Genomic DNA, 55512 nt, shown 5'->3' on the forward strand with positions numbered 1-55512 from the left:
CGGTCATCGACCGCCTCGCCGGCGGCAAACCGCTTCAACCAGACATAGCCCGTCTGGCGGCTGATGCCGAAGCGCTCGCAAAGGGCCGACACGTTCGCCCCCTCAAGCCCCGCCAGCCGACAGAATTCCAAACGCTCGTCCACAACCGACCTCGCCCGCCAAGCCATCGAAACCTCCCGGATCCAAATCCGAAAAGTGTCAGGCATGTCTCCGAACATCTGTCAGGTATGTATCAAGGCTGTACAACTAAGCCCGAGGATGACGGTCGAGCGAGGATTGTGGCGCTCGATCAATGGGTTGGCGATGATGGGTATCACGCTCCTCATCCGTCAGTCCCCGACCGGATCAACCATCCCCCAAACACCAAAACGCCCGGACAAAGCCGGGCGTTTCGATGTCGTATCCTTACTCGGCCGCTTCGGCGTAGGCTTCCAGCGGTGGGCAGGTGCAGATCAGGTTGCGGTCGCCGAAGACGTTGTCGACGCGGTTGACCGGGGACCAGTATTTGTCCACGCGGAAGGCGCCGGGGGGGAAGCAGGCCTGTTCGCGCGAATAGGGGCGGTCCCATTCGCCGACGAGGTCTTCGACCGTGTGCGGGGCGTTCTTCAGCGGGTTGTTGGTCTTGTCCGAGCGGCCTTCCTCGATGTCGCGGGCTTCCTGGCGGATCGCCAGCATGGCCTCGCAGAAGCGGTCGAGTTCGGCCTTGGTCTCCGATTCCGTCGGCTCGATCATCAGCGTGCCGGCAACCGGCCAGCTCATGGTCGGGGCGTGGAAGCCGCAGTCGATCAGGCGCTTTGCGACGTCATCGACGGTGACGCCTGCGCTGTCGACCAGCGGACGGGTGTCGATGATGCACTCATGCGCCACGCGGCCAGCCTCGGACTTGTAGAGCACGTCGTAGGCGCCCTTCAGCCGCGCGGCGATGTAGTTGGCGTTGAGGATCGCCACCTTGGTTGCCTGCGTCAGGCCTTCGCCGCCCATCATCAGGCAGTAGCTCCAGGAGATCGGCAGGATGGATGCCGAGCCGAAGGCTGCCGCCGATACGGCACCCGAACGACCGTCGGTTTCAGGATGGCCGGGGAGATGCTGAGCGAGATGCGACTTGACGCCGATCGGGCCCATGCCGGGTCCGCCGCCGCCATGCGGGATGCAGAAGGTCTTGTGCAGGTTGAGGTGGCTGACGTCGGAGCCGATGTCACCAGGGCGGGATAGGCCGACCATGGCGTTCATGTTGGCGCCGTCGAGATAGACCTGGCCGCCATGCTTGTGCACGAGATCGCAGATCTCCTTCACCGTTTCCTCGAACACGCCATGCGTCGAGGGGTAGGTGATCATGCAGCAGGAGAGGTTCTCCGAATGCTGCTCGGCCTTGGCGCGGAAGTCGTCGAGGTCGATGTCGCCGTTTTCGCGAACCTTGACGACCACGACCTTCATGCCGACCATCTGGGCGGATGCGGGGTTGGTGCCGTGCGCGGATGTCGGGATCAGGCAGACGTCGCGATGACCGTTGCCGTTGGCGATGTGGTAGTTGCGGATCGTCAAGAGGCCTGCATATTCGCCCTGCGCGCCGGAGTTCGGCTGCATGGAGAAGGCATCGTAGCCGGTGACGGCGCAGAGCTTTTCGGTGAGATCGTCGATCATCTCGCGATAGCCGAGCGCCTGGTCAGCCGGCACGAAGGGATGAATATCCGAAAATTCCGGCCATGTGATCGGCAGCATTTCGGCCGTGGCGTTGAGTTTCATCGTGCAGGAACCGAGCGGGATCATCGAGCGGTCGAGCGCCAGATCGCGGTCCGACAGACGACGGATGTAACGCGTCATCTCGCTTTCGGCGCGGTTCATGTGGAAGATCGGATGCGTCAGGTACTCGCTGATACGGGCGAGACCCTTGGGCAGGCGATAGCTCGGCTCGAAATCGGCGACGGCGAAGTTGCCGCCGAAGGCGCGCCAGACGGCTTCCAGCGTCGCCGGGCGGGTGCGCTCGTCGAGGCTCATGCCGATCTTGGTGGCGCCGACCTTGCGCAAGTTGACACCTTCGGCGACCGCCGCGCGCAGGATGACGCCCTGCATGTGGCCGACATCGACGGTGATGGTGTCGAAGAAGGTCTCCGGCTCGATGGTGTAGCCGAGCTTTTCCAGGCCCTTGGCCATCAGCACGGCCTTCTGGTGGACCTGCTGGGCGATCGCCTTGATGCCCTTGGGTCCATGGAAGACGGCGTACATCGAGGCCATGACGGCGAGCAGAACCTGCGCGGTGCAGATGTTCGACGTCGCCTTTTCGCGGCGGATGTGCTGTTCGCGGGTCTGCAGCGACAGGCGATAGGCGCGGTTGCCGCGGGCATCGACCGAGACGCCGACCAGACGGCCGGGCATGGAGCGCTTGTGGGCATCCTTGACCGACATGTAGGCCGCGTGCGGGCCGCCGTAGCCGACGGGAACGCCGAAGCGCTGCGACGAGCCGATGGCGATGTCGGCGCCCATTTCGCCAGGCGACTTCAGAAGCGTCAGCGCCAGGATGTCGGCGGCGACGATGGCGATGGCGCCGGTCTGGTGCAGGCGCGAGATCAGGCCGGTGAAATCATGCACATGGCCGTGCGTACCCGGATACTGGAAGATGGCGCCGAAGACGTCGACCGGGTCGAGATCGGTGAAGGGGTTGCCGATGACGACGCTCCAGCCGAGCGGCTCGGCGCGGGTCTTGATCAGCTCGATGGTCTGCGGATGGCAGGCGGCGTCGACGAAGAAGGCCTTGGCCTTCGACTTGGAGACGCGCTCGGCCATGGCCATGCCTTCGGCAGCGGCCGTCGCTTCGTCGAGCAGCGAGGCGTTGGCGATGTCGAGGCCGGTCAGGTCGCAGATCATCGTCTGGTAGTTCAGGAGCGCCTCGAGGCGGCCCTGGGAGATTTCCGGCTGGTAGGGCGTATAGGCCGTGTACCAGGCCGGGTTTTCCAGGATGTTGCGCTGGATGACCGGCGGCGTGATCGTGCCGTAATAGCCCTGGCCGATCAGCGAGGTCAGGACCTTGTTCTTGTTGGCGGTTTCGCGCAGCTTGTCGAGCGCCTCGCGCTCCGTCATCGGCGCGCCCCAGAGGAGCGGCGCCTTCTGGCGGATGGAGGGCGGCACGGTCGCGTCGATCAGCCCGTCGAGGCTGTTATAGCCGATGACCTTGAGCATATCGGTCATTTCAGCCGGCGAGGGGCCGATGTGACGACGATTGGCGAAGTCGTAGGGCTGGTAGTCGGTAAACTGAAATTCCGTCGGCGTCGTCATTACGCGGTGAGCTCCTTGTAGGCCGCTTCGTCGAGGAGGCCATCGGCATCGGCGGCGTTGGCGAGCTTCAGCTTGAAGAACCAGCCAGACCCTTGAGGGTCTGAATTGACCAGCGACGGATCGGCGACGATGGCGGGGTTCACTTCGGTGATCTCGCCTTCCAGCGGGCAGTAGACATCCGAGGCGGCCTTGACGGATTCGACGGTGGCCGCGTTGTCGTTCTTGCCGAAGGTGGCGCCGACTTCAGGCAGTTCCACGAACACCAGATCGCCGAGCTGCTCGACGGCATAGGTGGTGATGCCGACGGTGGCGACACCTGCTTCGATCTGCAGCCATTCGTGTTCTTCGGTGAATTTCAGCATGGGATGGTCCTCTCTGGGGAATGGGGTGTTTGGTGGAATTTGGTTGTGTCGATATTGGACGTTGTGCCCAGCGTTACCCCCCTCTGTCCTGCCGGACATCTCCCCCACAAGGGGGGAGATCGGCGAGTGGGGAGGCCTACGTCAAACAATGAAGGTCGAGCGAGCGGGTGCGTCCAGCCAATCTCCCCACCTGTGGGGGAGATGCCCGGCAGGGCAGAGGGGGGTAATCCTCGCGCATCGCCAGCGACGGCGGCCTGCGAACAGTGCGCCTGAACAGGCATTGCAACGATATGGATCGCCGCCGCGCTCATGGTCTTATCGCTTGTAAGTCGGCGTGACGAAGGGCAGGGCCGCGACTGTCACCGGCAGGTACTTGCCGCGAACCTCGGCGTAGACGACCGTTCCGACGTCGGCAGAGGCGACCGGCACGTAACCCATGGCAACGGGGCCTTCGGCGCTGGGGCCGAAGCCGCCTGAGGTCACTTCGCCGATGACGGTCTTGCCTTCCTGGTCGGCATAGAGCTTGGCGTGGCCGCGCACCGGGGCCTTGCCGTCGGGCTTCAGGCCGACGCGGCGGCGGGTTGCGCCGTTGTCGAGTTCGGAGAGGATGCGTTCGGCGCCGGGGAAGCCGCCGGCGCGGGCGCCGCCCGATTTGCGGGCTTTCTGGATGGCCCAGACGAGGGCTGCCTCGACGGGGGTCGTGGTGGTGTCGATGTCGTTGCCGTAGAGGCAGAGGCCGGCTTCGAGGCGCAGGCTGTCGCGGGCGCCGAGGCCGATCGGCTCGACGTCGGGATGCTCGAGCAACCGCTTGGTGACATCGACGGCCATGTCCGAAGGGATCGAGATCTCGTAGCCATCCTCGCCGCTGTAGCCTGAGCGCGAGACGAGACAGGAGACGTCGTGCAGGCGGCAGTGGCGCACGTCCATGAATTTCATGGCGGCGACATCGGCCCAGAGTTCGGCCAGCGCTTCGACGGCGCGCGGACCCTGCAGCGCGATCAGCGCGCGGTCTAGCACCGTGATGTCGCAGGTGTCGGAAAGGTGCTTCTTCAGATGCGCGACGTCGGCATCCTTGCAGGCGGCGTTGACGACGACGAAGAGGTGGTCGTCGAGATGGGTGATCATCAGGTCGTCGAGGATGCCGCCGTTTTCATCGGTGAAGAAACCGTAGCGCTGGCGTCCCTCGGCAAGACCGAGAATATCGACGGGAACGAGGCTTTCGAGCGCGAGTGCGACGTCCTCATACTTGCCCGACTTCGCCTTGATGACGACCTGGCCCATGTGGGAGACATCGAAGAGACCGGCGGCTGCGCGGGTCTGCAGATGTTCCTTCATGACGCCGGCCGGATATTGCACCGGCATGTCATAGCCCGCGAAGGGCACCATGCGGGCGCCGAGCGACAGATGCAGGTCATGCAGCGGGGTTTTCTTCAGGGCAGCAGTATCGTCCAAGGACGCCTCCGGTGTTTGCGCGTGGGTTCCATGCGCGAGCTCAAATATTCGGGCGCGGTTGCGCCTTGTTTCGAGCCCCCTCTGTCTGTTTGCCTGAGATTGTTATCCCTTCGGCGCGCGTTTCTAAGAACGCGTCTCTCCAGAGTTCCGTCTGCCCCTTGCTGGTCCTTTTGCCTGAGAGTTTCCGGGGCGGTTGCTCCTTCGGCACCGGCTGCGACGAGCCGGCTTCTCCCAACAAGGTTGAGCGCAATTATCTGGCGATGGCGGTGCTTGGCAAGGGGGAATGTCGCCGGCGCGCAATTTTTTGTCGCGGTCTTCTTCGCCGGTCGAATTTCGGATTGATCGGGACGGGTGGTCTTAGTCTTCTTCGTAAAGCTTGAGCGCCTGCTGCAGGGCCGCCTGCGGCTGGCGCTGGCCCATGGTCATCAGGTCGAGCGCGACTTCGGTGGAGTTGATGACGGCGGCCGATTCATCGGTATCCTGGCCGGCATCGGTTCGGCGCTTGATGTCGGCGACCTTGCGGGCATCCTTGGCGGCGGTGCTGGCGGAGACGCGCGGGGGGATGCGCAGCGCTTCAAACGCCGCGGCCGCCGTACTTGCCGAAATGGAACCAACCAGAACTGTCATGTGACAGATTTAGGACAGCGGACCTTCCCGTGGCGCTAAGAATATCGCTAAAATATTACCTTTTGTGATGGTTCTTGTGCTGGATTTGAGTTTTTAAGCTATAGTGCAAATGTAGTGCGCCTCTATATCTGTCTCATTGCCTCGTTACTTCTTGCATTACTCAACAACAGAATAGTGCCGGTCCTTCAAAGGAGGAGTTCAGATGCGCCGTTTTCACTCGCTTGCCCTGGCTGGGGCGCTTGTCGTCACTGCATTCGTCACCACGGCCTGCACCTCGACGGAGCAAAGCCGCAATCCCCGCATGCCGCTGAACTCGGCCTGCGCCTATGGCTTCGACAATGACCGGCCGTGCAGCTATTGAGGTGGCGGTGAACTGTATCGATAGCGGTCAATTGGCAACGCATCCGGCCTGCGCTACACAAAGCCTATGATCCAGGCTCTTCTCGTCGCCGTCGGCGGCGCCATCGGTTCCGTGCTTCGCTATTATGTCGGCCAGTGGTCGTTGCGGCTGATGGGCCCGAATTTTCCGTGGGGGACGCTTGTTGTCAATGTTGTCGGTTGTTTCGTCATCGGCGTCTTCGCGGAGCTGATCGCACGGCGTTTCAATGCGTCGAACGAATTGCGGCTTTTGCTGATCACCGGGTTTCTCGGCGGCTTCACGACGTTCTCGGCCTTCTCGCTGGATGCCATCTCGCTGATCGAGCGCGGGGCGATGGCGTCGGCGGCGGTCTATATGGTGGCAAGTGTCGGGCTGTCGATGGCGGCTGTTTTTGCCGGGCTTGCGATCATGCGGGCGTTGATCTGAGAGGGGGATCTGACGTCCTCTGAGATTCAGGTTTCCGTTTTTGCGTAAAATGCTCTAAAGCCAGCGGCAAAGGCCGCGCCTGGTGCCGGCAACTCTTTCCGAAAGTACAGACATGGCTGGCATTGAACATATTACCGTCGAAGCCGACGAGGCGGGCATGCGCCTCGATCGTTGGTTCAAGATCCACTATCCCGGCCTCGGATTCGGTCCGCTGCAGAAGCTGATGCGCTCCGGCCAGGTGCGTGTCGATGGTGGTCGCGTGAAGACCGATGCGCGCGTACAGCCGGGGCAGGTGGTGCGCGTGCCGCCGCTGGATGTCGACGCCAAGAAGGCCGGGCCGATCGCCAGCCACGATCTGAAGCATGGCGGCGACTACGAACTGTTGCAGCGCATGGTGCTGCATGAGGACGACAAGGTGATCGTGCTCAACAAGCCGGCCGGCCTTGCCGTGCAGGGCGGGTCCGGTGTGACGCGCAACATCGACAAGATGCTGGAGGCCTGGACGAGCCCGAAGGGCGAGAAGCCACGGCTGGTGCACCGTCTCGACCGCGACACCTCGGGCGTGCTCGTCATCGCCCGCACGCGCGGTGCCGCGCAGAAGCTGACGGCGGCGTTTCGCGAGCGCGACACCAAGAAGACCTACTGGTCGCTGGTGAAGGGCGTGCCGCGCAAGCACGAGGACAAGATCTCGACCTGGCTGGTGAAGGAACAGACGCCGGATGGCGACCGGATGCGGGTCTGCAAGCATGGCGAGGAGGGCGCCGATCACGCGATCTCCTATTACAAAGTGCGCGAGACGGCGGCGCAGAACCTCGCCTGGCTGGAAATGGAGCCCTATACCGGCCGAACGCACCAGCTGCGCGTCCACGCGCTGCATATCGGTCATCCGATTATCGGCGATCCCAAGTATTTTGACGACGACCACAACTGGGATTTTCCTGGCGGTATCCAGAAGCGGCTGCACCTGCATGCCCGCAAGATCGACATTCCGCATCCGAACGGCGGGCGCCTGCGTGTGACCGCGCCGCTGCCGCCGCACATGGTCCAGACCTGGAACCTGCTCGGCCTCGATCTGGCTGAGGCGGATCGGGAAGATTTCGAATGAAACTGGCATTGTTCGATTGCGACGGCACGCTCGTTGATAGCGCCGCGCTGATCCATGAGGTGATGGCGCGGACCTTCGTGCATTTTGGCCATGACCAGCCCGAACTCTCGCAGACGAAGGCGATCATCGGGCTGACGCTCGACATCGCGATCGCGCGCATGCAGGGCAAGCCGCATGTGGATGACGAGGCCGTGGCGATGACGGCGCATTACAAGGCGATCTACGCCGATGTGCGCGCTGAAGCCGGTGTCGACGTGCCGCTGTTCGACGGCATCAGCGAGCTGATCCGTACGCTGGCTGCAAAGGACGAGGTGCTGATCGGCGCCGTCACCGGCAAGTCGCGCCGCGGGCTGGTGCATATTCTGGAGACGCACGGTTTTTCCGGCGATTTCATCGTGTCGCGCACCGCAGACGATTGTCCGTCGAAGCCGCATCCGGCCATGGTGACGGAATGCTGCAGCGAAACGGGGATGAATCCCGCCGATACCATTGTCATCGGCGACGCGATTTACGATATGCAGATGGCAAAGGCAGCGGGCGCCACGGCGATCGGCGTGTCCTGGGGTTATGCCAGCGTCGAAGACCTGGTTGCTGCCGGTGCCGATACGATCGCCTACCATCCGGCCGACATTCTGAAGCATTTTTCCTGAGGTGAGCCATGCGTGATCTGTTGAACGACCTGTCCGAGGGGCTGAGCCATCCCGATCCGATCCGCCGCGCGCAGATCCAGATGAAGAAGCCGCTGCCGAAGCGTTTTTATAAGGACGTCTCGGTGAGCGAGGCCCAAGGCGCCGGCCCGCAAGGCACCGACGTTGGCTTCGTCGTTGAGCTCGACGGCAAGGCTGTGCGCACGCCGGCCCGCAATCTCCTGGCTGCGCCGACGCGCAAGCTTGCCGAGCTGATGGCGGACGAGTGGAAGGCTCAAGGCGACGAGATCGATCCAGGCTCCATGCCGTTGACCAAGCTGATCAACACGGCGATCGATGGTGTTTCGACCGACACGCAGGCCGTCTTCGAAGACATCTTGCGCTTTTCCGGCACCGACATGCTCTGCTACCGCGCCGAGGGGCCGGAAGAGCTGGTGGCGCGGCAGACCAAGCTCTGGGATCCGGTGCTTGATTGGGCGTCGAATACGCTCGGTGCGCGCTTCATTCTCGCCGAGGGCATCGTGCACCAGCAGCAGCCGCAGAGCGCGATTGCCGCATTTTCGGCGGCGCTGCGCAAGCACGACAATGCGATTGCGCTTGCCGTGCTGCACACGATCACGACGCTGACGGGATCCGCACTTCTGGCGCTGGCTTTTGCCGAAGGCGAGCTCGATGAAACCGAGGTGTGGTCGCTGGCGCATCTCGAAGAGGACTGGACGATCGAGCACTGGGGTAGCGACGAAGAGGCGGAAGAGCGCCGTGCGCTGCGTTTCATCGATTTTCTGTCCGCGACGCGCGCTTTTTTGGCACTGAAGGGCTGAAATAGATTGCCATGACCGTCTTTATGGCGAAGATCGCGACTCTTAATGGGGTGGATGCGGTTTTTCGTCATGAATATGTTTCAGTCGGTTATTTCCAAAATTGTACTATCGTTTCTCGCGCTCGTTTCGGCTTTGGCGCTGGTTTCCTGCGGCTCGCTGATGCCGAAGGAACCGCCGGGACCGATCTACGACGTTCGCAGCGCCGTGGTCGTATCCGGCCCGAAGGTGCCGCCGGCGGTGCTTGCGGGCGTTGGTGATCGTGTCAACAAGGCGATCAACGCCACCGTTCGCACCGAGGTCTATCCGCGTGTGGTCCTGACCATCCGCGTCGTGTCCGTCGCTAAGGACCAGGGATACGACAATAGCCAGAGTTCGGCGAAGGTGACGGTCGATGCGGCTTCGGTCGAGGACGGTACCGTCATCGCCGTATCGAACTTCGACGTGCTCAGCCGCTCGAACGTCTCGGACGCATCCGACGAAATTCTTGCTGAAAACATCGCAGCGCGTATCCGGTCGATCTTTACGCTCAACCATGGTTCGGAGTAATCGCGCCGTAACGGGAGGTCACCTTGAAGGAAATTCTCGAAGAGCTTGAACGTCGCCGTGAGATCGCCCGCAAGGGCGGCGGCGAGGGCAGGATCGAGGCGCAGCACAAGCGCGGCAAGCTAACGGCGCGCGAACGTATCGACCTCATTCTCGACGAGGGTTCCTTCGAGGAGTTCGGCATGTTCGTCGAACACCGCTCCAACGATTTCGGCATGGAGAAGAGCCGGATCGCCGGCGACGGCGTGGTGACGGGATGGGGCACGGTCAACGGCCGCGCGGTCTTCGTCTTCGCCAAGGATTTCACGGTCTTCGGCGGGTCGCTTTCGGAAGCGCATGCCGAGAAGATCATCAAAGTCCAGGACATGGCGCTGAAGAACCGGGCGCCGATCATCGGGATCTATGACGCCGGCGGCGCGCGCATCCAGGAGGGTGTGGCAGCGCTCGGCGGCTATGCCGAGGTGTTCCAGCGCAACGTGCTGGCCTCGGGTGTCATTCCGCAGATCTCGGTGATCATGGGGCCGTGCGCCGGCGGCGATGTCTATTCGCCCGCGATGACCGATTTCATCTTCATGGTGCGCGACACCTCGTACATGTTCGTGACCGGTCCTGATGTCGTGAAGACCGTGACCAACGAGACGGTGACGGCCGAGGAACTCGGCGGCGCTTCGGTGCACACCACGAAATCCTCGATCGCCGATGGCGCTTATGACAATGATGTCGAGGCGCTGCTGCAGGTGCGCCGGCTGATCGATCTCTTGCCGCAATCGAACACGTCTGCGGTGCCCGAGATCGAATGTTACCAGTCGGTGACCGAGACGGATGCGTCGCTGGATACGCTTGTGCCTGCCAACGCCAACAAGCCCTACGACATCAAGGAACTGATCCTGAAGACGGCGGACGAGGGGGATTTCTTTGAGATCCAGGCGAGCTTCGCCAAGAACATCGTCTGCGGCTTCGGCCGGATCGAGGGTTCGACCGTCGGCTTCGTCGCCAACCAACCGATGGTGCTGGCCGGCGTTCTCGACAGCGATGCGTCACGCAAGGCGGCGCGCTTCGTGCGCTTCTGCGACTGCTTCAACATCCCGATCGTCACCTTCGTGGACGTGCCGGGCTTCCTTCCGGGCACGGCGCAGGAATATGGCGGGCTGATCAAGCACGGGGCGAAGCTGCTCTTCGCCTATGCCGAGGCGACCGTGCCGAAGCTGACGGTGATCACCCGCAAGGCGTTCGGCGGGGCCTACGATGTGATGGCGTCGAAGCACCTGCGCGGGGATCTCAACTATGCCTGGCCGACGGCGCAGATCGCCGTGATGGGCGCCAAGGGCGCGGTCGAGATCATTTTCCGCAAGGACATATCAGATCCGGAAAAGATCGCCGAGCATACCCGGATGTACGAGGAGCGGTTCCTTTCGCCCTTCGTGGCGGCCGAGCGCGGCTATGTCGACGAGGTGATCATGCCGCACTCGACGCGGCGTCGGCTGGCGCGCGGGTTGAAGATGCTGCGCAACAAGGATCTCACCAATCCCTGGAAGAAACACGACAATATTCCCCTCTAAGGTGAAGAAGTCGTGGAAAATCAATGAAAATCAAGCGGATGTGATGGGAATGGCTGATATCGTGACTTCTCTGTTTTCAACCAGATCGCTAACGCTCCTCTGTCTTATGACCTAAGGAGAGACTTATGCCCAGTTTCGAACGCCTCAACGCGTATCAGCCCTACGCGATTGCCGCGCTCCGTATCATCACCGCTCTGCTCTTCATCGAGCACGGCACGATGAAGCTTTTCGCCTTCCCGATCCCCCAGGGTGCCGGCGGTCCGCTGCCGCCGCTGATGCTCTTCGCCGCTCTGCTCGAGACCATCGGCGGTCTGGCGATCCTCGTCGGCTTCTTCACCCGCCCTGTTGCCTTCATCCTGTCGGGCCAGATGGCGGTCGCCTACTTCATGGCGCACCAGCCGCGTGGCTTCTTCCCGGCCGAGAACGGCGGCGAAGCTGCAATCCTGTATTGCTTCATCTTCCTGGCCCTGGTGTTCACCGGCGCCGGCGCGTTCGCGATCGACAAGAACAAGGCGTGATCTGACGGCCGTGGGCCTATCCCGCGGCGCGGTCTGATCACGCAACATAAGCGATGCGTCGGGGACGAGCGCATCAACCGATCGGCCCCTTTCGGGGCCGATCGTGTTTCTGGGTGTTGTCAGCCGAGACGCTCGGCGTGCCACTTCAGGTGATCGTCCATGAAGGTCGAGATGAAGTAGTAGGAGTGGTCGTAGCGCTCGTGCATGCGCAGCTTCAGCTTGATGTCGGTGCCCTTGATCGCTTCTTCGAACAGCCAGGGGCGCAGCCCGTTCTCAAGGAAGCCGTCGGCCTTTCCCTGGTCGATCAGGAACTCCGGGAAGCGTGCGCCATCCTTGACCAAGGCGCAGGCATCGTACTGGCGCCATGCGGCGCGGTCGGCGCCGAGATATTTTTCGAAGGCGGGAGCGGACCAATCGGCCGTCGAGGGCTCGACGATCGGCGCGAAGGCAGAGCAGCTCTTGAAGCGGCCGGGGTTCTTCAGCGCGATGGTCATGGCCCCGTGGCCTCCCATGGAATGGCCGAAGATGCCCTGGCGATCCATGTCCATGCGGAAGTGCTGGCTGACGAAAGCGGGCAATTCCTCGGTGATATAGGTATACATCTGATAGTTTTCGGCCCAGGGCTCTTCGGTGGCGTTCAGATAGAAGCCCGCGCCCTTGCCCATCTGCCAGTTGGTCAGTTCATCCGGTACGTCGTTGCCGCGCGGGCTGACATCCGGGCAGACGATGATCAGGCCGAGTTCGGCCGCCATGCGGCGATACTCGCCCTTTTCCATGACGTTGGCGTGGGTGCAGGTGAGGCCCGAGAGATACCAGAGGACAGGGCAGGGCTTTTCGATAGCCTGCGGCGGCACGAAGACCGCAAAGGTCATGTCGCACTTCAGAGCCTCGGACGTATGCGTGAAAACGCCCTGCATGCCGCCAAAGGCGGTCGCCTGGGATAGGATGTTCATTCTACTCTCCTGGTGGTGGCGTGACGGCCTTGGCGCGGCGGCACAGCCGATCGAATGTTTCGAGAAAACGGGAACGGTCCTTCGGACCGAAGGCGGCGTTGTAGCCCTTGCTTTCGCCTGTTTCGCGCAGATGCGCGCCGAGATCGCGCATAGCGCTCGCCATGCCGATATTGGTGTCGTCGAAGACGCGGCCGGTGGGGCCGGTGACGAATGCGCCCGCCGCGACGCAACGCACCGCGAGCGGCACGTCGGCGGTGACGACCACGTCGCCCGATCCGCAATGTTCGGCGATCCAGTTGTCGGCGGCGTCGAAGCCGTTGGAGACGATGACGTTGTGCACCATCGGATCGCGCGAGGGGCGCAGGCCGGAGTTGGCGACGAAGGTCACCTCGATGCCGAGCCGTTCGGCGACCTTGAGGACCTCGGGCTTGACCGGGCAGGCGTCTGCGTCAACGTAGATATGGTGCATGGGTTTTTGTCGGTGTCCGTGGTGTCAGTCTTCAAAGAAGCGGTGATAGTCTCGTGCCGCATGTATGAGGCGGACGAGGTCTATACCCGATCCGTCGGAAATGGGTTCATAGATCACGATATATTGCCTGAAAGTAAAAAGCCGGAGGTTGGGGAACTTCGGAAAACGGGTTACGCCAAGAAGCGGATTGTCGGCAAATATCTGTGCCCGGTCTTCGAGTTTCAGCGCGAAGTCATCCGCGCGAGATTCGCTATCCTTGGCAATGAAGTTCCAGGCATCAAGGGCATCCAAAAGGAACAGCCGTCGACGACGTATCGCGCCGCGGCTCATATCTTTCCGGTGCGGAACTTGACGAGGAGGTCCTTCATCGGCTCCATCGGCTCCGAAGGGCCACTGGCTAGCCCTTTTTCGATCTCGGCCTCGAGCCCGGCAATAAATGCCGCCGCTTCCCGTTCACGTTCTTCGACCAAGCGAAGGCCCGTCGACACAACGTCGTTCGCGCCGTCGAAACGGCCGGTCTCGACCAAACGATCAATGAGATCCTGCTGCTGTTTTGTTAGAGACAAGGCGGATGTTGCGGACATGCGTGATCCCTTGGTTTGTCGTTGGCTGCAGCTTATCAAATCGACACAGTCGGCGCTTCCTAAAAATATATGGATGCGCGTACGAAGGCGCTACCGGGGAACCTTGGCCCTCGTCGCTGCGCGCGGCCGACGCGCAGCGGGTTTGACCGTGAGGTCGATCCTCACGCCTCCTTCAGCGTGCCGGCCTTCTTGGCGGCGAAGGTCGCGAGCACATCCATCAGCGTAGGGTTCAGGCAGTCGTAGGGCGGAAGGCCGAGTTCGCCGAGGCGGCTGCGAACGCCTGACATTGCCGAGGGTGGGGTGCCGCTCTCGATGATCGAGGAGACGAAGGCGGCGAAGGTCGGTTCGGGCCAGCCGGGTTCCTGGAAGCGTTCGGGGTGAACGAAGGACAGGCCCTTGAAGGCATGGTCGCGCTCGACGGGGCCGTACATGTGGACGCCGCACTCCTTGCAGGCGTGGCGCTGGATCAGCGCGTCCTTGTCGACGACCGCGAGCTTGTCGCCATTTTCGAGAACGGTGACGTTGTCGGTCGAAGCGACCGCGACAACCGAGAACGCGGCTCCCTTGGGCTTCCAGCACTTGGTGCAGCCGCAGGCATGGTTATGGGCGACCGTGCCCTTGACCGCTACCTTGACCGGGCGGCTGGCGCATGCGCAGACGAGCGTGCCGCCACCGAAATTCGCCTGGCCTTTCTTGACCCCGCCATCGAGCGCGGGGTGGATCGATACCTGATATGCCATGCTCAGCTTCTCCTCCTCAGCTGCCGATGGCTCCCAAATCAGGACCGATTTGTGAAAAAGCCGCCGGCCATTTCAAAGTCGTGCCGCATTGCGTGGTGGGTGTGTCTTGGCGCTCCCTGAGTCCTGTCGGGCAGGGTCGGACGTCGGATGCAAATCTAACAAACCGGCCTTGTGAAAACCAGCGAATCCGCAGGGTGGGGTTCGCTGGTTTGGGTCGTCAGGTCAGCGTACCGCCCTGACCATATCGACGTGCGGGATGCCGTCCTCGAGATATTCCTCGGAGGTGGTCTCGAAGCCGAAGCTGCCGTAGAAGCGGGAGAGGTGGCTTTGGGCGGAGAGGTAGATCGGGGCTTGCGGATAGCGCTCTTCGCAGACGGATATGGCCTCGCGCATGACGGCCTCGCCGAGGCGTTTGCCGCGATGATCAGGAGAGACGACGACGCGGCCGATCTTGGCGGGCGCGCCCTTGTCCGCCGGGGCGAAGATGCGGGCGGCGGCAAGGAGCTCGCCGTCCTGCAGCAGGCGCAGATGCAGGGCGTCCGCATCCTTGCCGTCGAGTTCCGGATAGGGGCAGTTCTGCTCGACGACGAAGACGTCGACGCGCATCTTAAGAAGCGCGTACAGCTCGACGGCGGAGAGCTCATCGAGCCTCCGCGCGTCGACCGTGTAGTTCGGCTGGGTGATCAATAGACCACCACGCCGCGGATCGATTCACCCTTGTGCATCAGGTCGAAGCCCTTGTTGATGTCTTCGAGCGGCATGGTGTGGGTGATCATCGGGTCGATCTGGATCTTGCCTTCCATGTACCAGTCGACGATCTTCGGAACGTCGGTGCGGCCACGCGCGCCGCCAAACGCGGTGCCCATCCAGTTGCGGCCGGTGACCAACTGGAACGGACGCGTGGAGATTTCCTGGCCGGCGCCGGCGACGCCGATGATGACGGATTTGCCCCAGCCGCGATGCGAGGATTCGAGCGCCTGGCGCATGACCTTGGTGTTGCCGGTGCAGTCAAAGGTGTAGTCGGCGCCGCCGATGAGGTCGCCATGGCGCTTGGTCATGTTGACGAGATAAGGCACGATGTCATCGCCGACTTCCTTCGGGTTAACGAAGTGGGTCATGCCGAACTTCTCGCCCCAGGCCTTGCGGTCGTTGTTGATGTCGACGCCGATGATCATGTCGGCGCCGGCAAGGCGCAGGCCCTGCAGCACGTTCAGGCCAATGCCGCCGAGGCCGAACACGATCGCGGTGGAGCCGATCTCGACCTTGGCGGTGTTGATGACAGCGCCGATGCCCGTGGTGACGCCGCAGCCGATGTAGCAGACCTTGTCGAAGGGGGCGTCGGGGTTGATCTTGGCGAGCGCGATCTCAGGCAGAACGGTGAAGTTCGCGAAGGTCGAGCAGCCCATATAATGGTGGATCTTGTCCTTGCCGATCGAGAAGCGCGAGGTGCCGTCAGGCATGACGCCCTGGCCCTGGGTCGAGCGGATCGAGGTGCAGAGGTTGGTCTTGCGCGAGGTGCAGGAATAGCATTCGCGGCATTCCGGCGTGTAGAGCGGAATGACGTGGTCACCCTTCTTCAGCGAGGTAACGCCTGGGCCGACGTCGACAACGATGCCGGCGCCTTCATGGCCGAGGATCGCCGGGAACAGACCTTCCGGGTCGGCGCCCGAGAGCGTGAAGTCGTCGGTGTGGCAGATGCCCGTCGCCTTCACCTCGATCAGCACTTCGCCGGCCTTGGGGCCTTCGAGCTGCACGGTCATCACTTCGAGTGGTTTACCTGCCTGTACGGCAACAGCGGCGCGAACGTCCATTTTAGTCTCCAATATGCTGATTTGATCGGGCGGACTTTTGCACGCGTAAGGAGCGCGGCTCAAGGAAAAAGAGCAGCGCCCGCCTTTATAACGTCTGCGTCAAAACAGCCTGTCGATGGCGGTGATGACGGCGTAGCCGTGCATGGCGATCGCGGCGTAGAGACCGAAGGAGACAAGCATGCGCTCGCCGCCGTTCATCTCATCAAGCTTCTCGCGCGGCTTGAAGGAGCCGCCGCCGATGATGCTGACGAGGGTGAAGACCAGCAGGCCGATGCCGAGATAGCGAGCCGAAAGCCCGATTTCGGCGCCGACAGCGAGGATGCAGAGCGTCACCAGAAAGCTCGCCAGGATCTGTGAGCGCTTGGTCCTGAATATCTGCCGCAGCACCTGGCCGCCATCGAAACGATGCATGGGTAGAAGATTAAGCAGGTTGAAGGCGCCGAGGATCAACAGGAAGACAAGGATGGGCGGATCGGCGGCGGCGGGAAGGATGCCGTGATCGGCGAGGCTATGGCCAAGGACGAGAATCGGCACCAGAAATGCCGACATGCCGGATCCCATCAGCGCGCAGGTCGCGACCTCGAAGAGCGAGCGGTACGGGCGGCTGCCGATGGCGATGCCGCCGAGGAAGGGAATGAAGACCATGCGGACAGAGGTGTGGCCGAACATGCGGTAGGCGGCCATGTGGCCCAGTTCGTGCAGCGCGATGACGACCGTCAGGAAGGTCGATATCATCAGGCCGCGCTGCGTGAGGCCGAGGAAGGGCCAGAGAAGCAGGGTCGAGAGGATCGCGAGCGCCACCTGCACGAGCGGATGTTCGAAATAGCCCTGCGGCTGCGAGATGCCGGTCTTCAGCCAGCCATCAAGCGCCTTCATTTCGCGGTGGAGCGCGACGTAGCGGAAGATCAGGAAGGCGAGGCCGCGATAGCGATCCGTCTGGTCGACTTCCAAGACGGCACGGCCATCGGCGGTGGGCCGGATGATGCGGCGCTCGCGATAGTCCTTCCAGAAGGAGGCATCGAGGGTGCTGTCATCGACGATGGATGACTGAAAGCCCTGCGCATTAGAGGCAAGGGCCGCCAGAGGCTCAATCGCGAGCAGGCGGCGTGTGGGGGCATCGTTTCTGTCCTGATAGCGGTAGGTCTGCTCCACGACATTGCCGCCCACCTCCATCTGCCGGCTCGATATCACCTGATGGTGCCAACTGGCATTCGAACCCATCGGGTTCATGGCGGTCCACAGCGTTTCCGGCGTGCAATCGAACGAGCGGCTGACATGCAGCGTTCTCAGCCCCAGGGGCATTCGCATCAGGAGCCACAGCATGCCGAGATTGATAGACAGCAGTAGCAGCGCGGATTGCATGACACTCATCACTTACTCCACCCGGCAGGGATCCGGATGGGTTAAAGACTAGCGGCGACGCGTTAATAAATGCGGAGCGGAACGTGACGGTCTGGTGTGCCGGAACGGGTCAGGCGAACTCCATGATGACGGCGTCCACCGCCAGGCTCTCGCCCGGCTTGGCGTTGACGACGCCGACCACGAGGTCGCGCTCAGCGCGCAGCACGTTCTCCATCTTCATGGCCTCGACGACCGCGAGCGTTTCGCCGGCTTTCACTTCCTGCCCCTCGGTGACTGCGATCGAGACGACCAGTCCCGGCATCGGGCAGAGCAGGAGCTTGGAGGTATCCGGCGGCAGCTTGACCGGCATCAGGCGGTCGAGTTCAGCGTGACGCGGCGTCAACACCTTGGATTTCACCGACAGGCCCTGCCAATCGAGCCTGACGCCGTTGAGGATCGGGCGCAGCTGCGCGGTGACCGGCTGCCTGCCGACCTTGCCGCGCCAGACCGGCTCGCCTGGTCTCCAGTCAGTGACGACGCTCAAGGTTTGCCCGGCGACCTCCATGTCCATCTCGAAGGGCACGGTTACGAGACCGTCGAGCAGGCGCACGTCGATATAGTCGTCGCCGAGCCGGACGCACCAGTGATCGCGCAGCGGATCGGTAGCGCTGCGCAGTCGGTCGGCGAAGGTTTCGCGGCGGTTGGCTTCGATCAGCGAGGCGGAAAGAGCGATGGCGGCAAGGGTGCCGCGTTGGCTCTCATCGGGCATCACGGGCGCGAAGCCATCGGGATATTCCTCGGCGATGAAGCCGGTGGACAGGCGGCCCTCGCGCCAGCGCGGGTGCTTCATCAGGGCGGAAAGGAAAGGAACGTTGTGTTCGATGCCATCGACCACGAAGCCATCTAGCGCCTCGCCCATGGCCTCGACGGCCTCAGCGCGGGTCGGCGCCCAGGTGCAGAGTTTGGCGATCATCGGATCGTAGTACATCGAAATCTCGGCGCCTTCGAAGACGCCGGTGTCGTTGCGGACGACCGCGTTGCCGGTCTTGCCTTCCTGCGGTGGACGGTAGCGCGTCAGGCGGCCGATCGAGGGCAGGAAGTTGCGGTAGGGATCCTCGGCGTAGATGCGGCTTTCGACGGCCCAGCCGTTGAGCTCGATGTCTTTCTGGGCGAAGGGGAGTTTCTCGCCTGCAGCGACGCGGATCATCTGCTCGACGAGATCGATGCCGGTGACGAGTTCAGTGACGGGGTGTTCGACCTGCAGGCGGGTGTTCATTTCGAGGAAGTAGAAATTGCGGTCGCGATCGACGATGAATTCGACGGTGCCGGCACTCTGGTAATCCACGGCCCTGGCGAGCGCCACCGACTGCTCGCCCATGGCGGCGCGGGTGGCCTCATCGAGGAAGGGCGAGGGCGCCTCTTCGGCAACCTTCTGATTGCGGCGCTGGATGGAGCATTCGCGTTCGCCGAGATAGATGACATTGCCGTGGGCGTCGGCCAGCACCTGGATCTCGATATGACGGGGATCGACGACGTATTTCTCGATGAAGACGCGGTCGTCGCCGAAGGAGCTTTTGGCCTCGGAGCGGGCGCGGTCAAAGCCGTCGCGCACTTCCGCCTCGGTCCAGGCGATGCGCATGCCCTTGCCGCCGCCGCCGGCGGACGCCTTGATCATCACGGGATAGCCGATCTCGGCGGCGATCTTTTCGGCATGCTCGGCATTTTCGATGACGCCGAGATAGCCGGGGACGGTGGAGACATTGGCGGCGCTGGCGAATTTCTTCGATTCGATCTTGTCGCCCATGGCATTGATCGCCTTGGGCTTCGGGCCGATGAAGACGATGCCTTCCTTCTCCAGCGCTTCGCAGAAGGAGGCGCGCTCGGAGAGGAAGCCGTAGCCGGGGTGGACGGCCTGAGCGCCGGTCTTTTTGCAGGCGTCGATGATCTTCTCGGCGACGAGATAGCTTTCGGCGGCGGCCGCCGGGCCGATGTGGACGGCCTCATCGGCCATCTCGACATGGAGCGCATCGCGGTCGGCGTCGGAATAGACGGCGACGGTCGATATCCCCATGCGGCGCGCCGTCTTGATGACGCGGCAAGCGATCTCGCCGCGATTGGCGATCAGAATTTTCGTGAACATGAAGACTCCACCCGTGACCTGCGTTCCGAGTCTTAAGCATAAAGACTGGAACGCACAATCACGGATAGGACACGCACGGATAGGGCACGGAGAGAAGCGTCGCGATCAGGCGACGGCCGCCTCTGTCCCGAGCCTGTCGTCGACGATCCGGAGCCAGCGGGTGCGACGCGGTGCCTCGGCGTAATCGGTGAGCGCAAGCGCCGAGACGATCTGCGACCAGCGCGGATGGTTCGACGCCGGAAGCGTCTCTTCGCCGATCTGCATCATAACCGCCCAGGTGAGCGCCTGTACCGTTATGGTACCGCCGTCGCTGAGCGCGCGCAGGATGCGCATAATGTAATCCACATCCTGCCTGGTGATTCCCCGGCGATCGATGGCGCGGCTCTTGTGATAGGCGCCGCGATTGTCCGATAGCGCCAGGCGCAGCTGATCGAGCGCAAACGCGCGCAGCTCGTCGGGCACATAGGCGGAAATCTCGATGACGTGGAGCACAAGCTCCAGCTCAACCGCCGAATGAATGACACCGTCGGTCGCGACCATGCGCATCAGCCAAGCGACGTTGATTTCGTCGAGAGAGCCTTGCGGATAGTTATATTGGACGATGAAGGCCGCGAGCTGCTCCACGAAATAGCTATTCCATTCGGGGCATTTCTCGGGGCAGGAATTGTTCAGTGCCAGCATGACGACGACGTCGTCGGCAGTTCTGATTCCCTCGGGAAAACTGTGTCTGCGCAGAAGATCGATATCCTCCACGCCAAGTCGATGCTTTCCGGCGATGACACATGCCGGAAAAGCGAGTCGAATTTCGCTCATCTTTTCTCTCCAGGCCTCATCATGAAGCCGAAGATTCTTCTAGCGCCAGCGAATTGATGTTCTCTCAATAGGCGGAGTTAACAAGGTGTTTACGGCTCAGGCCTGTTTGGCGGCCCGCGCCTGCACCCGTTCGCGCCAGATGATGAAGAGGCCGGAGGCGACGATGATCATGATTCCGATCCATTTGGAGAAGTTCGGGAAATCGCCGAACAGGGCGTAGCCCAAGATGGTGGCGGAGATGATCTCGAAATACTGGAACGGCGCCAGAAGCGAGAGCGGCGCCATGCGGAAGGCCCGGACGACGATCATGTGCACATAGCCGGAGAGCGAGCCGAGAATCAGCAGAAGCACGAGGCCGAGAATCGATGTCGGGAGCGAGACGTCGAAATCGCTGACGCCCATGCCGTTTCCGACGATGAGCGCACCGGACATGAAAAGCGTGCCGCCGATGCCGGCCATGGTCTGCATCGTCAAAGGCGAATCGGCATTGCCGATGGCGCGGTTGAGGAAAAGATAGAGAGAGAAGAGGAAGGCGCAGCAGACGGGTAGCAGCGCTTTCAGGCCGAAGACTTCATAGCTCGGCTGGATGACGATCATCGCGCCGCCGAATCCAACCACGATCGCCGTCCAACGCCGCCAGCCGACCTTGTCGCCGAGGAAAAGCGCCGAAAGGCCGGCAAGCATGAAGGGTTCGACGAAATAGATGGCAAAGACATCGGCGAGCGGCATGTATTTGACAGCGACGAAAAACAGGAGGCTCGCTGCCCCATGCAGCGCGCCGCGCAGCAGATTCATCCAGGGGCGCTTTGCCGACAGCGCGCCCCAGCCGAATATCATGAAGAGAATCGGCAGCGTGCAGACAAGCTGGAAAAAGAATCGGTAGAAAGTGACCTGGCCGGGCGACATGCCCTCGAACGTCGCCATGTACTTGGCGATCGCATCCATGGCGGGGAGGACGATCATCGCGCCGGCCATCAGCGCCATGCCTTGCAGGGGATTGTGCAGGTCGGTTTTATCGGACATCTTCGAGAAATTTCATTGGGCTGAGATCCAGCCGTTATAAACAATAAAATCTCTCGTTAAGAGATGCCGCAGACGACATATCGCGTCGTCGGGAGCCAGTTGCCCTGGCTTGTCTCACTCCTCAGGAGAGAGATGGTGCGGTCGAGAAGACTCGAACTTCCACGGGTTGCCCCACAGCGACCTCAACGCTGCGCGTCTACCAATTCCGCCACGACCGCATCGTGGTAGGTGCCGGTTTGTGCCGGCGACGCAGCATGTAGCAAAAGGTTTTTCGGGACACAAGGGCCATGTGACAGATTTTTTCAAAGAAGGTGACAGCGTTTGTAAAGGCAGCAATTCGGAGCCATATAGATGCTCGAAAAAGCCCGCGATCAAAGGCGCTGCGGGCCGCAAGGAATGGCTATGTTACGAACGGACCTCGATTTTTCCATGTTTCCACAGGCCGGCTCGCGCCCGGTGCGCTGGCGGATCTCCAATGGGCTGGTGCCCTATCAGGAGGCTGTGGATATCATGGAACAGGAAGTGGCAGCGATTGCCGAGGGGGGCGACGAGCTGGTGTGGCTGCTTGAGCATCCGCCGCTCTATACTGCCGGAACCAGCGCAGATGCACGCGATCTCGTGCAGCCCGACCGCTTTCCTGTTCACGCCACCGGGCGGGGCGGGGAGTACACCTATCATGGGCCCGGCCAGCGGGTCGCCTATGTGATGCTCGACCTGAAACGCCGCCGCCAGGATGTTCGCGCCTTCGTGGCGGCGCTGGAGGAGGTGATCATTCGCACGCTGGGTGAGATGAACGTGCGCGGCGAGCGGCGCGAGGATCGCGTCGGCGTATGGGTCTGTCGCCCCGACAGGCCGCCGCTGCCCGATGGAACGGTGGCGGAAGACAAGATCGCCGCACTCGGCATCCGCTTGCGCAAATGGGTGACGTTTCACGGGCTGTCGCTCAATGTCGAACCCGATCTCGATCATTTCGGAGGAATCGTTCCCTGCGGGATCTCGGCCTATGGGGTCACGAGCCTCGTCGATCTCGGCCTGCCGGTGACGATGGATGATGTGGATGTGCTGCTGCGAGAATCGTTCGAATCGGTCTTCGGCGAGACGGTGAACGGCTGAGCGCGGAATCAGACGGTACTGATATTGAGAAAGGGCCGGCGTTTCGTCGGCCCTTTCGCTTTTTCACGTCTACTTGGTGCCGACGTCGCGGCAGGCATCGGTGTGCGAGGCGCCGCTGTCACCACCTGCCGTATGCAGGCCGTGACCTTTTGGCGAGTCAGCGCATGGGGGGAGTGGCTTGATGCTTGCCGTCGACATCTTGTCGACCGGCGGTGCGACGCGAACGGGAGCGAAACCATCGCTGTCGTTGGTGTAGTCGTCGGAATATTCCGGCGCCTTGTGCTGCGTGTAGTGGACGGGCTTCGGTGGAGCAACTTTGACGGGAGCGAAGCCGTCGCTATCGTTGGTGTAGTCGTTGGAATACATCGGCTGGGCGAAGGCGGCGCCGGAAAGGCAGAGGGTAAGCACGGCTGCGGCGGCTGCAAATTGAATGCGCATATCAGATCTCCTCAATCCATTGTTGCACACAATGTGACGTCCATTACCCTCGGCAAGAGCAAGTTCGCGCCTCAATTGAGGCCGGATTGTGAAGGGGATCTGACAGTCGCGCGCACGTTTTTTCACATGAAATCACGGCGCCGCGACTGCGTTTGATCGCTATTTGATTGGCCTTGCGATTCGCTAAACCAGCGAGTGACGCGGCGCCATCTCGGCAATCATGAGATGATGTTTTCGGCCAAAACAACCCCGTTTTGACCGAAAATGTTAGACAACGTTGCGCAGGTCCGCCGTGTCGATCAGCTCGTCCACCAGTTCCGGCGTGAGCTCGCTGAAGCTCTTGATGATGTGCGTCGGCTGCAGGCTTTCGATCGGAACGTCGGAATAGCCGAAGGGCACGGCGATCGAGGGGATCGCGGCATTGCGCGCGACGAGGATATCGTTGGCGCTGTCGCCGATCATGATCGTGCGCTTGGGGTCGCCGCCAGCCTTTTCGATCGTGCCGAGCAGATGGCCGGCATCGGGCTTGCGCACCGCGAATGTGTCGCCGCCGGTGATGGCGTCGAAATAATGGGTGAGCTGCAGGCGCTCCAGCAGGGTGCGGGCAAGACCTTCCAGCTTGTTGGTGCAGACGGCGAGTTTGTATCCCTTGGCCTTCAACTGATCCATCGCGTCGATCAGTCCGGGATAGGGGACCGTCGCGCCCGGCATGTTATCCGTGTAGTGCGTGATGAAGCGTTCGAGCAGTGCAGGAAATTGCTCGGGCTCCAGCGGATGCCCCTGCAGCTTGCAGGCTCTTTCGATCATCACCTTGGCGCCGTGGCCGACCAGATGCGTCAGGTCGTCGTAGGTGACCGGCGCAAGATCAAGTGCTGCGATCGTGTAATTGAGGCTGTCGACAAGGTCGACATGGGTGTCGAGGAGGGTTCCGTCGAGATCGAAGACGACAAGGGCAGGGGTCAATGGAGTTTTCGCCTGTTCAGTTGGGATGCATCCGAGTTAAGCGATGAAGGCCGCAAAAGCAACGCTTTGGCCCGGCCTGGCAGGCCTCCCGCATGTGCTTTGGATTTCGAAAGTCTGACGTTATTTTGGCTTTCGTTTGACTGGCTGGCCGTGTAAACAACGCAACCAACGTAACAATGCGTAACGTAACACTGGGAGTAAGCGGCGCATGGACGCCCGCGAAATGAAGATCAAGGCCGCGGCTGCGGCACTCGCCCATGTCGAGCATGGGATGCGTCTCGGGATCGGAACCGGAAGCACGGCCGAGGAATTCGTACGGTTGCTTGCCGAGAAGGTCGCCGACGGTTTCAAGGTCGAGGGCGTTCCGACATCGGAGCGCACGGCACGGCTTTGTGTCGAGCTCGGCGTTCCCCTGAAATCGCTCGACGAACTGCCGGAACTCGATCTGACGATCGACGGCGCCGACGAGGTCGATGCCGCGCTCGGGCTGATCAAGGGCGGCGGTGGAGCCTTGCTGCGCGAGAAGATCGTTGCCGCCACATCCGGCCGCATGATCGTCATCGCCGACGAGAGCAAGCTGGTGGAGACACTTGGCGCGTTCCCGCTGCCGATCGAAGTCAACATGTTCGGCCTCGTTTCGACGCGCATCGCGATCGAAAAGACGGCTTCGAGGCTTGGCCTTTCGGGTGCGTTGTCGCTGCGCCAATCCGGCGACGGCAATTTCACCACGGATGGTGGACACTACATTATCGATGCATCTTTTGGCCGTATTCCTGATGCAGAGGCGCTTTCAACTCAGTTGAATGCGATCCCCGGCGTCGTGGAGCACGGGCTCTTTCTCAATATGGCCGCGCTGGCGATCATCGCCGGTCCGGCGGGCGCGCGCGAGCTGCGGGCAACAAGGTAACAGGAGTTGGAACTCATGAATAAATTTGCAGGTTTTGGCCGTTTTGCTGCTGCGACCGTCATTCTCTCGGGTGTTGTCCTGGGCTCTGTAGCCCACGCGCAGGAAGCATCGCCGGAACAGCTGAAGGCAGCCCGCGCGGCTATCGACGCAATCGGCGCCACCACACAGTTCGACAATATCCTGCCGGGCCTCGCAGAGCGCCTGAAGGCCGACCTGATCCAGGATTCGCCGAACTACCAGGACCAGATCACAGCCGAAGTCGACAAACAGGCGCTGGCGCTTGCACCGCGTCGCGCCGATCTCGAAAAGGAAGCGGCGGTCACCTACGCCAAGGCGTTCACGGTCGAGGAACTCAACGCCATCGCCGCCTTCTACGGCTCGCCGGTTGGCCAGAAGCTCCTGAAGGACGGCCCGATCGCTTCGCGCGAAACCGTCAAGGCCGCTGACATCTGGGCGCAGGGCATCTCCCGCGACCTCCAGAAGTCGACCAGCACCGAGCTTGCCAAGGTGATCAAGCCGGCCCCGGCCGCCGGCACCGATCCGGCAGCTCCGGCTGCAAAGCCTGCTGCCAAGCCGTAAGGCTCGCATCATCGCTCAATACGAAGCCCCGGTTCGCCGGGGCTTTTGTTTTTGGCGATATCGGTACTATATCAAGCCTTCCTTCCATCTGACGATTCCTTCCTTCTGATGTTTTGTGCCGGAGATCCCCATGACAGCCTATGATTACGACCTCTTTGTCATCGGTGGCGGCTCGGGTGGGGTGCGCAGCGCGCGCGTGGCGGCCGCACTCGGCAAGAAGGTGGCGATCGCCGAGGAATATCGCTACGGCGGCACCTGCGTCATTCGCGGCTGCGTGCCGAAGAAGCTGTTTGTCTACGCCTCGCAATATCATGAGCATTTCGAGGATGCGGCCGGCTTCGGCTGGACCGTCGGCGAAAGCACGTTCGACTGGAAGAAGCTGATCGCGGCAAAGGATGCCGAGATCACCCGGCTCGAGGGGCTCTACAAGAAGGGTCTGTCGGGCGCCAATGCCGAAATCCTAGACACGCGCGCCGAACTCGTCGATCGGCACACGGTGCGGCTGGTCAACACCGGCAAGACGGTAACGGCGAAGACGATCGTGATCGCGACCGGCGGGACCCCGAACCTGCACGGCGCGCTGCCCGGCCACGATCTCTGCATCACCTCCAACGAGGCGTTTCATCTCGAAGAGCTGCCACGCTCGATCGTGATTGTCGGCGGCGGGTATATCGCGGTGGAATTCGCCAATATCTTCCATGGGCTCGGAGTCGAGACGACGCTCGTCTATCGCGGGGCGGAAATCCTGTCGCGCTTCGACCACGATCTGCGCCGCGGCCTGCACGAGGCGATGGTGGCCAAGGGCATCAAGATCCAGTGCCACGACATGCTGAAGAGCGTGGCGAAGGGCGAGGACGGACTGGTCGTCGAGACGCTGAACAACGGAACGATGAATGCCGACGTGGTGATGCTGGCCATCGGTCGTGTGCCGAACACGCATGGGCTCGGGCTCGAGGCGGCCGGCGTCGAGACGAATGCGCAGGGCGCCATCGTGGTCGATGACTACTCTCGCACCAGCGTCGAGAACATCTATGCGCTGGGCGATGTCACCGACCGGGTACAGCTGACGCCGGTGGCGATCCACGAGGCGATGTGCTTCATCGAGACCGAATACAAGAACAACCCGACGAAGCCTGATCACGACACGATCGCGACCGCTGTTTTCTCGCAGCCCGAGATCGGCACCGTGGGGCTGACCGAGGAAGAGGCCGGCAAGCGCTACAGCGACGTCGAGGTCTATCGCGCGCAGTTCCGGCCGATGAAGGCGACGCTTTCGGGGCGTACCGAGAAGATGATCATGAAGCTGATCGTCGATGCGGCGAGCCGCAAGGTCATCGGCGCCCATATTCTCGGCCATGACGCCGGCGAGATGGCGCAGCTGCTCGGCATCACGCTGAAGGCCGGCTGCACCAAGGACGATTTCGACCGGACGATGGCCGTGCACCCGACCGCCGCCGAGGAGCTCGTCACCATGTATGCGCCGAGCTACAGGTTGAAGGATGGCGTGCGGGTCTGACGCGCGTCAGGTGATATTACCTCTTAGCTGGTAATACGGGGCGAGCTGATGGTCTTCAGGAAGAGGGCCTTCATCGCTGCGGAGATGCCTTCGGTCGGCGAAACCTCGAAGTAGAGGCCCGGCGATGCGCAATCCGACATGCGCGTCGGGATTTCGCTCTGGAAGGGCTTGATCCAGCTATTATACCAGCTGTTGCTCGGCAGTGGCAGGTAGGTCGTGTAGAGGATGGCAATCTTTACGCCTCGATCCTTCAGCGGCTTGCAGAAGGACGTGTCGATCGGTTCCTGGCAGCGACCACCTGTCGTCTTCTTGGTGCAGCTCGACGGCTTGTAGGCGTCGGCGACGCCATCGGAAACGAAGAACAATATTTTCTGGCGATCGGTATTCGAGTTGCCGCTGCCGGCCGGCTCGATGATCGTATTCATCTGCGTGAGAGCGCTGTCGAAGCTGGTGAGCTGGTCGGAATTGTAGTTCTGATAGGGGATGGTCATCAGATCGACTGCGTCGGTATAGGCCTTCACTTGGGTCAGGTTGGAATTCAGGCTGGAAATCGTCGTCAGCTTGGCGTCTTCGGCTTTGGTGCCGAAGGTGTAGACGCCCATGCGAAACTGGTCCGACGTGACACGCTCGTTCTTTGCCGTATCGGTCAATGCTTGTGTCGCCTGACGCACGACGTCGATACGCATGTTGACGCCAAGGCTTTTGGCAGCCGTATAGTTGTTGCTGGCCTGGTCCATCTGATGGCAGGCAAAGGCGCAGCCGGTCTTGGCCTGCAGCTTCGAGACATCGTCAGCCGTCGCGCCCACGCCCATGGACGGTGTGTTGTCGAGGAGCATGTAGAAATCCATGAACGACGCGGTCTGATACTGAGCCGTCGCGGTGCCCGAAATCTTCATCGATGTCTGGCCCAGGATCTGCATGAAGCTCGTCGATACGGCTGCGCTGAAGGAGACTGTCGAGTTCAGCGTATTGGACGTCTTGGTCACGTCGATCGTGAGGTCGACCGGCAGGTTGCCGGTTTCACCCGACATCTGGGAAAAGAAGATGTTGTGTGCATCCGTCTTGGCGATCGGGATCGGGCCGTTGCCTGTCATCGTCATGGCGGTGGCGACGGCGTCCGAACTTTGGGCGATGGCGCCCACGGCGGCAGCGTCGGCTGCCGCCTGAAGCTGGGCGCGGACGCTGAGCGCATGTGAGAAATCAACCGAAAGGCCCGCGGCACCGACCAGCGGAACAGTGAGCAGGGCGGTTATCATGCCGACATTGCCTGAACGATCCGCGACGAAACGACCGAATATGCGCATGGGAGAAGCCTGGGGAGTATCCTGGGAATTGAAAATTCATGCGTCAAAAAACCGAAGCATCATGCCTCGCCGTGTCAAAACAGGACGATCCTTAGCGTCCAAGCATGAATTAGATACAAAGCGTCTTGGTATATCGAACGTTAAGCGCGCTGCCGGCGTTTGAAAACGCGGCCGCGAATACCTTTATAGGGCGTCATTGCATGGCGCGATGAGGCGGACAAAAGCGCGCCGAACCCCGCTATGCAAGATGAAGCTAAACGGCTATAAGCCGCCAGTATTTTAAAGACGGGATATCCGGCCGGTACCGGATACTGAGACAGGTGAACGAGATGGCACAGAATTGGACTCCGAACAGTTGGCGGCAAAAACCGATCCAGCAGGTTCCGGATTATCCGGATCAGGCAGCAGTTGCGGCGACGGAAGCCCAGCTGGCGTCGTATCCTCCGCTCGTTTTCGCAGGCGAGGCGCGTCGTCTGAAAAAGCATCTTGCCAATGTGGCCGAAGGTAACGGCTTCCTCTTGCAGGGTGGCGATTGCGCCGAGAGCTTCGCGGAACATGGCGCGGACAATATCCGCGACTTCTTCCGTGCTTTCCTGCAGATGGCTGTCGTGTTGACCTATGGTGCGCAGCTGCCCGTCGTCAAGGTTGGCCGTATCGCCGGTCAGTTCGCCAAGCCGCGCTCCTCGGGCATCGAAACGCTCGATGGCGTGTCGCTGCCGAGCTACCGCGGCGATATCATCAACGGCATCGAGTTCACCGAGGAAGCGCGTATTCCGAACCCGGAACGCCAGGCCATGGCTTACCGCCAGTCGGCCGCGACGCTGAACCTTCTGCGCGCGTTCGCGATGGGTGGCTACGCCAACCTCGAGAACGTGCACCAGTGGATGCTCGGCTTCATCAAGGACAGCCCGCAGGGGGAGCGCTATCGCAAGCTGGCGGATCGCATCAGCGAGACGATGGATTTCATGAAGGCGATCGGCATCACCGCCGAAAACCAGCCGAGCCTGCGCGAGACCGATTTCTTCACCAGCCACGAAGCGCTGCTTCTCGGCTATGAAGAAGCGCTTACGCGCGTCGATTCAACCTCGGGCGACTGGTACGCCACGTCTGGCCACATGATCTGGATCGGCGACCGTACGCGCCAGCTCGATCACGCGCATGTGGAATACTGCCGTGGGATCAAGAACCCGATCGGTCTGAAGTGCGGCCCGACGCTGCAGGCGGACGATCTGCTGAACCTGATCGACGTTCTGAACCCTCAGAACGAAGCCGGTCGTCTGACGCTGATCTGCCGTTTCGGCCACGACAAGGTCGCAGAGCATCTGCCGCGCCTCATTCGCGCCGTCGAGAAGGAAGGCCGCAAGGTCGTCTGGTCTTGCGATCCGATGCACGGCAACACGATCACGCTCAACCACTACAAGACCCGCCCGTTCGAGCGGATCCTGTCGGAAGTCGAAAGCTTCTTCCAGATCCATCGCGCGGAAGGCTCGCATCCCGGCGGCATCCACATCGAGATGACCGGCAAGGACGTGACCGAATGCACGGGTGGCGCGCGCGCCGTGACGGCAGAAGACTTGCACGACCGCTACCACACGCATTGCGACCCGCGTCTCAATGCCGACCAGGCGCTCGAGCTCGCCTTCCTGCTCTCCGAGCGGATGAAGAGCGGCCGCGACGAGAAGCGGATGGCCGTCAACGGCTGAAGGCTGACCGCCCGATGATACTGAATTGAAGGAGCCCGGCCATCGCGCCGGGCTTTTTCATTGCACCAGCACGGATTGCTGGCAGCGCGCATCGGTGAAACGCACATCGGCCTCGCCGATCTTGATCCCGAGCATCAGCAGCGTGTTGTAGAGCACGTCGTCGAGTGGTGCGGTGACGCTCGACAGCGTATCGGCGATCGCCTGCATCACCGCCTTGTTGGTCCCGAGCGTCAGGATCAGCAACTGGATCTGGATATCGGTGCCGGCGATCAGCGACTGCACGGCGGAGGTCAAAGTGTCCCTTGTCGAGACATTCTTGATCGCCTTGTTGGTGATGTCGTTCGGCTGGAATGTCAGGCGCGTCTTGCTGGTGTTGGTGAGGTTGATGTCGGCCAGCGCGTTCACCTTGAGGAGCAGGGCGTCGATGATGCTGGCTGATGTGACGCGGGGCTTGGTGCCGAAATTGGCCATGGCGGTCGGATCGACATCGCCAAGCGCGATCTCGGCGACCCCAGGCACGACATCGACGCCGATGCTGGCGCTTTTCGGGCCGCCGCCGAGGCAGGCGAAGCTTGCGAGCTTGGCTTCGGCATAGGCGGCCTCGACATAGAGCGGTACGCGAACCTTGATGCCGGCGATGGTGCTGAGCCCTGTTACGCCGGCTTCTATGGCAATGCGGATCTGCGCGGTGCGCACCGCCGATCCCGTGGTGCCGATCGCGTTGGAGGCGATGCCCTTGGGGCGCTCGCCGATCGCGATCTTCAGCGTGACGCTGGTCAGCCCGGGAACCGTGCCGGCGAGATTGACGCCGACCTGCTTGCCCTGGTTGGCGGCGAAGGCGCTTGCCGAGATGATGTCGAGAGCGCTTGCCTCAAGCAACAGGTGCGAGCCGGAGCCGATCATGCGCTCGCCGACAGAGCCGAGGCTGAGCAGGTTCTGCAGCTTGACCTTGATCTGCGTGGTGCCGAGCCCCTTCGACAGCGAGGTGATGGCCTTGCTGACGGTTGGCGTCAGGCCTTGCGTGGCGGCCAGCGTGTCGAGCAGGCGCGGATAGGAAATGTCGGTTGCCAGCAGGTCGTCATAGGTACCGGCGGTGAGGTTCAGCTTGGTCGCGAGAAGGTCGAGATAGGACAGGAGGTCGATATTGGCGGCGGCGAGTGCGTCGTAATCTGCCACCTTCAGCGAGACTGTCGTGCCGAGCAAGCCGCCGAGAACGGCATTGAGGATGCCGCCGTTGAGACTCGCCAGACGCGAGCCGACGGAGAAGGCGGCGAGCTTGGAGGCGGATGCGGTTCCCGTTGCGCCGAGTGTCGGAGGTGGGATGATGGAGGCTGCGAAGGTCAACTGCGCCTTCTGCTGAATCGCAACCTTGACGGCATCATAAGGCTGGGTGCCGGCCACGAAGCGCTGTGCCAGCGGCACGGCGGGGTCGGCCAGATAAATCCCTGGCGTGTATTGGACGACGGCATCGTAAGTGTCGAGCTGGGCGGCGTTCAGCAGCTTGGTTCCAGACGATGTTGCGTAAGCCACGCCTGACTTTACGGCGACGTTCAAGCCGTTCTGCTGGTAGTTCGTGACCAGGTTGCTGGCGGCGTTGTTGATGTCGGAGGCGGCGACGATGGCGCCGATATCGCTCAATTGCTGCAGGCGGCGCTGCTGCAGCGTCATCGCCCCATAGTCCACGCCGAGCGCAAGCGTGGAAATGATCAATGGCGCCGAGAGCGCCGCCATGATCGCGATGTTGCCATCCCGGCGGGTGCTGAAACCCGCCAGATATCGCCTCATGCCTGCTTTCATATACCACCCATGCGGATCGTGGCGAAGCGGCGGATCTTGGTGTCCGGAAGCGGGAATGTGTAAAGATTCCAGATCGGTAGCGCGCTGGCGTCATACTCTGTCGTGACCGTGAACTGATTGGCGTTCGTGGGGTCGGTGGCGACGGTGACCTGGAGTTTCTTGCGGTCGATCAGCGGGTCGTTGAGGGTCGAGAGCGCGATGTAGTTGTTGACGAGCTGGGCGCGTTCCTGCTCGGAAAGGCCGGCCACCGCTGTGCGTGCCGCATCCGCCGTCAATTGCTGCAGCGCATGCGCGGCGCTCAGGTAGATGCCATAGGCGATCAGGGTGAGAAGAACGAGCAGGAAGACTGGTGCAACGATTGCGAACTCTATCGCGGCCGCACCCTGCCGGTTGGCGAGAAGACGTCGGGCATTCCTCATGCACTGCACTCCTTGCAATGGCCAACGCCGCAGCGAAGACAACCGAAGGATACATTTAACCGTCTTAATTTTTGCTTACCTAATAAACCCCATGCGTGTACCTGCAAGATATCAGGGTGTACGGAAATGGCGCGCTATTCCTGTGGCCGGCTAATCTGTGCGCCGGCCTGGGATCAGTTGCCGAGCTTCTGGGTCAGTCTGGCGATATCCTCGCGCAGCGCGGCGATTTCGGTCATCACCTGCATGTCGATCTTCTGGTGCAGAGACAGCACTTCCAGCTCGGCCTTCAGGTTGACTTCGTAGTCCTTGGCAGCCTCGAAGCGGTCGCGCTCGGCCTGCCGGTTTTGGGACATCATGATGATCGGCGCCTGGATGGCGGCGATCATGGAGAGGACGAGATTGAGGAAGATGAAGGGGTAGGGGTCGAAGGCGCGGGTCGACAGGATGATCGTGTTGATCACGCACCAGACCGCCAGGAAGACCAGGAAGGTGGTGATGAAGGCCCAGGAGCCGCCGACGCGGGCAATGCTATCCGCCATCCGCTCGCCGAAGGACGATTCGGCTTTCAGCGCGGCATTGATATCCGTCGAGATGATCTTGCGCGCATGCGCCTTTTCCAGCACGCGCTTTTCGATGTCGCCGAGTTCATTGGCGGACTTGTCGAAATGCAGGTGGACGAAACTGGAGAGATTGTTCATGGCGCGACTCCCGATCAACTTATGTTGGCGGGGAGTATTCCGTTCTGCGCCAGGAATGCAATGCGGCAACGTGCATGCCTGCCGTGCTCAGGAGCCCTCGGCTCGCAGCCAGGAGTGCTGCGGGAAAAAGCGCTCGACGGTCTGCGCCTTGCCGAACATCACATCGTGCTGGAGATAGCGATAGTCGCGGACCAGCGGATCGATGGTCTTGGCGTCGCGAACCCAGTCCGGCGAGGCCGTGTTGTCGCGGGTGATCAGCTGGTAGCGGTCGACGATCGGGTACTTCTTCTGCACGCGGCCGAGGAAGCCGGTATAGAAGGGGTGCTCATAGCCGGCGAATTTCAGCACGTGATAGGGCAGCTGCGACGGGCTGATGGTGCCGACGTTCTGCTTGACGCCCTTGCGGTTCGACCAGATGACCAGCGGCGTTTCGTGCTCCTGCTTCATCACGCTGACGGAGGCGCGGCGGGTGGCGACCTGGTCGGGCATGTAGCCGGTATTCGTGTAGACGCTGCCGAGCGGCGGCAGGTGGTCGCCCCAGAGAACGATGATCGTCTCGCGGTCACGCTTGGAGGCCCATTCGGTCAGCATCTTGAAGCTCTCGTCGGCCTCCTTGACGCCCTGCGTGTAGGTTGCGAGCGTGGCGCGGTCGGCGTCGGTCAGATTGCCGGTGAAGTCGACCGTGTTGTTGGCGTAGCGGTTGGCCTCGTAGGGGCCATGTCCCTGCAGGGTGACAGCGAAGAAGAAGAAGGGCCGGTCGAGCCCGTCGGCTTCCTGCATGATCTCCTTCATCAGGCTGTCGTCGGAGGCGAAGATGCCGCGCTTTTCCATGGTCGGCATGGTTTCTTCGGTGCGGAATTCCTCGAAGCCGAAATCCTTGTAGACCTCGTTGCGGTTCCAGAACCAGCCGCTGAACGGATGCAGTGCACGGGCCGCATAGCCTTCGCCGCGGAAGAAGGTGGCGAGCGAGGGGATGTCGTTGCGGATATACTGCTGGTAGGGGATGCTGCCATAGGGCAGGAAGGCATTCGAGAAACCGGTCAACGCCTCGAATTCGACATTGGCGGTCATGCCGCCGAACTCCGGCGAGAAGACGTGGCCGGATTGGGCCGCGCGGATCGTCGGCATCGGGTCTTCGGAGAATTTCAGCGTCTTCAGGCGCGTCGGATCCCAGAAGGATTCGCTCATCAGCATGATGACGTCAGGCTTGTCGCTCGGGCCGCTGAGATAGCCGTAATTGCGTGACGGAATGGCGTCGAGCGCCTGCGCATTGAGGCCGGCGGGCGAGGCGACGTCGGCCATCGGGATATTGAAGATGAAGGCGAGGATGAAGCCGTTGCTGCGGTAGTTCTCTTTCTGGTCCCACATCATCGGCACCACCTGCAGGCGGTCGCGGATATAGGAATATTGCGAGTAATCCATGAGCGAGCCGAAGGCGGCGATGACGGGAACCGTCAGGCAGAGATTACGGATACGGTTGCGGCGCGCCATCTTCGGCAGGCGGCGCCAGGCGTAGCGCCATGCCAGAACGAGGCCGGTGACGGAGAGCAGGATGCCGACGGCAACCGCGATAGCCGTCATCGGGCGGTCGCGGACCATGACGGGCAACAGCTCGAAAATCTGGCGGCCGAACAGCATATCCGAGGGATAGAGCGGATCGGAGAGGTAGTGCTGTTTCTGATTGGAGACGAGCGCCGGCACGAGGACGAGCGGCAGCACGACGAGTGCAGACAGGAAACGGCGGCCGAGGATCGCATCGACGCATAGCATCACGATGGTGAGCATGACGACCGTGGTCATGCCGGGGCGGGCCGTGGAAGACAGAAAGGCGCCCACGTCGGTTGCGCCGCCGCGCGCGATCACTTCGACTGAGAAGGTTGCCAAAAGCGCCATCACCGCCGTCAAGGCGACTGCAATTGCGCCGCGCAAGATGGAAGGGCGGGTATCCGCGCCAACGCCACCATAGAGCGCCGCTTCGCGCATTGCCGCTCCGGACTTAAAAACTTGCGCGATCAATGGCGGAACTCCAGCGTCATCATAACGTCATCGAACTGTCACATCTTCGTCATGAACGCTAGATGAACCGTAGTGGTTTCCTCGTCTTAACGCTTTTTTGATCACAAACTTTTCAGTAGCCGGTTGCCTCATTTCGCGTGGGCCCGGGACGGAGCCTGCCATTGCGGTGCGGAGGCGATCCTTGCGTGCCTTATTTAGCTGTCGTAGGTCATGGATATGTTCGCGTCAGAGGAGAGTTTGCATGCGCAGTTCCGTCGAGATCTACAACGTCAAGACGGGCGAGGCCCGCATCATCTGGCAAACCGAGAGGCTGGTCGAAGCCCCCAATTACGCCCCTGACGGCAGTTATCTCCTGCTCAACGACGAAGGACTGCTCTATCGGCTGGCGCTCGACGGGTCGGCGAAGGTCGAGCATGTCGATACCGGCTTTGCGACCGCTTGCAACAACGACCACGGGATTTCGCCGGATGGCACCCGCATCGTCATCTCCGACAAGGTCGAGTTCGGCAAGTCGGCAATCTACACGCTGCCGATCGAGGGTGGGGCGCCGCAGCTGGTGACCACCAATCATCCGTCCTACTGGCATGGCTGGTCGCCTGACGGGAAGGAGCTCGCCTATTGCGGCATTCGCGGCGACCTGTTCGACATCTACACGATCGACGTGACCGGCGGCGAAGAGCGGCGGCTGACCAACGGCGAGGGCCGCAATGACGGGCCGGATTATTCGGCCGATGGCCGCTGGATCTATTTCAACTCTAGCCGCACCGGCCTGATGCAGATCTGGCGTATCCATCCCGACGGGACCGGCGTGGAGCAGGTGACGCACGACAACTACGGCAACTGGTTCGCGCATCCATCGCCCACGAACGACAAGGTCGTGCTGATCTCCTACGACCCCGATGTCTTCGATCATCCGCGCGACAAGCATGTGCGGATGCGGATCATGGATATGGACGGCGGCAATCTGACGACGCTGTTCGAGCTGTTCGGCGGACAGGGATCGATCAATGTTCCGAACTGGTCACCAGATGGAGACGAGTTTGCCTATGTCCGATATTTCCCGGTCGAAGCTTGAGCGATTGCATAAGGCGCGGTTTGTCGGCATAGGTGGCACGTCGGGTGCCCGCAGGCTTGCGGGAGAATCGGGAATTCGGTGCAAGACCGGAACGTGCCCAACGCTGTAAGGCCGACGTCTGCCGCTTTATGCCACTGGCGCTCTTAGCCGGGAAGGTGCGGCACACGGATGACGCCAAGTCAGAAGACCGGCCCGACAATCATAGACTGACCGCCTGGACAGCGGCCGGTTGTGTTGTTGGGGATTGACGATGCGACCAGACCAATCTGGCTCTCTTGCGAGAGCCGGTGCCTTTTCGGCGAGCGAGCGCGACGCCGTTTACAGAGCCATCGAGACCAGACGCGACGTGCGATCGGAGTTCCTGCCGGATCCGGTGCCTGATGATGTGATTGGACGGCTATTGGCTGCCGCCCATCACGCGCCGTCTGTCGGCTTCATGCAGCCGTGGAATTTCATTGTGGTGCGCGATCAGGTCGTACGAACCACTGTGTGGGAAGCCTTTGCCAAGGCCAATGCCGAGGCGGCGGAGATGTTTTCCGGCGAGCGGCAGCAGGCCTACCGCGCCCTGAAACTCGAGGGCATTCGCACAGCACCAGTCGGCATCTGCGTGACCTGCGATCCGGATCGCTGCGGCGACGTGGTGCTGGGGCGCACGCATAATAGGCGGATGGATTCGTACTCCACCGTCTGCGCCGTGCAGAACTTGTGGCTCGCGGCGCGCGCCGAGGGCGTCGGCGTCGGCTGGGTCAGCATTTTCCACGAAACCGATCTGAAGCGGGCGCTCGGCGTGCCTGATCGGATCGAGATCGTCGCCTGGCTCTGTGTCGGTTATGTCGATCAGCTCTACGAGGAGCCGGAGCTCGCGGTGAAGGGCTGGCGGCAGCGATTGCCGCTGGAGGAGCTGGTGTTTACGGATCGCTGGGGCGAGGGCGCTTAACCCGCGACGCCTGCTATTGCTTCTGCGCCGGCGGTTGCTGTGGCTGAGCGCCGGGCATGGCTGGGTGCTTGAGGTCGATCGATCCCTGATCGCCGGCGAGGAACTGCGGCCCCACCTGGCGCACCTTGCCGGCGCTTGGATCATAGGGGCGATCGGGGACCTGCGCCTGGGGTGCGGGCTGCTGAGGCGTGGGTTGGGTTTCGGGCTTGGCGGCGGCGTTGTTCGGGGTTTCGATCGTGGTGATCGAGCTCTGCGGCGGCGGGGCGCTTACAGATTGGTTGCGGCGCATCTGTTCATAATAGGCAGGCAGGTTGCAGCTGCAGGAGGATTTTTCGCCGGGCTTGCGGTTCTTGTAGGCGAACGCGTTCGGCATGGCGCTGTAGGGCGCGCCTGTGGAGGCAGAGATCATGTTCTCCGTCTCGCCGCTGGAGACGTCGTGATAGTAGAGCTCGGTTTCGATGCCGGGGCACATCTGCTGGCAGGTGTTGGCGTCGCGGGCGAAATCGAAGGAAGTGGCGTTCGAGCGGATGGGGAAGAAGCCGCCGTCGCAGCTGCGCACGCAGATCGTGTTCAGATGCGTCAGCGGCTGGCCGCCGGGCGAGAACTCGTAGGAGCGCTGTCGCTCGCCGCCGAGCGGAATGAAGGTATCGCTGCGCATCGCCTGATCGTCGATGCTGGGCGGGTTCGCATATTGCGGCTCTTCATATTGCTGCACGGGCGCGTTGCAGTTGTTCTCGTCGAGTGCGGCGAAGAGTTCGTTGCGCAGGCGGGCGTCAGGGCTTTGCGCGCGCAACTCGTCACGGCGCATCTGCAGGTCGGCGATGTTGTCGAGCATCTTCGCTTCGGCCTGCTCAAGTTCACCGCAATAGCCTGCATTGTCGCCGCCGATGACCACCATGCTGCCGCTGCTGCAGCCGTTGCGGCGCTGGTCGCTTCGCAGCTTGCGCAGTTCCAGATTCTGTTCGGTGATGGCGCTGGCGAAGCGGCGTATTTCGGGCGACATGCCACCGCCGATCGTCTCGGGGACGGTGGCCAGACGGGCGCGCAGCTGACCGCAGATCGGCGCCATCTGCGCGTAGGCAGGGGCGGAAAGGGCAATCAGGAGTGCTGCGGCCAGCGTGAGGCGTTTCAAGGCATCGTCCCGTCAGTGAGCAAATACCAAATGGCGAAGGGCGGACCATGGCCCGCCCTTCGATATACATTGCTTGTCTTAACAAGCTGCCGCCCAGAGCCTAACGCATTTTCAGCGTCCAAGGCAAATCAAGCGGGTTGTGATGCTTCCACGACCGCGAGGGCCGCCATGTTGACGACGCCGCGCGAGGTGACCGACGGCGCCAGGATGTGGGCTGGCATGGCCGCGCCGAGCAGGATCGGGCCAACATGCAGGCCATCCGTCATCGACTTGACGACGCCGAGCGTGATGTTGGCCGCATCGAGGTTCGGGAAGACCAGCAGGTTGGCTTCGTCGTGCAGCGTCGTGTTCGGCATGACGCGCTTGCGCAGCGTTTCGGAGATCGCGCTCTCGCCATGCATTTCGCCATCGACTTCGAGATCGGGCGCGGTGTCGCGCACGAGCTGCAGGGCGTTGCGCATCTTGGTGGCGCTTTCCGATTCACGCGAGCCGAAGTTCGAGTGCGACACGAGGGCTGCGCGCGGCGTGATGCCGAAGCGCTTGATTTCCTCGGCCGCGAGAACCGCGGATTCCGCCACTTCCTCGGCTGTCGGGTTGAACGTGACATATGTGTCGGTGAAGAAGGTGGCGCCGCGCTGCGAGATCAGCAGGCTGAGTGCGGAGAAATCGCGGACATTCGGGCGCTTGCCGACGATCTGGCGGACATCGCGCAGGTGCTTCTCATAGCGGCCTTCGAGACCGCAGATCAGCGCATCGGCCTCGCCACGCTTCAGCGCCAGCGCACCGATAACCGTGGTGTTGGTACGAACGATGGTGCGGGCCGCTTCCGGGATGACACCGCGGCGACCGACCAGCGACAGATAGAGCTCGACATATTCGCGGAAGCGCGGATCGTCCTCAGGATTGATGACGTCGAAATCGGACAGCGGACGGATGCGCAGGCCGTAGCGCTTCAGGCGCGTTTCGATGACCTGCGGACGACCGATCAGGATCGGCTTGGCAATGCCTTCCTCGAGCAGGACCTGGGCGGCGCGCAGCACGCGCTCGTCTTCGCCTTCGGAGAAGATGACGCGCTTCTTGTCGGCATTCTTGGCGGCCGCGAAGATCGGCTTCATGACAAAGCCGGAGCGGAAGACGAAGCGGTTCAGCTGGTCGAGATAGGCGTCGAAATCGGCGATCGGGCGAAGCGCCACGCCGCTATCGGCCGCGGCCTTCGCGACAGCCGGCGCGATGCGCAGGATGAGGCGCGGATCAAACGGCGAGGGGATGAGATAGTTGGGGCCGAAGATCGGCGTTTCATCCGAATAGGCGCGGGCGGCGACATCGGACGGCTCCTCGCGGGCGAGAGCCGCGATGGCGCGCACGGCCGCCATCTTCATTTCCTCGTTGATCGTGACGGCACCGCAATCGAGCGCGCCGCGGAAGATATACGGGAAGCAGAGGACGTTGTTGACCTGGTTCGGGAAATCCGAGCGGCCGGTGCAGATCATTGCGTCCGGGCGAGCGGCGCGGGCGAGATCCGGCATGATTTCCGGGTTCGGGTTGGCGAGCGCCATGATGAGCGGCTTTTCGGCCATCTGCGCCAGGAGTTCAGGCTTCAGGACGCCGGCGGCCGACAGGCCGAGGAAGACATCGGCGCCGCCGATGTTTTCAGCCAGCGTGCGCGTGTCGCTCTTCTGGGCGTAGATGCTCTTCCATTCGTCCATCAGCTCGACGCGGCCCTCATAGACGAGGCCTTCGAGGTCGTGGACCCAGATGTTTTCGCGCTTGGCGCCGAGCGTGACGAGAAGGTTGAGGCAGGCAAGGGCTGCGGCACCGGCGCCGGAGGCGACGATCTTGACCTCTTCGATCTTCTTGCCGGCCAGTTCCAGGCCGTTCAGGATCGCGGCGGCGACGATGATGGCGGTGCCATGCTGGTCGTCATGGAAAACCGGGATCTTCATCTTCTCGCGCAGCTGACGCTCGATCTCGAAACACTCCGGCGCCTTGATGTCTTCAAGGTTGATACCGCCGAAGGTCGGCTCGAGCGCGGCGACGGTCGAGACCATGTGATCGACGGTCGTTGCGTCGACCTCGATATCGAAGACGTCGATGTTGGCGAACTTCTTGAAAAGAACTGCCTTGCCTTCCATGACCGGCTTGGAGGCCAGCGGGCCGATATTGCCGAGGCCGAGAACGGCGGTGCCGTTGGAAATCACGGCAACCAGGTTGGCGCGCGAGGTGTAGTCGGCGGCGGTTTCCGGATTGTCGCGGATGGCGAGACAGGGGGCGGCGACGCCGGGCGAATAGGCGAGCGCGAGGTCGCGCTGGTTGCCGAGCGGCTTGATGGCCTGGATCTCGATCTTGCCGGGACGGGGATAGCGGTGGAAGAACAAGGCCTGTTCATCGAGGCTGCCGCCTGCCGCTTTGTTGTCCGTCTTCGGTTTGTCGCTGTGATCCATCGTAATGCTCCAGGCTGTCGCACATGCTTTCATTGGAGCGCTTTCAATACATCAATCGAAAGACGGTAACAGCGGGAATTTCGGTTCCGGTTCCCAAAAACAACGCAAATGTGCAACAGCGCCCGCGAGATACCGGGTATTTGCGACGGAAGGGCCTGTGATCAGGGCCTGACATCCGCGCCGTGTCATCTTCCTGAAACACGAGTCTGGTTTTCAGAGGCACAGATGAAGCATGGGGCACGGGCAGTATGCTTGTGAAGGACAATATGGATACGCGCCACTTCCGTACGCTCTTTATTTCCGACGTCCATCTCGGCTCGAAAGCCGCGAAAGCCGACTTCCTGATCGACTTTCTGAAGTACCATGAAGCCGACACGATCTTCCTGGTGGGAGACATCGTCGACGGCTGGCGCCTGAAGCGCAGCTGGTACTGGCCGCAGGAATGCAACGACGTGATCCAGAAGCTGCTGCGCAAGGCGCGCAAGGGAACGCGTATCGTCTATATCCCCGGCAATCACGACGAATTCCTGCGCGACTTCCCCGGCATGCACTTCGGTGGCATCGAAGTGGCCGAGCGGATGATGCATGAGGCGGCCGACGGCAAGAAGTATCTGGTGCTGCATGGCGACGAGTTCGACGTCGTGGTGCGCAACGCCCGCCTGCTCGCCTATCTCGGCGACTGGGCCTACGATATGGCGATCATGATCAACATCGGGCTCGCCGCCATTCGCCGCAAGCTCGGCATGCCTTACTGGTCGTTCTCGGCCTGGGCGAAGCTTCAGGTCAAGCATGCGGTCAACTTCATCGGCGAGTTCCAGAAGGTCGTTGCCGACGAAGCCCGCAAGAGCGGCGCCGACGGCGTGATCTGCGGCCACATCCACCATGCCGTCATGGAAGACATGGATGGCGTGCGCTACATCAACACCGGCGACTGGGTCGAAAGCTGCACGGCGATCGCCGAGCATGAAGACGGCACGTTCGAGCTGATCGAATGGCGTACCATGGGCGGCGCTGCCGCTCCCGCTCCGCTGGCGCTCGAAGATCACCGCAAGCGCGAGCCGGCACAGCAGGCAGCTTAATACCGCCAGTTGTTTCGCTGTTGCGAAATGGCATTGTGCAGCTGCTGCCGTTGCCGTTTCGCGACAGTTTTGGCTTATTTTTGAAATCGGTTTGGGGCGACCTTATCTCGCCTTGGTTGCCATTAAGGTGACGTGTTAGGCAACTTGCAGGTTCCTTTCAGGTCACACCGATGATTCCCGCCACGAATGCCTCTTTCACAGAGGTCGCGCCCGCCCATTTCCGGCTGCTGAGCGCTCTGTCCTATTGCGCGCCACTGCTTGTAAACGGTGTCGCGCTGCCGTTCTTTCCCGTCTGGCTGGCGATGCACAAGTTCAGCGACCACGAGATCGGCATCATTCTCGCCGTACCGATGGTGGTGCGCGTGCTCGTGGCACCGATCGTGGCGATGTACGCGGACCGGATGAAGGAACGCGCTGATGTGCTGGTGTTTTCCGGCGGTCTGTCGCTGTTGACGGCGATCGCGCTCTACTGGACCGACACGTTCTGGCCGGTGCTGATTGTTTACACGCTCCAGGGCGCCACGTTTTCTCCCTATGTGCCTGTGGTCGAATCGATTGTCATCTCCGGTGTGCGGCGCTGGGGATTCGATTACGGCTCTATGCGGGTGTGGGGCTCTGTCGCCTTTATCGCCTCAACGCTCGTCGGCGGGCGACTGATCGGGAACTGGGGCGGGCAGATGGTTCTGCCTGTCATGATCTTCGGTTTCGTCATGACGATGGTGATGGCGCTCTATTGTCCGCGCATCGGACCGACGCGCCGGCGCGGCACGCCTGTCGATCTGCAGCAGGCGACCGGCAGTTCGTTGAGGCAGCCGCATCTGTTGATGCTGCTTATCGGCGTCGCCATCCAGCAATCGAGCCACGCGCTGCTGCAGGCCTTTGCGACGATCTATTGGCGGGATCTCGGCTTTTCCGGCACGGAAATCGCGTTGTTGTGGAGTGCTGGCGTCGCAGCCGAGGTGACGGTGTTCTTCCAGTCGAGGCGGATCAGCCGTCATTTCGATTCTTGGACTCTGATCCGTGTCGGCGCCGCCGTTTGCGTCTGCCGGTGGCTGTTGTTTCCCATGCAGTGGGGCTTCGTCGGCTTCTTCCTGCTGCAGTGCCTGCATGCCTTCAGCTACGCCTTCGTCCACACAGGCGTGCAAAGGCGGATCCTTGCCTCGGTGCAGGCGACGCAGGAATCGTCGGCGCAGGGCGCCTATTTCTTCTACAACGGGATGTTCATGGGGCTGATGACCATCGCGTCGGGCTACATCTACGCAGCACTCGGCATGGCGAGCTATTACATCATGGCGCTGACGGCGGTTCTGGGGCTAGGCCTCATCATCGTCGCCTACTACCTTCAGCCCCAGAGTGCCGGTTCCGGCGGGAAGACGAGCGAGCCAGCGTAACGCAAGCCCGGTTCGCGGTCGCGGGCGAGAAGCAGCGGTCCGTCGAGATCGACGAAGGCCACGTCCTGGGCCAGAAGTACGGCAGGCGCCATGGCGAGCGATGTGCCGACCATGCAGCCAAGCATGATCTGAAACTCCAGCCGCTCAGCTTCGCGCTTCATCGCCAGGGCTTCGGTCAGGCCGCCCGTCTTGTCGAGCTTGATGTTGATGGCGTCGTAGCGGTCGCGAAGACTGGCGAGATCGCCGGTGTGATGGACGCTTTCATCCGCGCAGACGAGGATTGGGCGATCGATCTCCGCAAGCAGCTCGTCCTTGCCTGCCGGCAGCGGCTGTTCGACCAGCGCCACGCCGCATTCGGCGGCAACCCGCAGATGGTGGGCGAGGCGGTCTTCCGGCCAGCCTTCGTTGGCGTCGAGAATGATTGCGGCGTTGGGGGCTGCAGCACGCACCGCGCGGATGCGGCTCTCGTCGTCACCTGTGCCGACTTTGACCTTGAGGAGCGCTCGGGCCGCGTTGGCGCGGGCGTGCTCGGCCATGACCTCGGGTTCTCCGAGCGAAATCGTGTAGGCTGTCGTCAGCGAATGCGGGGCGGTGAGGCCGAGCATGGCGGCGACCGACGTTCCGCTCTGCTTGGCCTCGAGGTCCCAGAGGGCGCAATCGACGGCGTTGCGGGCAGCCCCCGGCGGCATCGCCTGTTGCAGGTCGGCGCGGGAGAGGCCGGCCTCGATCAGCGGGCGGGCGGCTTCGATCTGCGCGCCGACGCTTTCCATCGTCTCGCCGTAGCGGCGATAGGGGACACATTCGCCGCGGCCGGAGACGCCATTCTCGCTCACCGTGCAGAGGATCACCTCCGCGCTTGTCTTGGTGCCGCGCGAGATGGTGAAGGTGCCCGCAATCGGAAAAGAGTCCGTCTGAATTTCAAGTGACCGTGGCATAAATGCAATCCTGCAAGCATGGAAATCTGGTGCGGCATCGTTATATTGCCTCAACGCCGCGACGCTATGTTCGCGAGTCGGCAATGTCGCCGTAAGCCTTGAGAGACACAAGCATTTTGAAGTCCGAGAACCGTAACGCCGCCTCACTGCACGTGGACGACCAAGCTCATGGTTCGGATACGCTCGTGCATCTCGAAGGCAATTGGCGAAGCGCCAACATACATCTCGTTCTAAAGGATTTCGACAAGCTTTCTGCCCACAAGGGCGGGAACCTGACGCTCGATCTCTCCGGGATCACCGATATCGACACGGCCGGCGTCTGGCTGCTCTGCCGGCTGAAGAAGCAGGTCGAGGATGCCGGCGGCACTGTCCACATCGAGGGCAGCAACCAGCATATCGACGAGCTGCTCGAATCGTTTTCCGAGGAACGTCCGAAGCCCGAGGCCGAAGAGGTTCCTCCACGTTCGCTGCAGGAGCGGATTTTCGCTCCCATCGGCCGGATGATGTACGATCTGTGGAACAATGTTTCCGCGGCGATGTATATCCTCGGATCGGCGGTGCGCGGCGCGCAGATGAAATTCGGCCGCGGCAGCGGCGTTTCGCCGGCGTCGATCATCAACCAGATCGATCACATGGGCGTTCGCGCCACGCCGATCATCCTCTTGATGTCGTTCCTGATCGGCGCCATCATCGCGCAGCAGGGCGCCTTCCAGCTGCGTTATTTCGGCGCCGAAGTGTTCGTCGTCGACCTCGTCGGCATTCTGCAATTGCGCGAAATCGGCGTGCTCTTGACCGCCATCATGATCGCCGGTCGTTCCGGCAGCGCGATCACGGCCGAGATCGGCTCGATGAAGATGCGCGAAGAGGTCGATGCGCTGAAGGTCATGGGCCTGAACCCGATCGGCGTGCTGATCTTTCCGCGCCTGGTGGCGCTGACCGTAGCGTTGCCGCTTCTGACCGTGCTTGCCAACTTCGCCTCGCTGTTCGGCGCAGCCGTCGTTGCCTGGGGCTACTCGGGAATCACGTTTGCCAACTTCATCGCCCGTCTGCACGAGGCGATCACGCTGTCGACCGTGCTGTCGGGGATGATCAAGGCGCCGTTCATGGCGCTGGTTATCGGTATCGTCGCCGCCGTCGAGGGCTTAAAGGTAGGTGGCAGCGCCGAATCGCTCGGCCAGCACGTGACCTCGTCGGTGGTGAAGGCGATCTTCGTGGTCATTCTCATGGACGGGCTATTCGCCATGTTCTATGCAGCTATTAATTTTTAGGGATTTTGCGTGGACGAGCAGCAGACAACGACCAAGGACGAGGCAGGGCGGGATATCGTGCTTTCAGCGCGCGACGTCACTGTTGGTTTCGGGTCGAAGATCGTTCTCGATAATCTCAACCTCAATATCTACAAGGGTGAGATCCTAGGCTTCGTCGGCGCGTCCGGTACCGGCAAGTCGGTGCTCATGCGCACGGTGCTGCGCCTGCTGCCGCGCCGCTCCGGCCAGATCAAGATCCTCGGCCAGGACTTCGACGAACTAAACGAGCCGCAGCGCAACGCGCTCGACATGCGCCTTGGCGTTCTCTTCCAGCAGGGCGCGCTGTTCTCGTCGCTGACGGTGAAGGAGAACATCCAGGTTCCGATGCGCGAGTATCTCGACTTACCGCCGGCGCTGATGGACGAGCTGGCGCATCTGAAGATCCGGCTGGTGGGTCTGGCGGCCGATGCGGCGGACAAATATCCTTCGGAACTCTCGGGCGGGATGATCAAGCGTGCCGCACTGGCGCGTGCGCTGGCGCTCGATCCGGAACTGGTTTTTCTCGACGAGCCGACCTCGGGCCTCGATCCGATCGGTGCGGCGGAATTCGACGAGTTGATCGCCAAGCTTCGCGATACGCTCGGTCTCACCGTCTACATGGTGACCCACGACCTCGACAGCCTGTTTTCCGTCTGCGACCGCATCGCGGTGCTGGGCAAGAAAAAGGTTATGGTCGAGGGGACGATCGAAGACATGCTGGCCTATGACGACCCCTGGGTTCAGGCTTATTTCAAGGGCAAGCGCGCGCGTTCGATCGTGCCGCAGGATGGCCACGCTTCAGCCGACATCAGGCTGGCGCAAGATAGCCGCGGGAAGTGAGCGGATAAGATGGAAACCAAAGCGAACTACACAATCGTCGGCTTCTTTACGGTTCTGGTCATCGCGGCTGCCTTCGGCTTCGTTTACTGGATGGCCGAATATGGCCGTGGCGGACCGATGGCGGAGCTCATCGTGCGCATTCCGGGCTCGGCCAACGGATTGAGCGTCGGCTCGCCGGTGCGTTTCAACGGTATTCAGGTGGGTTCGGTGCAATCGCTGTCGATCGACGCCGACGATCCGCAATTCTCGCTGGCCTTCACCGAAGTGCGCGTCGATGCGCCGATCTATCCGACCACCAAGGCGATCCTCGAGATCCAGGGTCTGACGGGCGCTGCCTATGTCGAGCTTTCCGGCGGTCGCGTCGGCGAAAAGAACATCCTGCAGACGGCGGCGGAGACGGGTAAGCGCGCGGTCATCGTCGCCGACCAGTCGAGCGTCACCAACCTGCTTGCCACCGCCGACAAGATCCTAGACCGCGCCAACGACGCCGTCGGCCAGGTTCAGGGCTTCGTCAAGGATGCCCGTGGACCGCTGACGAAGACGCTGCAGAACGCCGAGACATTCTCGGATGCGCTGGCCAAGAATTCCGGCAATATCGACAGCTTCCTGCAGAGCGTGGGCCAGCTTTCCGACACCGTGCGCAACGTGTCCGGCCGTGTCGACTCGACGCTGGCTGCGATCGAATCGCTGGTGAAGACGGTCGACGCCAAGAAGATCGACACGATCCTCTCCAATGCCGAAACCGTGAGCCGCAATGTCGCCGACGCCTCTGGCGGCCTGAAGGACGCCATCCAGAAGTTCCAGGAGACGGCCACCACCTATAACGACTTCGGCAAGAAGGCGCAGGCGACGCTCGACAAGGTCGACACGCTCGTCGCGCAGATCGACCCGGCCAAGGTGAAGGGTTCCGTCGACGACATCGCGCAGACGACCAAGGATGCGCGCGCGGCGGTGGCCTCCATCAAGGATGTCGCCAACACGGTGAATTCGCACCAGAAGGACATCGATTCGACGATCCAGAACGTCACGCAGATGGCCAACAAGCTGAATGCCGCATCGACCCGCGTCGACGGCATCCTGGCGAAACTCGATACGCTGCTTGGAGACGACAGCACGCAGTCGATGTTGACGCAGGCGCGCGAGACGCTGGATTCGTTCAAGAAGGTCGCGGACAATCTAAACAGCCGCATCGGACCGATCGCCGACAACCTGCAGAAGTTCTCGAGCGGCGGCCTGCAGAACGTTCAGGCGCTGATCAACGATGCGCGTCTGACGGTGCAGAATTTGAACGATGCGATCAGCAATTTCGACAAGGACCCGCAGCGACTGATCTTCGGCGGGGACACGGTGAAACAATATGATGGCCGGACCAGGCGTTAACAGGGGAAGTCAACATATGGCTGTGTCGGATATGCGTCGTTCGCGTCTTATGAAGACCATGCTCGCTCTGCCGCTTCTTGCCCTGGCATTGTCGGGATGCGGGACGGCGGCCAAGAACGATACCTATGATCTCTCCGCGCCTGTGAGCGGCAGCGGACCTTCGGCGAAGGGGCGCCAGATTCTGGTGCAGCAGCCGACGGCTTTGCAGGCGCTGAACAGCGAGCAGATCGTCATCAAGGTCTCATCTTCGGAGATCCAGTATCTTGCCAAGGCGCAGTGGAGCGACAAGCTTCCGCGCATGGTTCAGGCGAAGCTCGTCGAGGCCTATGAGAATTCCGGCAAGCTCGGCGGCGTCGGCGTTCCCGGGCAGGGGCTGGCGATCGACTATCAGGTGGTCACCGACATCCGCGCCTTCGAGATCCGCACCGGTGGCGGCAGCCAGGCGGTGGTCGAGATTTCGGCCAAGATCCTCAACGATCGCAACGGATCGGTGCGGGCGCAGAAGGTGTTCTCGCAAACGGTACCTGCGGGCGGTGGCTCCAATGAGGCCTTCGTCAAGGCGCTCGACCGCGCATTCGCCGGCGTCACCAGCGAGATCGTCGATTGGACGCTGAAGTCGATCTGATCGATCGGGACGCTGGCTTGGAGGCCACGATGATCAGGATTTTGGGCGCTGACGATGTGGAAGCGTTCAAGCGCATCCGGCTCGAGGCGCTGCGCCTGGAGCCATCCGCCTTTGCCAGCAGCTTCGATGAATGGGCAAAGCTTCCCGACGATGAATGGCGTCGACGATTGCTTGCCGACCCCGTCTTTCTTGCTTTCGACGGCGACGAGCCCGTGGCGATCATGGGGCTGCTCCGGCAGCGGGCCGGAAAGATGGCGCATCGTGCGACTGTTATCATGGTCTATGTGCGCGGTGAGAAACGCGGGACTGGTCTCGCGCGCGACTTGCTCGACCATGTCGTGGACTATGCCCGGCAACACGGCATTCGTCAGCTCGAACTGACGGCCAGCGCTGAAAATCCCGGAGCGATCGGCTTTTATCGGAATGCGGGATTTATCCAGGCCGGGCTGATACCGGGTGGTGTGCTGGAAGGCGCCCGTGAGGTCGATGACGTCATCATGGTCAGGCGGATCGTCGACTGACGTTCCGTTCATATTGCTCAACACGCGAAAAGGCCGAGCGCTGGGAGCCGCTCGGCCTTTTCGTATTTCAGCTGTCGGGCTGCTCAGAGCCGATCAAAAGACGCTATGCTTGCCATGTAGTCTCTTATCTTCTTCGGTTTCGCGCCGCAGGGCGGTCACGGTCGATGCCACAGATACGATAAACATGATGCTGATAAGGGCAGTAAGCACAGTCAAGATCGTGAACATAAGCAATCCTCCAGGATTTTGCTTTCACGTCCGTTAGTATTGGCTCACAACGGTCGTACGAGCCGACGCATAAGGGCCGTATACTTTGGACGCATCTACCTTCTGATCATAAAGCGCAACAGTTGCTGCAAGCATACCCGTCATCATTACCATCCATACTGCGTTAATCATGGTAATCTTGTTTGGCATATTCATCTTCCTTGTAGCGCCTATTTGCGCAACGCTTCGATTGAAAGAACGCGTCCGTTTGGAATTGGTTCCGCAGGACATTGACAAGTCGTTTACCAACGCCGATCTGAAGCCTCTTTGAATGCCTCGTTCATCTGGCGTTCATCTTCCTAAATCGGTTTATGCGTCTTCTCTAATCGGTTTAAAGGAGACGCGACCCATAACGCGCACGATCTCGTGATGTTCCCTCACGTCGCTGCGCACCCATGCGGCGTCACGCACTTCCAGGACGTAGGCGTAGACAAATTCGAAGGCGAGGGAGAGGGCGACCGAGGTGATGACAAGCAGGATGAGCATCGTGGGTTTCCAGGAGTGAACCGATCCCTGTCGGCATCGGCGGCGTTGATGCATCCTGTTATAGAGATCGCGGCTGAAGCAGCCTTGAATGGGCCGTTCATCCGGCATTCAGTCGCCCGGCGAGCACCGGTTGCGCCCCTATCGCCACTGGGCGGCGCTTGGGGCAAATGACTTGCGGCAAGGCTTTATCCGTGACAAAAGGCGTCGAAACAAATGGCCGGGGCCAATGACGACAGCTTTCTATCCGGGGTCTTTCGACCCGATCACGAACGGACATGTTGACGTGCTCGTCCAGGCGCTGAACGTTGCGTCGAAAGTGATCGTCGCGATCGGCATTCATCCCGGCAAGACGCCGCTCTTCTCGTTCGAGGAGAAGGGCGAGCTGATCCGCCAGTCGCTGGCGGAGGTTTTGCCGGAGCGGGCGTCGGATATTTCGGTCGTATCCTTCGACAATCTGGTGGTCGATGCGGCCCGTGCGCATGGCGCGACGCTTCTGATCCGGGGCCTGAGAGATGGTACCGATCTCGACTACGAAATGCAGATGGCGGGCATGAACCGGCAGATGGCGCCGGATATCCAGACCGTTTTTCTGCCGGCCGGCACGGCCTCGCGGCCCATAACCGCCACATTGGTCCGTCAAATCGCAGGCATGGGAGGCGATGTCAGTGCATTCGTACCTGCCGCCGTCTTGAAAGCCCTTCAATCAAAGCGCAAATCCTAGGCGAATTCGCCGCAACGGAGCTATCATGAAACTTTTCTATATTGCATTTGCCGGCGTGCTTTATCTCGCTTCGTTCGTTGGCGACGTTTTCGCCGCCGACACGATGACGATCCAGCTGAAGAGCGGCCCCGTCGTGATCGAGCTTGCGCCTGATGTCGCGCCGAAGCATGTCGCCCAGATCGAGGCGCTCGCCAAGAAGGGCGCCTACGACAACGTTGCCTTCCACCGCGTGATCGACGGCTTCATGGCGCAGACCGGCGACGTGCAGTACGGCAACATGGAAAAGGGCTTCGACAAGAACCAGGTCGGCACTGGCGGTTCGGACATGCCGAACATTCCGGCCGAGTTCTCCAAGACCCCGTTCGTGCGCGGCACGGTCGGCATGGCGCGCTCGCAGGACCCGAATTCGGCCAACTCGCAGTTCTTCATCATGTTCGCTGACGGCTCCTTCCTGAACGGCCAATACACGGTCGTCGGCAAGGTGATCTCCGGCATGGAGAACGTCGACAAGATCCAGAAGGGCGAAGGCCAGAACGGCGAAGTCAGCAATCCTGACCGCATGGTCAAGGTCACAATCGCCAAGAAGTAAGTTTCAAGACCAGTAGGAGAATAACAATGGCTGAGATCAAGGATCCGGAAAACACCATCATCCTGGAAACCACCAAGGGTAATGTCGTCATCCAGCTTCTGCCTGAAGTGGCGCCTGAACACGTGGCCCGCATCAAGGAACTCGCACGCGAGAAGGCCTATGACGGCGTCGTGTTCCACCGCGTCATCAACGACTTCATGGCGCAGACCGGCGACGTGAAGTTCGGCAAGAAGGGTGGCGAGAGCTTCAACCCTGGTCGTGCCGGCATGGGCGGTTCCGAGAAGCCTGATCTGAAGGCTGAATTCTCGGCCGTCAGCCATATCCGCGGCACCTGCTCGATGGCTCGTTCGCAGAACCCGAACTCCGCCAACTCGCAGTTCTTCATCTGCTTCACGGATGCTCCCTGGCTGAATAAGCAGTATTCCGTCTGGGGCCAGGTCATCGAAGGCATGGACAACGTCGACAAGATCAAGAAGGGCGAACCGGTCGTCGATCCGGATTCGATCGTCTCGATGCGGGTTGCCGCCGACGTCTGATTGTGATGTTTGCTGGAACCCGCCCTTGCGCGAAAGCGCGGGGCGGGTTTCGCTTTGCCTGGACCAGCCTTCCCGGAACTGCCCTATGCGCGTAGACCTTTTCGATTTCGAGCTTCCCGATGAGCGGATCGCTCTGCGGCCCGCCGAGCCGCGCGACAGCGCGCGCCTGCTTGTCGTCGATCCCAATGGCGAAACGAAGCTCTCCGATCACCGTGTTTCGGACCTGCCGTCCTTCCTGAAGGCGGGGGATGCGCTGGTGTTCAACGACACCAAGGTCATTCCGGCGCAGCTCGAAGGCATCCGCCACCGCGAGGGTGCGGGCGGCCAGCAGGTTTCGGCGACGCTGCACATGCGGGTGGGCGCCAATCGCTGGAAGGCGTTTGCCAAGCCCGGCAAACGTATCAAGGTCGGCGACCGGATCGCCTTTGGCCACGGTGGCGAAAGCTGCCTTCTCGGCTCGCTCGACTGCACCGTAGAAGAAAAGGGCGAGGGCGGCGAGGTGACGCTGGCCTTCGATCTGTCGGGTCCTGCGCTCGACGAAGTGATCCATTCCGTCGGCCATATTCCGCTGCCGCCCTATATCGCCGCCAAGCGCGCCGAAGACGAACGCGACCGCGCTGACTACCAGACCATCTACGCCCGCGAGGACGGCGCTGTCGCAGCACCCACCGCCGGACTGCATTTTACGCCCGAACTTTTCGCAGCACTCGACAAGGCCGGCATCGAGCGGCATTTCGTGACGCTTCATGTCGGTGCCGGCACATTCCTACCGATGAAGGTCGACGATACCGACGACCACAAGATGCATCTCGAAAGCGGCTATGTCAGCGGCGAGACGGCCGCCAAGCTCAATGCCGTGAAGGCGAGGGGCGGGCGGGTCGTCTGCGTCGGCACCACCTCGCTGCGGCTAATCGAAAGCGCTGCGCAGGATAGCGGCGAGATCCGCGGCTGGGCGGGCGCCACGGGCATTTTCATTACGCCGGGTTACCGCTTCAAGGCGGTGGATGTGCTGATGACCAACTTCCACCTGCCACGCTCGACGCTGTTCATGCTGGTCTCGGCCTTTGCCGGCCTGGAGACCATGCACGCTGCCTATGAACATGCCATTTCCACAGGCTACCGCTTCTATTCCTATGGCGATTCCAGCCTTCTTTTCCGGAAAGACTAGATGACCGAGAACTTCCAGTTCACCCTCAAGAAGACCGATGGCGGCGCCCGTCTCGGCGAAGTTTCCATGCCGCGCGGCACGATCCGCACGCCGGCGTTTATGCCCGTCGGCACCGTCGGCACCGTCAAGGCGATGTATCTCGACCAGGTGCGCGAAGGCGGCGCCGATATCATTCTCGGCAATACCTATCATCTGATGCTGCGGCCGACGGCAGAGCGCGTGGCGCGACTTGGCGGCCTGCACAAGCTGATCCGCTGGGATGGGCCTATCCTGACCGATAGCGGCGGCTTCCAGGTCATGTCGCTGTCCGGTCTGCGCAAGCTCGACGAGCAGGGCGTTACCTTCAAGAGCCATGTCGATGGCAGCCTGCACCACATGTCGCCGGAGCGCTCGATCGAGATCCAGGGGCTGCTCGACAGCGATATCCAGATGCAGCTCGACGAGTGCGTGGCACTTCCGGCCGAGCCGCGCGAGATCGAACGCGCCATGGAGATGTCGCTGCGCTGGGCCGAACGCTGCAAGGTCGCCTTCGGCAACCAGCCGGGCAAGGCTATGTTCGGCATCGTGCAGGGCGGCGATATTCCGGCGCTGCGCGTACGCTCCGCAGCAGCGCTTGCCGATCTCGACCTCAAGGGCTACGCGGTCGGCGGCCTTGCCGTCGGCGAGCCGCAGGCGGTGATGCTGAAGATGCTCGAGGAGACGCTGCCGGTCCTGCCAACCGAGAAGCCGCGCTATCTGATGGGCGTCGGCACGCCCGAGGACATGCTGCGCTCGGTGGCGCGCGGGATCGACATGTTCGACTGCGTGATGCCGACCCGTTCCGGCCGTCACGGCCTGGCCTTCACCCGCCGCGGCAAGGTCAACATCCGCAATGCCCGCCATGCCGAGGACATGCGCCCGCTCGACGAGCAGTCGAGCTGCCCGGCGACGCGCGACTATTCACGCGCCTATCTGCACCACCTCGTGCGCTCGAACGAGGCGCTGGGCGGTATGCTGCTCTCGTGGAACAACCTCTCCTACTATCAGGAACTGATGCAGGGTATCCGCAAGGCGATCGCCGAAGGTCGCTTTGCTGACTTCATGGCGGAGACCGAAGCCGAATGGGCTAAGGGCGATATCGACCCGGTCTAAGGCTCAGATGCCTTTGCTCGCCGTGTCAGGCAGGATCTGGACGCCGCCGATCTTGTAGCTGCCATCCGGCTGACGGATGACCTGGTAGATCGCCGTCCAGTCCTTGCCGTCGCGGCCGGAAATCAGCACCTCGTGGTAGATCATCGCTCCGTTGTCGATCGAGCGGCTGCGGCCGAAGGCGTAATTTCCGGGGTGATAGACCGGCTCATAGCTCTTCTTGACCATGGCGAAGAAGACGTTCTTGTCGGGATAGACCGCCTTAATGCCGGGGGCGGCGTAGGAATAGGCCGCCTCGGGATCGTCCTGCAGGAAGGCCTTGATTTGCGCCTCGATCATCGACCGCGTTGTATCCAGCGGGTCTTCCGCGCGCGCCGGCGACAGCGTGAAAATCGCTGTGAGACTGAGGATGAGGACTGCGAAGAAGGCGCGCATCGGCATATCTCCCACTATCCCGTGGCAATAGCCGCCACCCCTTGAATTGTAGGGCTTTCAGCGCGCAAGGAAAGAGGCAATCAGAGCCGGCCGCGTGCGAATATTCGCGACAGGATCAGACCCGCGACGAGCACACCGGCGGCGATGAAGATGGTGTCGATGGGAGTGCCGATATAGAGCGGCCCGACATTGGCGAAGAGCAGGAAGGCGACGACGAAGTTCGCCCAGCCCCAGACGACATTAAGCTCCGCCGAACTCTCGCCGGCACCTGACATCCGCACGAACGGCGTGCGGAACGGCCGGCCACAGACGCCGTTGACGAAGTGCGGAATGCCGTTGGTCATGATGGCGGCGGCAAAGAAGTGAACGATAAAGGCGATCCAGGGCATCGGCGTCTCCAAGATGGTCATCCTGGCGGCGCGACGTCACGCCACGCTACGGGATGAACCAGAATTCCGGCAGGAACGCGTTGACCTAAGCTCTTGTTCCGTATGAGGGATCAGATCGTATGGTAGCGACGATCGAAATAGATCAGCGCTTGGCCGCCTTCATTCTCCTTGATCGCCACCACCTCGCAGATCAGGATGTCGTGGGTGCCACCATCGGAGACCGACTTCACCTTGCAGTCGAGCGAGATCAGCGCGTCGTCAAGGGCGGGCGCACCTGTTTCGAGCACCGACCAGCTGGCGCCTTCGAACCGTTCCTGCACCGGGGTCTTGCCACCGAAACGGCGGCTCAGATCCTCGTGGGCGTGCGACAGGGTGTTGACGCAGAGCACGCGGTTTGCGTTCACGGCCGGATAGGCGGAGGAGCCGCGATTAATGCAGACCAGAAGCGTGGGCGGATCGTCGGTGACGCTGCAGACGGCGGTTGCGGCGAAGCCCGCGAGGCCCGCCGGGCCATCCGATGTGACGACGTTGACGGCGGCGCCGAGGCGGGCCATCGCGTTGCGGTAATCCTGCTTGCGCTGGTCCGTCGTATCGGCGCCTGTGGCCGTTGCGGTTACGTCCGGGATCAATTTGGCTGATGCTTGCATATCGGGGTCCTAGCGGATTTCGGATCTCGCGTCACGAAGGAAGCGCAGCATGGTGTCGTTGAAGCTCTTCGCCTCTGTCACGTTGACGGCGTGGGCGCCGAAGTCCGTGAGAGCCAGTTCGGCATGCGGCAGTCCCTCGGCGAGGCGCACCGATCGGGTGTAGGGGACGAGGAGGTCGTCGCGAGTTGCCATGACCAGCGTGTGGGCAGCAATCTCTGACAGGCGGTCGTCAAGATCGAAGGCCCGGAGAGCCGCGATACGACGCAGGATATTGGTCTTGCCCTGAAAATGGGCGATGGCGTGCCGCTGCTCTGTATCGAGACGCTCGGCATTGTCGGACATCCAGACCGAGGGGTAGAGGAAGAGCGGCTGCGCCTTGACGAACATCTCGACGCCCGACCGCTCCAGCAGCTCGATCCTGACATCGAAGCAACGGCCGGAATGCGGATCCGCCTTGCTCCAGGCGTT

The 55512-nt window shown here is 61.8% G+C and carries 58 protein-coding genes, 1 tRNA gene and 3 riboswitches (1 of these 62 only partly in view); of the genes, 27 read left to right on the forward strand and 32 right to left on the reverse strand.

What is annotated here, in order from left to right:
• The 5 genes from D460_RS34160 to D460_RS0130075 all read right to left on the reverse strand — a co-directional run.
• Positions 1 to 167: helix-turn-helix domain-containing protein (locus tag D460_RS34160; protein ID WP_155947893.1), on the reverse strand; the 167-nt coding region annotated here is incomplete at its 3' end.
• Between the two features lie 238 nt (positions 168 to 405).
• The gene (gene gcvP, locus D460_RS0130060; RefSeq protein WP_018902326.1) at positions 406 to 3270 is read right to left on the reverse strand and encodes an aminomethyl-transferring glycine dehydrogenase; all 2865 of its coding nucleotides are present in this window, start codon (positions 3268 to 3270) and stop codon (positions 406 to 408) included.
• Entirely contained in the window at positions 3270 to 3632 is a 363-nt protein-coding gene (gene gcvH / locus D460_RS0130065; protein WP_018902327.1) for a glycine cleavage system protein GcvH, read from the reverse strand. The genes gcvP and gcvH overlap by 1 nt, the downstream gene beginning before the upstream one ends.
• Positions 3633 to 3947: 315 nt before the next feature.
• On the reverse strand, positions 3948 to 5084 hold the full coding sequence (gene gcvT / locus D460_RS0130070) for a glycine cleavage system aminomethyltransferase GcvT (protein WP_018902328.1): 1137 nt from the start codon (positions 5082 to 5084) through the stop codon (positions 3948 to 3950).
• A gap of 71 nt (positions 5085 to 5155) precedes the next feature.
• Positions 5156 to 5237: riboswitch (glycine riboswitch) on the reverse strand.
• A gap of 3 nt (positions 5238 to 5240) precedes the next feature.
• Positions 5241 to 5328, reverse strand: a riboswitch (glycine riboswitch).
• Positions 5329 to 5441: 113 nt separating this feature from the next.
• On the reverse strand, positions 5442 to 5711 hold the full coding sequence (locus D460_RS0130075; protein WP_018902329.1) for a hypothetical protein: 270 nt from the start codon (positions 5709 to 5711) through the stop codon (positions 5442 to 5444).
• 202 nt (positions 5712 to 5913) lie between these two features.
• Here D460_RS0130075 and D460_RS36240 point away from each other — a divergent pair, with 202 nt between their 5' ends.
• From D460_RS36240 to D460_RS0130115, 8 genes are all read left to right on the forward strand, one after another.
• On the forward strand, positions 5914 to 6072 hold the full coding sequence (locus D460_RS36240; protein ID WP_018902330.1) for a hypothetical protein: 159 nt from the start codon (positions 5914 to 5916) through the stop codon (positions 6070 to 6072).
• Between the two features lie 66 nt (positions 6073 to 6138).
• On the forward strand, positions 6139 to 6516 hold the full coding sequence (gene crcB, locus D460_RS0130085; protein WP_018902331.1) for a fluoride efflux transporter CrcB: 378 nt from the start codon (positions 6139 to 6141) through the stop codon (positions 6514 to 6516).
• Positions 6517 to 6628: 112 nt separating this feature from the next.
• Positions 6629 to 7621, forward strand: coding sequence for an RluA family pseudouridine synthase (locus D460_RS0130090; protein ID WP_018902332.1), 993 nt, complete (start codon positions 6629 to 6631; stop codon positions 7619 to 7621).
• Positions 7618 to 8271, forward strand: a complete 654-nt coding sequence (locus D460_RS0130095) for an HAD-IA family hydrolase (protein WP_018902333.1) — start codon at positions 7618 to 7620, stop codon at positions 8269 to 8271. The genes D460_RS0130090 and D460_RS0130095 overlap by 4 nt, the downstream gene beginning before the upstream one ends.
• Positions 8272 to 8279: 8 nt before the next feature.
• Positions 8280 to 9089, forward strand: coding sequence for an ATP12 family chaperone protein (locus D460_RS0130100; RefSeq protein WP_018902334.1), 810 nt, complete (start codon positions 8280 to 8282; stop codon positions 9087 to 9089).
• Positions 9090 to 9164: 75 nt separating this feature from the next.
• Positions 9165 to 9635 (forward strand): hypothetical protein, encoded by a 471-nt coding sequence (locus D460_RS0130105; RefSeq protein ID WP_155947895.1) that lies wholly within the window; start codon positions 9165 to 9167, stop codon positions 9633 to 9635.
• A 23-nt stretch (positions 9636 to 9658) separates the two neighbouring features.
• Complete coding sequence (locus tag D460_RS0130110) at positions 9659 to 11191, forward strand: acyl-CoA carboxylase subunit beta (RefSeq protein WP_018902336.1); 1533 nt, start codon at positions 9659 to 9661, stop codon at positions 11189 to 11191.
• 125 nt (positions 11192 to 11316) lie between these two features.
• On the forward strand, positions 11317 to 11709 hold the full coding sequence (locus D460_RS0130115; protein WP_018902337.1) for a DoxX family protein: 393 nt from the start codon (positions 11317 to 11319) through the stop codon (positions 11707 to 11709).
• A 119-nt stretch (positions 11710 to 11828) separates the two neighbouring features.
• On the opposite strand, the gene fghA is transcribed toward D460_RS0130115, so the two are convergent.
• From fghA to D460_RS0130175, 12 genes are all read right to left on the reverse strand, one after another.
• Positions 11829 to 12662 carry an S-formylglutathione hydrolase gene (gene fghA / locus D460_RS0130120; RefSeq protein WP_018902338.1) on the reverse strand — a complete coding sequence of 278 codons (834 nt, stop codon included), beginning with the start codon at positions 12660 to 12662 and terminating at the stop codon, positions 11829 to 11831.
• 1 nt (position 12663) lies between these two features.
• A complete protein-coding gene (locus D460_RS0130125) occupies positions 12664 to 13131 on the reverse strand; it encodes a YaiI/YqxD family protein (RefSeq protein ID WP_018902339.1) in 468 nt (155 codons plus the stop codon).
• 24 nt (positions 13132 to 13155) lie between these two features.
• A complete protein-coding gene (locus tag D460_RS0130130; protein ID WP_018902340.1) occupies positions 13156 to 13461 on the reverse strand; it encodes a type II toxin-antitoxin system RelE/ParE family toxin in 306 nt (101 codons plus the stop codon).
• On the reverse strand, positions 13458 to 13715 hold the full coding sequence (locus tag D460_RS0130135) for a type II toxin-antitoxin system ParD family antitoxin (RefSeq protein WP_018902341.1): 258 nt from the start codon (positions 13713 to 13715) through the stop codon (positions 13458 to 13460). The genes D460_RS0130130 and D460_RS0130135 overlap by 4 nt, the downstream gene beginning before the upstream one ends.
• A gap of 161 nt (positions 13716 to 13876) precedes the next feature.
• Complete coding sequence (gfa, locus tag D460_RS0130140; protein WP_018902342.1) at positions 13877 to 14455, reverse strand: S-(hydroxymethyl)glutathione synthase; 579 nt, start codon at positions 14453 to 14455, stop codon at positions 13877 to 13879.
• A 222-nt stretch (positions 14456 to 14677) separates the two neighbouring features.
• A complete protein-coding gene (locus D460_RS0130145) occupies positions 14678 to 15139 on the reverse strand; it encodes a GNAT family N-acetyltransferase (RefSeq protein WP_037112424.1) in 462 nt (153 codons plus the stop codon).
• Positions 15139 to 16266 (reverse strand): S-(hydroxymethyl)glutathione dehydrogenase/class III alcohol dehydrogenase, encoded by a 1128-nt coding sequence (locus tag D460_RS0130150; RefSeq protein WP_018902344.1) that lies wholly within the window; start codon positions 16264 to 16266, stop codon positions 15139 to 15141. Before D460_RS0130150 ends, D460_RS0130145 begins: the two co-directional genes overlap by 1 nt.
• 99 nt (positions 16267 to 16365) lie before the next feature.
• Positions 16366 to 17637 (reverse strand): hypothetical protein, encoded by a 1272-nt coding sequence (locus tag D460_RS0130155; protein ID WP_018902345.1) that lies wholly within the window; start codon positions 17635 to 17637, stop codon positions 16366 to 16368.
• Positions 17638 to 17737: 100 nt separating this feature from the next.
• On the reverse strand, positions 17738 to 19747 hold the full coding sequence (locus D460_RS0130160) for an acetyl/propionyl/methylcrotonyl-CoA carboxylase subunit alpha (RefSeq protein WP_018902346.1): 2010 nt from the start codon (positions 19745 to 19747) through the stop codon (positions 17738 to 17740).
• 105 nt (positions 19748 to 19852) lie between these two features.
• Complete coding sequence (locus D460_RS0130165; protein WP_018902347.1) at positions 19853 to 20560, reverse strand: hypothetical protein; 708 nt, start codon at positions 20558 to 20560, stop codon at positions 19853 to 19855.
• Between the two features lie 96 nt (positions 20561 to 20656).
• The gene (locus D460_RS0130170; protein ID WP_018902348.1) at positions 20657 to 21583 is read right to left on the reverse strand and encodes a DMT family transporter; all 927 of its coding nucleotides are present in this window, start codon (positions 21581 to 21583) and stop codon (positions 20657 to 20659) included.
• Between the two features lie 133 nt (positions 21584 to 21716).
• Positions 21717 to 21801 (reverse strand) — tRNA-Leu (locus tag D460_RS0130175).
• A 178-nt stretch (positions 21802 to 21979) separates the two neighbouring features.
• On the opposite strand from D460_RS0130175, the gene lipB reads away from it, so the two are divergent.
• The gene (lipB, locus tag D460_RS0130180; RefSeq protein WP_081620013.1) at positions 21980 to 22696 is read left to right on the forward strand and encodes a lipoyl(octanoyl) transferase LipB; all 717 of its coding nucleotides are present in this window, start codon (positions 21980 to 21982) and stop codon (positions 22694 to 22696) included.
• A 69-nt stretch (positions 22697 to 22765) separates the two neighbouring features.
• Here the strand turns inward: lipB and D460_RS0130185 are convergent, their stop codons facing one another.
• A complete protein-coding gene (locus D460_RS0130185) occupies positions 22766 to 23134 on the reverse strand; it encodes a hypothetical protein (protein WP_018902350.1) in 369 nt (122 codons plus the stop codon).
• Between the two features lie 267 nt (positions 23135 to 23401).
• A complete protein-coding gene (locus D460_RS0130190; RefSeq protein ID WP_018902351.1) occupies positions 23402 to 24097 on the reverse strand; it encodes an HAD family hydrolase in 696 nt (231 codons plus the stop codon).
• 208 nt (positions 24098 to 24305) lie between these two features.
• Here D460_RS0130190 and rpiA point away from each other — a divergent pair, with 208 nt between their 5' ends.
• From rpiA to gor, 3 genes are all read left to right on the forward strand, one after another.
• Entirely contained in the window at positions 24306 to 25004 is a 699-nt protein-coding gene (gene rpiA / locus D460_RS0130195) for a ribose-5-phosphate isomerase RpiA (protein ID WP_018902352.1), read from the forward strand.
• Between the two features lie 15 nt (positions 25005 to 25019).
• Positions 25020 to 25583, forward strand: a complete 564-nt coding sequence (locus tag D460_RS0130200) for a DUF2059 domain-containing protein (protein ID WP_018902353.1) — start codon at positions 25020 to 25022, stop codon at positions 25581 to 25583.
• A gap of 130 nt (positions 25584 to 25713) precedes the next feature.
• Positions 25714 to 27099 carry a glutathione-disulfide reductase gene (gene gor / locus D460_RS0130205; RefSeq protein ID WP_018902354.1) on the forward strand — a complete coding sequence of 462 codons (1386 nt, stop codon included), beginning with the start codon at positions 25714 to 25716 and terminating at the stop codon, positions 27097 to 27099.
• A gap of 23 nt (positions 27100 to 27122) precedes the next feature.
• Here the strand turns inward: gor and D460_RS0130210 are convergent, their stop codons facing one another.
• Positions 27123 to 28403: a VWA domain-containing protein gene (locus D460_RS0130210; protein WP_018902355.1), complete on the reverse strand. Its 1281-nt coding sequence runs from the start codon at positions 28401 to 28403 to the stop codon at positions 27123 to 27125.
• A gap of 329 nt (positions 28404 to 28732) precedes the next feature.
• Between D460_RS0130210 and D460_RS0130215 the strand changes: the two genes are divergently transcribed.
• On the forward strand, positions 28733 to 30106 hold the full coding sequence (locus D460_RS0130215) for a 3-deoxy-7-phosphoheptulonate synthase class II (RefSeq protein WP_018902356.1): 1374 nt from the start codon (positions 28733 to 28735) through the stop codon (positions 30104 to 30106).
• A 57-nt stretch (positions 30107 to 30163) separates the two neighbouring features.
• Here D460_RS0130215 and D460_RS0130220 read toward each other — a convergent pair whose 3' ends face one another.
• From D460_RS0130220 to D460_RS0130235, 4 genes are all read right to left on the reverse strand, one after another.
• The gene (locus D460_RS0130220; RefSeq protein WP_018902357.1) at positions 30164 to 31891 is read right to left on the reverse strand and encodes a pilus assembly protein TadG-related protein; all 1728 of its coding nucleotides are present in this window, start codon (positions 31889 to 31891) and stop codon (positions 30164 to 30166) included.
• Between the two features lie 8 nt (positions 31892 to 31899).
• On the reverse strand, positions 31900 to 32322 hold the full coding sequence (locus D460_RS0130225; protein WP_018902358.1) for a TadE/TadG family type IV pilus assembly protein: 423 nt from the start codon (positions 32320 to 32322) through the stop codon (positions 31900 to 31902).
• Between the two features lie 173 nt (positions 32323 to 32495).
• Positions 32496 to 33020 (reverse strand): DUF1003 domain-containing protein, encoded by a 525-nt coding sequence (locus D460_RS0130230; protein ID WP_018902359.1) that lies wholly within the window; start codon positions 33018 to 33020, stop codon positions 32496 to 32498.
• A gap of 87 nt (positions 33021 to 33107) precedes the next feature.
• Positions 33108 to 35003 (reverse strand): LTA synthase family protein, encoded by a 1896-nt coding sequence (locus D460_RS0130235; RefSeq protein WP_018902360.1) that lies wholly within the window; start codon positions 35001 to 35003, stop codon positions 33108 to 33110.
• A 274-nt stretch (positions 35004 to 35277) separates the two neighbouring features.
• Here D460_RS0130235 and D460_RS0130240 point away from each other — a divergent pair, with 274 nt between their 5' ends.
• Entirely contained in the window at positions 35278 to 36111 is an 834-nt protein-coding gene (locus D460_RS0130240) for a TolB family protein (RefSeq protein ID WP_018902361.1), read from the forward strand.
• 25 nt (positions 36112 to 36136) lie between these two features.
• Positions 36137 to 36322, forward strand: a riboswitch (cobalamin riboswitch).
• Positions 36323 to 36361: 39 nt separating this feature from the next.
• Positions 36362 to 37048 carry a 5,6-dimethylbenzimidazole synthase gene (gene bluB / locus D460_RS0130245; protein WP_026283710.1) on the forward strand — a complete coding sequence of 229 codons (687 nt, stop codon included), beginning with the start codon at positions 36362 to 36364 and terminating at the stop codon, positions 37046 to 37048.
• Between the two features lie 13 nt (positions 37049 to 37061).
• On the opposite strand, the gene D460_RS0130250 is transcribed toward bluB, so the two are convergent.
• On the reverse strand, positions 37062 to 38180 hold the full coding sequence (locus D460_RS0130250) for a DUF2865 domain-containing protein (RefSeq protein ID WP_018902363.1): 1119 nt from the start codon (positions 38178 to 38180) through the stop codon (positions 37062 to 37064).
• Between the two features lie 128 nt (positions 38181 to 38308).
• Positions 38309 to 40621 (reverse strand): NADP-dependent malic enzyme, encoded by a 2313-nt coding sequence (locus D460_RS0130255; protein ID WP_018902364.1) that lies wholly within the window; start codon positions 40619 to 40621, stop codon positions 38309 to 38311.
• Positions 40622 to 40887: 266 nt separating this feature from the next.
• On the opposite strand from D460_RS0130255, the gene D460_RS0130260 reads away from it, so the two are divergent.
• Positions 40888 to 41700, forward strand: a complete 813-nt coding sequence (locus tag D460_RS0130260) for a UDP-2,3-diacylglucosamine diphosphatase (RefSeq protein WP_026283711.1) — start codon at positions 40888 to 40890, stop codon at positions 41698 to 41700.
• Positions 41701 to 41870: 170 nt separating this feature from the next.
• A complete protein-coding gene (locus D460_RS0130265) occupies positions 41871 to 43091 on the forward strand; it encodes an MFS transporter (protein WP_018902366.1) in 1221 nt (406 codons plus the stop codon).
• Here D460_RS0130265 and dgcA read toward each other — a convergent pair.
• Positions 43043 to 44026, reverse strand: a complete 984-nt coding sequence (dgcA, locus tag D460_RS0130270) for an N-acetyl-D-Glu racemase DgcA (protein WP_018902367.1) — start codon at positions 44024 to 44026, stop codon at positions 43043 to 43045. The two genes, D460_RS0130265 and dgcA, sit on opposite strands and share 49 nt — an antisense overlap.
• 98 nt (positions 44027 to 44124) lie before the next feature.
• On the opposite strand from dgcA, the gene D460_RS0130275 reads away from it, so the two are divergent.
• From D460_RS0130275 to D460_RS0130295, 5 genes are read left to right on the forward strand one after another with little or no spacing between them, the layout of a single operon-like run.
• A complete protein-coding gene (locus D460_RS0130275; RefSeq protein ID WP_026283712.1) occupies positions 44125 to 45294 on the forward strand; it encodes an MlaE family lipid ABC transporter permease subunit in 1170 nt (389 codons plus the stop codon).
• Positions 45295 to 45303: 9 nt separating this feature from the next.
• Entirely contained in the window at positions 45304 to 46152 is an 849-nt protein-coding gene (locus D460_RS0130280) for an ABC transporter ATP-binding protein (protein ID WP_018902369.1), read from the forward strand.
• Between the two features lie 9 nt (positions 46153 to 46161).
• Positions 46162 to 47532, forward strand: coding sequence for an MlaD family protein (locus D460_RS0130285; RefSeq protein ID WP_018902370.1), 1371 nt, complete (start codon positions 46162 to 46164; stop codon positions 47530 to 47532).
• A gap of 16 nt (positions 47533 to 47548) precedes the next feature.
• On the forward strand, positions 47549 to 48157 hold the full coding sequence (locus D460_RS0130290) for an ABC-type transport auxiliary lipoprotein family protein (protein ID WP_018902371.1): 609 nt from the start codon (positions 47549 to 47551) through the stop codon (positions 48155 to 48157).
• 29 nt (positions 48158 to 48186) lie between these two features.
• Positions 48187 to 48678, forward strand: a complete 492-nt coding sequence (locus D460_RS0130295; protein ID WP_018902372.1) for a GNAT family N-acetyltransferase — start codon at positions 48187 to 48189, stop codon at positions 48676 to 48678.
• A gap of 576 nt (positions 48679 to 49254) precedes the next feature.
• Here D460_RS0130295 and D460_RS36245 read toward each other — a convergent pair.
• Positions 49255 to 49431, reverse strand: coding sequence for a hypothetical protein (locus D460_RS36245; protein ID WP_018902375.1), 177 nt, complete (start codon positions 49429 to 49431; stop codon positions 49255 to 49257).
• Between the two features lie 226 nt (positions 49432 to 49657).
• On the opposite strand from D460_RS36245, the gene coaD reads away from it, so the two are divergent.
• The 5 genes from coaD to tgt all read left to right on the forward strand — a co-directional run bounded on the left by coaD (position 49658) and on the right by tgt (position 53576).
• On the forward strand, positions 49658 to 50152 hold the full coding sequence (gene coaD / locus D460_RS0130315; RefSeq protein ID WP_018902376.1) for a pantetheine-phosphate adenylyltransferase: 495 nt from the start codon (positions 49658 to 49660) through the stop codon (positions 50150 to 50152).
• 25 nt (positions 50153 to 50177) lie between these two features.
• A complete protein-coding gene (locus tag D460_RS0130320) occupies positions 50178 to 50741 on the forward strand; it encodes a peptidylprolyl isomerase (RefSeq protein WP_018902377.1) in 564 nt (187 codons plus the stop codon).
• Positions 50742 to 50767: 26 nt separating this feature from the next.
• Positions 50768 to 51277, forward strand: a complete 510-nt coding sequence (locus tag D460_RS0130325; RefSeq protein WP_018902378.1) for a peptidylprolyl isomerase — start codon at positions 50768 to 50770, stop codon at positions 51275 to 51277.
• An 85-nt stretch (positions 51278 to 51362) separates the two neighbouring features.
• On the forward strand, positions 51363 to 52445 hold the full coding sequence (queA, locus tag D460_RS0130330; RefSeq protein ID WP_018902379.1) for a tRNA preQ1(34) S-adenosylmethionine ribosyltransferase-isomerase QueA: 1083 nt from the start codon (positions 51363 to 51365) through the stop codon (positions 52443 to 52445).
• Positions 52446 to 53576, forward strand: coding sequence for a tRNA guanosine(34) transglycosylase Tgt (tgt, locus tag D460_RS0130335; RefSeq protein ID WP_018902380.1), 1131 nt, complete (start codon positions 52446 to 52448; stop codon positions 53574 to 53576).
• A 3-nt stretch (positions 53577 to 53579) separates the two neighbouring features.
• Here the strand turns inward: tgt and D460_RS0130340 are convergent, their stop codons facing one another.
• The 4 genes from D460_RS0130340 to rutD all read right to left on the reverse strand — a co-directional run.
• Positions 53580 to 54008, reverse strand: coding sequence for a DUF4864 domain-containing protein (locus tag D460_RS0130340; RefSeq protein ID WP_018902381.1), 429 nt, complete (start codon positions 54006 to 54008; stop codon positions 53580 to 53582).
• An 80-nt stretch (positions 54009 to 54088) separates the two neighbouring features.
• Positions 54089 to 54397 (reverse strand): hypothetical protein, encoded by a 309-nt coding sequence (locus D460_RS0130345; RefSeq protein WP_018902382.1) that lies wholly within the window; start codon positions 54395 to 54397, stop codon positions 54089 to 54091.
• Between the two features lie 110 nt (positions 54398 to 54507).
• Positions 54508 to 55044 (reverse strand): flavin reductase, encoded by a 537-nt coding sequence (locus tag D460_RS0130350; RefSeq protein ID WP_018902383.1) that lies wholly within the window; start codon positions 55042 to 55044, stop codon positions 54508 to 54510.
• A 9-nt stretch (positions 55045 to 55053) separates the two neighbouring features.
• Positions 55054 to 55512, reverse strand: the 3' portion of a protein-coding gene (gene rutD / locus D460_RS0130355) for a pyrimidine utilization protein D (RefSeq protein WP_018902384.1). Its footprint extends 333 nt past the window's final position; the window shows 459 of its 792 coding nt (coding positions 334–792); its start codon lies beyond the right edge, outside the window — the gene reads right to left on this strand; its stop codon occupies positions 55054 to 55056.

It is taken from the genome of Rhizobium sp. 2MFCol3.1 (assembly GCF_000377565.1).
Classification (GTDB): domain Bacteria; phylum Pseudomonadota; class Alphaproteobacteria; order Rhizobiales; family Rhizobiaceae; genus Rhizobium.

Bases quoted from the DNA above. Each gene is read 5' to 3' on its own strand.
- gcvP (WP_018902326.1), bottom strand. From the start codon at position 3,270: ATGACGACGCCGACGGAATTTCAGTTTACCGACTACCAGCCCTACGAC.
- gcvH (WP_018902327.1), bottom strand. From the start codon at position 3,632: ATGCTGAAATTCACCGAAGAACACGAATGGCTGCAGATCGAAGCAGGT.
- D460_RS0130075 (WP_018902329.1), bottom strand. From the start codon at position 5,711: ATGACAGTTCTGGTTGGTTCCATTTCGGCAAGTACGGCGGCCGCGGCG.
- D460_RS36240 (WP_018902330.1), top strand. From the start codon at position 5,914: ATGCGCCGTTTTCACTCGCTTGCCCTGGCTGGGGCGCTTGTCGTCACT.
- crcB (WP_018902331.1), top strand. From the start codon at position 6,139: ATGATCCAGGCTCTTCTCGTCGCCGTCGGCGGCGCCATCGGTTCCGTG.
- D460_RS0130090 (WP_018902332.1), top strand. From the start codon at position 6,629: ATGGCTGGCATTGAACATATTACCGTCGAAGCCGACGAGGCGGGCATG.
- D460_RS0130095 (WP_018902333.1), top strand. From the start codon at position 7,618: ATGAAACTGGCATTGTTCGATTGCGACGGCACGCTCGTTGATAGCGCC.
- D460_RS0130100 (WP_018902334.1), top strand. From the start codon at position 8,280: ATGCGTGATCTGTTGAACGACCTGTCCGAGGGGCTGAGCCATCCCGAT.
- D460_RS0130105 (WP_155947895.1), top strand. From the start codon at position 9,165: ATGTTTCAGTCGGTTATTTCCAAAATTGTACTATCGTTTCTCGCGCTC.
- D460_RS0130115 (WP_018902337.1), top strand. From the start codon at position 11,317: ATGCCCAGTTTCGAACGCCTCAACGCGTATCAGCCCTACGCGATTGCC.
- fghA (WP_018902338.1), bottom strand. From the start codon at position 12,662: ATGAACATCCTATCCCAGGCGACCGCCTTTGGCGGCATGCAGGGCGTT.
- D460_RS0130125 (WP_018902339.1), bottom strand. From the start codon at position 13,131: ATGCACCATATCTACGTTGACGCAGACGCCTGCCCGGTCAAGCCCGAG.
- D460_RS0130130 (WP_018902340.1), bottom strand. From the start codon at position 13,461: ATGAGCCGCGGCGCGATACGTCGTCGACGGCTGTTCCTTTTGGATGCC.
- D460_RS0130135 (WP_018902341.1), bottom strand. From the start codon at position 13,715: ATGTCCGCAACATCCGCCTTGTCTCTAACAAAACAGCAGCAGGATCTC.
- gfa (WP_018902342.1), bottom strand. From the start codon at position 14,455: ATGGCATATCAGGTATCGATCCACCCCGCGCTCGATGGCGGGGTCAAG.
- D460_RS0130150 (WP_018902344.1), bottom strand. From the start codon at position 16,266: ATGGACGTTCGCGCCGCTGTTGCCGTACAGGCAGGTAAACCACTCGAA.
- D460_RS0130155 (WP_018902345.1), bottom strand. From the start codon at position 17,637: ATGAGTGTCATGCAATCCGCGCTGCTACTGCTGTCTATCAATCTCGGC.
- D460_RS0130160 (WP_018902346.1), bottom strand. From the start codon at position 19,747: ATGTTCACGAAAATTCTGATCGCCAATCGCGGCGAGATCGCTTGCCGC.
- D460_RS0130165 (WP_018902347.1), bottom strand. From the start codon at position 20,560: ATGAGCGAAATTCGACTCGCTTTTCCGGCATGTGTCATCGCCGGAAAG.
- D460_RS0130170 (WP_018902348.1), bottom strand. From the start codon at position 21,583: ATGTCCGATAAAACCGACCTGCACAATCCCCTGCAAGGCATGGCGCTG.
- lipB (WP_081620013.1), top strand. From the start codon at position 21,980: ATGGCTATGTTACGAACGGACCTCGATTTTTCCATGTTTCCACAGGCC.
- D460_RS0130185 (WP_018902350.1), bottom strand. From the start codon at position 23,134: ATGCGCATTCAATTTGCAGCCGCCGCAGCCGTGCTTACCCTCTGCCTT.
- rpiA (WP_018902352.1), top strand. From the start codon at position 24,306: ATGGACGCCCGCGAAATGAAGATCAAGGCCGCGGCTGCGGCACTCGCC.
- D460_RS0130200 (WP_018902353.1), top strand. From the start codon at position 25,020: ATGAATAAATTTGCAGGTTTTGGCCGTTTTGCTGCTGCGACCGTCATT.
- gor (WP_018902354.1), top strand. From the start codon at position 25,714: ATGACAGCCTATGATTACGACCTCTTTGTCATCGGTGGCGGCTCGGGT.
- D460_RS0130210 (WP_018902355.1), bottom strand. From the start codon at position 28,403: ATGCGCATATTCGGTCGTTTCGTCGCGGATCGTTCAGGCAATGTCGGC.
- D460_RS0130215 (WP_018902356.1), top strand. From the start codon at position 28,733: ATGGCACAGAATTGGACTCCGAACAGTTGGCGGCAAAAACCGATCCAG.
- D460_RS0130220 (WP_018902357.1), bottom strand. From the start codon at position 31,891: ATGAGGCGATATCTGGCGGGTTTCAGCACCCGCCGGGATGGCAACATC.
- D460_RS0130225 (WP_018902358.1), bottom strand. From the start codon at position 32,322: ATGAGGAATGCCCGACGTCTTCTCGCCAACCGGCAGGGTGCGGCCGCG.
- D460_RS0130230 (WP_018902359.1), bottom strand. From the start codon at position 33,020: ATGAACAATCTCTCCAGTTTCGTCCACCTGCATTTCGACAAGTCCGCC.
- D460_RS0130235 (WP_018902360.1), bottom strand. From the start codon at position 35,003: ATGCGCGAAGCGGCGCTCTATGGTGGCGTTGGCGCGGATACCCGCCCT.
- D460_RS0130240 (WP_018902361.1), top strand. From the start codon at position 35,278: ATGCGCAGTTCCGTCGAGATCTACAACGTCAAGACGGGCGAGGCCCGC.
- bluB (WP_026283710.1), top strand. From the start codon at position 36,362: ATGCGACCAGACCAATCTGGCTCTCTTGCGAGAGCCGGTGCCTTTTCG.
- D460_RS0130255 (WP_018902364.1), bottom strand. From the start codon at position 40,621: ATGGATCACAGCGACAAACCGAAGACGGACAACAAAGCGGCAGGCGGC.
- D460_RS0130260 (WP_026283711.1), top strand. From the start codon at position 40,888: ATGGATACGCGCCACTTCCGTACGCTCTTTATTTCCGACGTCCATCTC.
- D460_RS0130265 (WP_018902366.1), top strand. From the start codon at position 41,871: ATGATTCCCGCCACGAATGCCTCTTTCACAGAGGTCGCGCCCGCCCAT.
- dgcA (WP_018902367.1), bottom strand. From the start codon at position 44,026: ATGCCACGGTCACTTGAAATTCAGACGGACTCTTTTCCGATTGCGGGC.
- D460_RS0130285 (WP_018902370.1), top strand. From the start codon at position 46,162: ATGGAAACCAAAGCGAACTACACAATCGTCGGCTTCTTTACGGTTCTG.
- D460_RS0130290 (WP_018902371.1), top strand. From the start codon at position 47,549: ATGGCTGTGTCGGATATGCGTCGTTCGCGTCTTATGAAGACCATGCTC.
- D460_RS0130295 (WP_018902372.1), top strand. From the start codon at position 48,187: ATGATCAGGATTTTGGGCGCTGACGATGTGGAAGCGTTCAAGCGCATC.
- D460_RS36245 (WP_018902375.1), bottom strand. From the start codon at position 49,431: ATGCTCATCCTGCTTGTCATCACCTCGGTCGCCCTCTCCCTCGCCTTC.
- coaD (WP_018902376.1), top strand. From the start codon at position 49,658: ATGACGACAGCTTTCTATCCGGGGTCTTTCGACCCGATCACGAACGGA.
- D460_RS0130320 (WP_018902377.1), top strand. From the start codon at position 50,178: ATGAAACTTTTCTATATTGCATTTGCCGGCGTGCTTTATCTCGCTTCG.
- D460_RS0130325 (WP_018902378.1), top strand. From the start codon at position 50,768: ATGGCTGAGATCAAGGATCCGGAAAACACCATCATCCTGGAAACCACC.
- queA (WP_018902379.1), top strand. From the start codon at position 51,363: ATGCGCGTAGACCTTTTCGATTTCGAGCTTCCCGATGAGCGGATCGCT.
- tgt (WP_018902380.1), top strand. From the start codon at position 52,446: ATGACCGAGAACTTCCAGTTCACCCTCAAGAAGACCGATGGCGGCGCC.
- D460_RS0130340 (WP_018902381.1), bottom strand. From the start codon at position 54,008: ATGCGCGCCTTCTTCGCAGTCCTCATCCTCAGTCTCACAGCGATTTTC.
- D460_RS0130345 (WP_018902382.1), bottom strand. From the start codon at position 54,397: ATGCCCTGGATCGCCTTTATCGTTCACTTCTTTGCCGCCGCCATCATG.
- D460_RS0130350 (WP_018902383.1), bottom strand. From the start codon at position 55,044: ATGCAAGCATCAGCCAAATTGATCCCGGACGTAACCGCAACGGCCACA.